General features: G+C 65.4%; 57 protein-coding genes (2 of these 57 only partly in view). 13 read left to right on the top strand and 44 right to left on the bottom strand.

The features are described from left to right. The 11 genes from murC to LG299_RS00530 form a co-directional block, all read right to left on the bottom strand. Positions 1-978, bottom strand: the 5' portion of a protein-coding gene (murC, locus tag LG299_RS00580) for a UDP-N-acetylmuramate--L-alanine ligase (protein WP_404432501.1). It extends 441 nt beyond the left edge of the window; 978 of the gene's 1419 nt are visible here — the first part of the coding sequence; it begins with the start codon at positions 976-978; its stop codon lies beyond the left edge, outside the window. Between the two features lie 28 nt (positions 979-1006). Beyond that, the gene (locus tag LG299_RS00575; RefSeq protein ID WP_404432499.1) at positions 1007-2092 is read right to left on the bottom strand and encodes a UDP-N-acetylglucosamine--N-acetylmuramyl-(pentapeptide) pyrophosphoryl-undecaprenol N-acetylglucosamine transferase; all 1086 of its coding nucleotides are present in this window, start codon (positions 2090-2092) and stop codon (positions 1007-1009) included. Beyond that, a complete protein-coding gene (ftsW, locus tag LG299_RS00570; RefSeq protein WP_404432497.1) occupies positions 2092-3345 on the bottom strand; it encodes a putative lipid II flippase FtsW in 1254 nt (417 codons plus the stop codon). Before ftsW ends, LG299_RS00575 begins: the two co-directional genes overlap by 1 nt. Next, positions 3293-4858 carry a UDP-N-acetylmuramoyl-L-alanine--D-glutamate ligase gene (gene murD, locus LG299_RS00565; RefSeq protein ID WP_404432495.1) on the bottom strand — a complete coding sequence of 522 codons (1566 nt, stop codon included), beginning with the start codon at positions 4856-4858 and terminating at the stop codon, positions 3293-3295. Before murD ends, ftsW begins: the two co-directional genes overlap by 53 nt. Then, positions 4855-5964, bottom strand: coding sequence for a phospho-N-acetylmuramoyl-pentapeptide-transferase (gene mraY, locus LG299_RS00560; protein WP_404432493.1), 1110 nt, complete (start codon positions 5962-5964; stop codon positions 4855-4857). The genes murD and mraY overlap by 4 nt, the downstream gene beginning before the upstream one ends. Beyond that, positions 5961-7385 (bottom strand): UDP-N-acetylmuramoyl-tripeptide--D-alanyl-D-alanine ligase, encoded by a 1425-nt coding sequence (gene murF, locus LG299_RS00555; RefSeq protein WP_404432491.1) that lies wholly within the window; start codon positions 7383-7385, stop codon positions 5961-5963. Before murF ends, mraY begins: the two co-directional genes overlap by 4 nt. A gap of 26 nt (positions 7386-7411) precedes the next feature. Further along, positions 7412-9196, bottom strand: coding sequence for a peptidoglycan D,D-transpeptidase FtsI family protein (locus tag LG299_RS00550; RefSeq protein WP_404432489.1), 1785 nt, complete (start codon positions 9194-9196; stop codon positions 7412-7414). Positions 9197-9200: 4 nt separating this feature from the next. Beyond that, entirely contained in the window at positions 9201-9794 is a 594-nt protein-coding gene (locus LG299_RS00545; RefSeq protein ID WP_404432487.1) for a hypothetical protein, read from the bottom strand. Continuing rightward, positions 9791-10744: a 16S rRNA (cytosine(1402)-N(4))-methyltransferase RsmH gene (gene rsmH / locus LG299_RS00540; RefSeq protein ID WP_404432485.1), complete on the bottom strand. Its 954-nt coding sequence runs from the start codon at positions 10742-10744 to the stop codon at positions 9791-9793. The genes LG299_RS00545 and rsmH overlap by 4 nt, the downstream gene beginning before the upstream one ends. A 113-nt stretch (positions 10745-10857) precedes the next feature. Next, positions 10858-11289, bottom strand: a complete 432-nt coding sequence (gene mraZ, locus LG299_RS00535; protein ID WP_404432483.1) for a division/cell wall cluster transcriptional repressor MraZ — start codon at positions 11287-11289, stop codon at positions 10858-10860. Positions 11290-11464: 175 nt separating this feature from the next. Beyond that, positions 11465-11833, bottom strand: coding sequence for a DUF3040 domain-containing protein (locus LG299_RS00530; protein ID WP_404432481.1), 369 nt, complete (start codon positions 11831-11833; stop codon positions 11465-11467). 117 nt (positions 11834-11950) lie between these two features. On the opposite strand from LG299_RS00530, the gene LG299_RS00525 reads away from it, so the two are divergent. After that, the gene (locus tag LG299_RS00525; protein ID WP_404432479.1) at positions 11951-13009 is read left to right on the top strand and encodes a polyprenyl synthetase family protein; all 1059 of its coding nucleotides are present in this window, start codon (positions 11951-11953) and stop codon (positions 13007-13009) included. A gap of 21 nt (positions 13010-13030) precedes the next feature. On the opposite strand, the gene LG299_RS00520 is transcribed toward LG299_RS00525, so the two are convergent. After that, positions 13031-13381 (bottom strand): Rv2175c family DNA-binding protein, encoded by a 351-nt coding sequence (locus LG299_RS00520; RefSeq protein WP_404432477.1) that lies wholly within the window; start codon positions 13379-13381, stop codon positions 13031-13033. 141 nt (positions 13382-13522) lie between these two features. Between LG299_RS00520 and LG299_RS00515 the strand changes: the two genes are divergently transcribed. Continuing rightward, the gene (locus LG299_RS00515; protein ID WP_404432475.1) at positions 13523-14776 is read left to right on the top strand and encodes a LysM peptidoglycan-binding domain-containing protein; all 1254 of its coding nucleotides are present in this window, start codon (positions 13523-13525) and stop codon (positions 14774-14776) included. A gap of 78 nt (positions 14777-14854) precedes the next feature. Further along, the gene (gene pknB, locus LG299_RS00510; protein ID WP_404432473.1) at positions 14855-16798 is read left to right on the top strand and encodes a Stk1 family PASTA domain-containing Ser/Thr kinase; all 1944 of its coding nucleotides are present in this window, start codon (positions 14855-14857) and stop codon (positions 16796-16798) included. 19 nt (positions 16799-16817) lie between these two features. Here the strand turns inward: pknB and LG299_RS00505 are convergent, their stop codons facing one another. The 3 genes from LG299_RS00505 to LG299_RS00495 are packed head-to-tail and all read right to left on the bottom strand — an operon-like array spanning position 16818 to position 19828. Next, positions 16818-18155, bottom strand: a complete 1338-nt coding sequence (locus tag LG299_RS00505) for a class II 3-deoxy-7-phosphoheptulonate synthase (RefSeq protein ID WP_404432471.1) — start codon at positions 18153-18155, stop codon at positions 16818-16820. Positions 18156-18164: 9 nt separating this feature from the next. Next, on the bottom strand, positions 18165-18851 hold the full coding sequence (locus LG299_RS00500) for a lysophospholipid acyltransferase family protein (RefSeq protein WP_404432469.1): 687 nt from the start codon (positions 18849-18851) through the stop codon (positions 18165-18167). 5 nt (positions 18852-18856) lie between these two features. After that, a complete protein-coding gene (locus LG299_RS00495; protein ID WP_404434752.1) occupies positions 18857-19828 on the bottom strand; it encodes an ROK family protein in 972 nt (323 codons plus the stop codon). 196 nt (positions 19829-20024) lie between these two features. Between LG299_RS00495 and LG299_RS00490 the strand changes: the two genes are divergently transcribed. Further along, positions 20025-21851, top strand: coding sequence for an AMP-dependent synthetase/ligase (locus LG299_RS00490; RefSeq protein ID WP_404432467.1), 1827 nt, complete (start codon positions 20025-20027; stop codon positions 21849-21851). A gap of 113 nt (positions 21852-21964) precedes the next feature. Here the strand turns inward: LG299_RS00490 and def are convergent, their stop codons facing one another. From def to LG299_RS00475, 3 genes are read right to left on the bottom strand one after another with little or no spacing between them, the layout of a single operon-like run. Beyond that, a complete protein-coding gene (gene def, locus LG299_RS00485; RefSeq protein ID WP_404432465.1) occupies positions 21965-22456 on the bottom strand; it encodes a peptide deformylase in 492 nt (163 codons plus the stop codon). 5 nt (positions 22457-22461) lie between these two features. Then, positions 22462-24180, bottom strand: a complete 1719-nt coding sequence (locus LG299_RS00480) for a MinD/ParA family protein (protein WP_404432463.1) — start codon at positions 24178-24180, stop codon at positions 22462-22464. 48 nt (positions 24181-24228) lie between these two features. Then, positions 24229-27636 carry a pyruvate carboxylase gene (locus LG299_RS00475; RefSeq protein WP_404432461.1) on the bottom strand — a complete coding sequence of 1136 codons (3408 nt, stop codon included), beginning with the start codon at positions 27634-27636 and terminating at the stop codon, positions 24229-24231. Positions 27637-27709: 73 nt separating this feature from the next. On the opposite strand from LG299_RS00475, the gene LG299_RS00470 reads away from it, so the two are divergent. After that, complete coding sequence (locus LG299_RS00470; protein ID WP_404432459.1) at positions 27710-28510, top strand: ParA family protein; 801 nt, start codon at positions 27710-27712, stop codon at positions 28508-28510. A gap of 14 nt (positions 28511-28524) precedes the next feature. On the opposite strand, the gene LG299_RS00465 is transcribed toward LG299_RS00470, so the two are convergent. The 3 genes from LG299_RS00465 to LG299_RS00455 form a co-directional block, all read right to left on the bottom strand. Continuing rightward, positions 28525-29079, bottom strand: a complete 555-nt coding sequence (locus LG299_RS00465; RefSeq protein WP_404432457.1) for a MerR family transcriptional regulator — start codon at positions 29077-29079, stop codon at positions 28525-28527. A gap of 101 nt (positions 29080-29180) precedes the next feature. Continuing rightward, entirely contained in the window at positions 29181-29867 is a 687-nt protein-coding gene (locus tag LG299_RS00460; RefSeq protein WP_404432455.1) for a MerR family transcriptional regulator, read from the bottom strand. Beyond that, on the bottom strand, positions 29867-30409 hold the full coding sequence (locus LG299_RS00455) for an FHA domain-containing protein (RefSeq protein ID WP_404432453.1): 543 nt from the start codon (positions 30407-30409) through the stop codon (positions 29867-29869). Before LG299_RS00455 ends, LG299_RS00460 begins: the two co-directional genes overlap by 1 nt. A gap of 180 nt (positions 30410-30589) precedes the next feature. On the opposite strand from LG299_RS00455, the gene LG299_RS00450 reads away from it, so the two are divergent. Next, entirely contained in the window at positions 30590-30937 is a 348-nt protein-coding gene (locus LG299_RS00450; RefSeq protein WP_404432451.1) for a hypothetical protein, read from the top strand. Between the two features lie 12 nt (positions 30938-30949). Here LG299_RS00450 and LG299_RS00445 read toward each other — a convergent pair whose 3' ends face one another. Further along, positions 30950-31342: a hypothetical protein gene (locus tag LG299_RS00445; RefSeq protein WP_404432449.1), complete on the bottom strand. Its 393-nt coding sequence runs from the start codon at positions 31340-31342 to the stop codon at positions 30950-30952. A 116-nt stretch (positions 31343-31458) separates the two neighbouring features. Between LG299_RS00445 and LG299_RS00440 the strand changes: the two genes are divergently transcribed. Together LG299_RS00440 and lpdA are read left to right on the top strand one after the other, a co-directional pair. Then, positions 31459-32142, top strand: a complete 684-nt coding sequence (locus LG299_RS00440; protein ID WP_404432447.1) for a copper resistance protein CopC — start codon at positions 31459-31461, stop codon at positions 32140-32142. Between the two features lie 9 nt (positions 32143-32151). Beyond that, a complete protein-coding gene (lpdA, locus tag LG299_RS00435) occupies positions 32152-33552 on the top strand; it encodes a dihydrolipoyl dehydrogenase (protein WP_404432445.1) in 1401 nt (466 codons plus the stop codon). Positions 33553-33633: 81 nt separating this feature from the next. Here the strand turns inward: lpdA and LG299_RS00430 are convergent, their stop codons facing one another. The 3 genes from LG299_RS00430 to LG299_RS00420 are packed head-to-tail and all read right to left on the bottom strand — an operon-like array spanning position 33634 to position 35023. After that, positions 33634-34281 (bottom strand): CYTH domain-containing protein, encoded by a 648-nt coding sequence (locus tag LG299_RS00430; RefSeq protein ID WP_404432443.1) that lies wholly within the window; start codon positions 34279-34281, stop codon positions 33634-33636. A 4-nt stretch (positions 34282-34285) separates the two neighbouring features. Continuing rightward, positions 34286-34513 carry a response regulator gene (locus LG299_RS00425; RefSeq protein WP_404432441.1) on the bottom strand — a complete coding sequence of 76 codons (228 nt, stop codon included), beginning with the start codon at positions 34511-34513 and terminating at the stop codon, positions 34286-34288. 9 nt (positions 34514-34522) lie between these two features. After that, the gene (locus LG299_RS00420; RefSeq protein ID WP_404432439.1) at positions 34523-35023 is read right to left on the bottom strand and encodes a PaaI family thioesterase; all 501 of its coding nucleotides are present in this window, start codon (positions 35021-35023) and stop codon (positions 34523-34525) included. A gap of 33 nt (positions 35024-35056) precedes the next feature. Here LG299_RS00420 and LG299_RS00415 point away from each other — a divergent pair, with 33 nt between their 5' ends. Next, positions 35057-35803, top strand: a complete 747-nt coding sequence (locus tag LG299_RS00415) for a glutamine amidotransferase (RefSeq protein ID WP_404432437.1) — start codon at positions 35057-35059, stop codon at positions 35801-35803. A gap of 8 nt (positions 35804-35811) precedes the next feature. On the opposite strand, the gene LG299_RS00410 is transcribed toward LG299_RS00415, so the two are convergent. Both LG299_RS00410 and LG299_RS00405 read right to left on the bottom strand, forming a co-directional pair. After that, positions 35812-38352: a glycogen/starch/alpha-glucan phosphorylase gene (locus LG299_RS00410; protein ID WP_404432435.1), complete on the bottom strand. Its 2541-nt coding sequence runs from the start codon at positions 38350-38352 to the stop codon at positions 35812-35814. Between the two features lie 227 nt (positions 38353-38579). Beyond that, positions 38580-39602, bottom strand: a complete 1023-nt coding sequence (locus LG299_RS00405; protein ID WP_404432433.1) for a YihY/virulence factor BrkB family protein — start codon at positions 39600-39602, stop codon at positions 38580-38582. A 70-nt stretch (positions 39603-39672) separates the two neighbouring features. Here LG299_RS00405 and LG299_RS00400 point away from each other — a divergent pair, with 70 nt between their 5' ends. Continuing rightward, a complete protein-coding gene (locus tag LG299_RS00400; protein WP_404434750.1) occupies positions 39673-41343 on the top strand; it encodes a GspE/PulE family protein in 1671 nt (556 codons plus the stop codon). Between the two features lie 3 nt (positions 41344-41346). Here LG299_RS00400 and LG299_RS00395 read toward each other — a convergent pair whose 3' ends face one another. From LG299_RS00395 to LG299_RS00340, 12 genes are all read right to left on the bottom strand, one after another. Continuing rightward, a complete protein-coding gene (locus LG299_RS00395) occupies positions 41347-42582 on the bottom strand; it encodes a type II secretion system F family protein (protein WP_404432431.1) in 1236 nt (411 codons plus the stop codon). Positions 42583-42586: 4 nt separating this feature from the next. Beyond that, positions 42587-43726, bottom strand: a complete 1140-nt coding sequence (locus LG299_RS00390; RefSeq protein ID WP_404432429.1) for a type IV pilus twitching motility protein PilT — start codon at positions 43724-43726, stop codon at positions 42587-42589. 10 nt (positions 43727-43736) lie between these two features. Continuing rightward, positions 43737-44387 (bottom strand): hypothetical protein, encoded by a 651-nt coding sequence (locus LG299_RS00385; protein WP_404432427.1) that lies wholly within the window; start codon positions 44385-44387, stop codon positions 43737-43739. After that, positions 44387-45046 (bottom strand): hypothetical protein, encoded by a 660-nt coding sequence (locus LG299_RS00380; protein WP_404432425.1) that lies wholly within the window; start codon positions 45044-45046, stop codon positions 44387-44389. The genes LG299_RS00385 and LG299_RS00380 overlap by 1 nt, the downstream gene beginning before the upstream one ends. Further along, a complete protein-coding gene (gene pilM, locus LG299_RS00375; protein ID WP_404432423.1) occupies positions 45046-46062 on the bottom strand; it encodes a type IV pilus biogenesis protein PilM in 1017 nt (338 codons plus the stop codon). The genes LG299_RS00380 and pilM overlap by 1 nt, the downstream gene beginning before the upstream one ends. A gap of 46 nt (positions 46063-46108) precedes the next feature. Continuing rightward, positions 46109-46945, bottom strand: coding sequence for a prepilin peptidase (locus LG299_RS00370; RefSeq protein WP_404432421.1), 837 nt, complete (start codon positions 46943-46945; stop codon positions 46109-46111). Next, positions 46942-48483 (bottom strand): hypothetical protein, encoded by a 1542-nt coding sequence (locus tag LG299_RS00365; protein ID WP_404432419.1) that lies wholly within the window; start codon positions 48481-48483, stop codon positions 46942-46944. Before LG299_RS00365 ends, LG299_RS00370 begins: the two co-directional genes overlap by 4 nt. Next, a complete protein-coding gene (locus LG299_RS00360) occupies positions 48471-49004 on the bottom strand; it encodes a Tfp pilus assembly protein FimT/FimU (protein WP_404432417.1) in 534 nt (177 codons plus the stop codon). Before LG299_RS00360 ends, LG299_RS00365 begins: the two co-directional genes overlap by 13 nt. After that, entirely contained in the window at positions 49001-49438 is a 438-nt protein-coding gene (locus LG299_RS00355) for a prepilin-type N-terminal cleavage/methylation domain-containing protein (protein WP_404432415.1), read from the bottom strand. Before LG299_RS00355 ends, LG299_RS00360 begins: the two co-directional genes overlap by 4 nt. Positions 49439-49457: 19 nt before the next feature. After that, positions 49458-49910, bottom strand: a complete 453-nt coding sequence (locus LG299_RS00350) for a type II secretion system protein (protein ID WP_404432413.1) — start codon at positions 49908-49910, stop codon at positions 49458-49460. 272 nt (positions 49911-50182) lie between these two features. After that, positions 50183-50527 (bottom strand): hypothetical protein, encoded by a 345-nt coding sequence (locus LG299_RS00345; RefSeq protein WP_404432411.1) that lies wholly within the window; start codon positions 50525-50527, stop codon positions 50183-50185. 29 nt (positions 50528-50556) lie between these two features. Then, entirely contained in the window at positions 50557-50856 is a 300-nt protein-coding gene (locus LG299_RS00340) for a DUF1905 domain-containing protein (protein ID WP_404432409.1), read from the bottom strand. A gap of 267 nt (positions 50857-51123) precedes the next feature. On the opposite strand from LG299_RS00340, the gene LG299_RS00335 reads away from it, so the two are divergent. Both LG299_RS00335 and LG299_RS00330 read left to right on the top strand, forming a co-directional pair. Next, a complete protein-coding gene (locus LG299_RS00335; RefSeq protein ID WP_404432407.1) occupies positions 51124-51327 on the top strand; it encodes a cold-shock protein in 204 nt (67 codons plus the stop codon). Positions 51328-51440: 113 nt separating this feature from the next. Continuing rightward, positions 51441-52043, top strand: coding sequence for a GNAT family N-acetyltransferase (locus LG299_RS00330; RefSeq protein WP_404432405.1), 603 nt, complete (start codon positions 51441-51443; stop codon positions 52041-52043). A gap of 17 nt (positions 52044-52060) precedes the next feature. On the opposite strand, the gene LG299_RS00325 is transcribed toward LG299_RS00330, so the two are convergent. From LG299_RS00325 to LG299_RS00305, 5 genes are all read right to left on the bottom strand, one after another. Beyond that, positions 52061-53068: an aldo/keto reductase gene (locus tag LG299_RS00325; protein ID WP_404432403.1), complete on the bottom strand. Its 1008-nt coding sequence runs from the start codon at positions 53066-53068 to the stop codon at positions 52061-52063. A 95-nt stretch (positions 53069-53163) separates the two neighbouring features. After that, positions 53164-54090 carry a L,D-transpeptidase gene (locus LG299_RS00320; protein ID WP_404432401.1) on the bottom strand — a complete coding sequence of 309 codons (927 nt, stop codon included), beginning with the start codon at positions 54088-54090 and terminating at the stop codon, positions 53164-53166. A 153-nt stretch (positions 54091-54243) separates the two neighbouring features. Further along, complete coding sequence (locus LG299_RS00315; RefSeq protein WP_404432399.1) at positions 54244-54819, bottom strand: DUF3618 domain-containing protein; 576 nt, start codon at positions 54817-54819, stop codon at positions 54244-54246. Next, positions 54816-55229, bottom strand: a complete 414-nt coding sequence (locus LG299_RS00310) for a phage holin family protein (protein ID WP_404432397.1) — start codon at positions 55227-55229, stop codon at positions 54816-54818. The genes LG299_RS00315 and LG299_RS00310 overlap by 4 nt, the downstream gene beginning before the upstream one ends. Further along, on the bottom strand, positions 55207-55941 hold the full coding sequence (locus LG299_RS00305; protein ID WP_404432395.1) for a hypothetical protein: 735 nt from the start codon (positions 55939-55941) through the stop codon (positions 55207-55209). Before LG299_RS00305 ends, LG299_RS00310 begins: the two co-directional genes overlap by 23 nt. Positions 55942-56170: 229 nt before the next feature. Here LG299_RS00305 and LG299_RS00300 point away from each other — a divergent pair, with 229 nt between their 5' ends. After that, positions 56171-56569: the 5' portion of a glycosyltransferase family 2 protein gene (locus LG299_RS00300; protein ID WP_404432393.1), read on the top strand. It continues 393 nt past the right edge of the window; 399 of the gene's 792 nt are visible here — the first part of the coding sequence; the start codon lies at positions 56171-56173; its stop codon lies beyond the right edge, outside the window.

Here is a 56569-nt window from a genome sequence, read left to right as displayed (position 1 = left end):
GACGGTATCGTGCAGTTCGAAGCGTCGCGCGGTTCCGGCGAAGCCCTCGACGGCGCGGGCCGCATCGATGACGTCGTGACCGAGCGCCACGAGCACCGCGATGGCGCCCGCTGCGTTGATCGCGTTGTGCGCACCGGGAATCTCGAGCTGCACCGCGGCGGCCGAGACTCCGTGGCGGACCGTGAACGCCACGGGGCCATCGGTGTCGATCTTGGTGATGCGCACGTCGGCGTCAGGGGACTCGCCGAAGGTAAGAACTTTCGGGTGCGTGATCTGGTTGCGCACGCGCAACGCCCCGGCATCATCGGACGAGATAACGACGGCCTCGCTCGCATTGTTCGCGAACTGTGCGAAGGCGGCATCGAACGCGTCGTGCGAGCCCCAGTGATCCAGATGGTCGGGGTCGACATTCGTGATGAGGGCGACGGCGGTGTCGTAGAGCAAGAATGTGCCGTCGGACTCGTCGGCCTCGATCACGAACAGGTCGTCGCTGCCGCTCCCGCTCGAGACACCCAACTGAGCGATCACTCCCCCGTTGACGAAGGTGGGGTCGACGCCGAGGGCGCGCAGGCCCGTGACGATCATTCCGGTCGACGTCGTCTTGCCATGGGCACCGGCGACCGAAACGAGGCGGCGTCCGCCGATGAACCAGTGCAGCGCCTGCGAGCGGTGAATAACGTGCAGCCCGCGCTCTTTGGCAAGGAGAAACTCGGGATTTTCAGGCCAGATCGCGCCGGTGTGTACGACCGTGTCGACATCCTCGGTGAGGTTGCTCGCATCGTGACCGACGTAGACGGTCGCGCCGAGGCGCTCGAGTTCGCGCAGGCCCGGGCTGTCGGCGCGGTCCGAGCCCGATACGCGAATCCCTCGGCCGAGGAACATGCGGGCAAGTCCCGACATTCCGGATCCACCGATGCCGATGAAGTGGGCGGCCTCGATGTTCTCGGGGATGGGAAGGCTCAAATCGGGACGAATCATGACCTGTCGATTCTAAGCGGCGGGCGCCTCAGCGCCGGAGCGCCTCGTCGATCATGGCGACCACGTTCTCGGTGCCGTGGCGTTCGCCGGCGGATGCCGCGGCATCCGTCATCGCGGACCGTCGGGCCTCGTCCGCCAAAAGCTCCACGATCTCGGACCGCACCCGGTCGCCGGTGAACTCGGCATCGGGGATGATGATCGCGGCCCCTGCCCGCACGGCCGCACCCGCGTTGAGCGCCTGCTCGCCGTTGCCGACCGCGTAGGGGACGTATACAGCGGGGATGCCGAGGGCGCTGATCTCGCTCACCGTAGCGGCACCCGCCCGGGCAACGATGAGGTCGGCAAGAGCGAACGCGAGGTCCATCCGGTCGATGTAGCGCGGCATCGCGTATCCCGGGGCCTCAGGGTCGACGAGCTCTGACCGCTCCCCTGTCGCGTGCAGAAGGTTCCATCCCGCGGCGACCACGTCGCGCCACGCCTCACCGTGCCCGTCGCCGAACGCGGCGTTGAGTTTTGCCGCGCCGAGCGACCCACCGAAGACGAGCAACGTGGGGCGCGAAGCATCCAACCCGAAATACTGCGCAGCTTCGTCGCGCAACGCGGCACGGTCGAGGTCGACGATCTCGCGACGCAGCGGCATGCCGACAACGCGACTCCCCTTCAGGGGCGTGCCTTCGAACGCAACGCCGGATGCTGCGGCCGAGCGTGCTCCGAGAATATTGGCGAGTCCGGGCCGGGCGTTTGCTTCGTGCACGACGACGGGCACCGTCGCGCGCCTCGCGGCAACGTAGGCGGGGGCAGAGGCATAGCCCCCGAAGCCCACTACAACATCAACCCCGCGCTCGTCGAGGTGCGCGCGCACCTGGCGGATCGCCCGACGGAACTTCGCCGGGAAGGCCACGGCCTCTCGGTTCGGCCGCCGCGGAAACGGCACCTTGTCGACGAACAGCAAGTGGTAGCCACGCTCGGGCACGAGTCGAGCCTCGAGGCCCTCCCGGGTTCCGAGGACCAGGATCTCCGCGTCGGGATCACGCAGACGCAAGGCATCGGCGACCGCCAACAACGGATTGACGTGGCCGGCGGTACCGCCGCCGGCGAGAAGATACGTAGTCATCAGCGAATTCGAGCCGCTCGTGCCGGTCGTTCCGGTGCGATCAGCCGTTTCGCGGGCAGCGACCGCGCGAACGACAGCAACACGCCCGAGGCAATCAGCACCGAGAGCAAAGAGGTTCCGCCCTGCGACATGAACGGCAGCGGAACTCCCAGCACCGGAAGCAAACGCAGGACGACGCCGATGTTGATAAGCGCCTGACCGACGATCCAGATCGTGATCGCGCCCGAGACGATGCGGACGAACGGGTCATTGGTCTTGCGGATGACGTGGAACGCACCGACGGCGAAGAGTGCGAACAGAGCGAGGACGACGATGCATCCGATCAATCCGAGTTCTTCGCCGACGATCGCGAAGATGTAGTCGTTCGCCGCGGCCGGAAGCCATTCGTACTTCTCACGCGAGTTGCCCAGCCCCAGGCCGAAGATGCCACCACCCGCGAGCGCCCACACGCCGTGCAACGGCTGGTAGCAGGTGGTGAGGTACTCCTCGAGGCAGTTGGGGTTCAAGAAGCTCATGATGCGAGCCATGCGGTTGGGGCTCGCGATGGCGAGACCGGCGACGACAGCTGCCGCGGCGATCGCCGGAAGAAGGAAGATGCGCAGCTTCACGCCGGAGAAGAACAGAGCGCCGAGCACGATGAGCACCAGGATCATCGCGGTTCCGAGGTCGCGTCCGGCGAGCACCGTGCCGATCACCAGCGCAGAGACCGGGATGACCGGGATGACCACGTGCTTCCACGAAGCCAGCAGAGTCTGTTTACGGAAGAGGACGTAGCCGAGCCAGAGTGCGAGGCCAAGCTTGAGGAACTCTGCGGGCTGGAACTGGAAGCCCGCGATGAGGATCCAGTTGCGGTTGCCGTGCGCTTCAACGCCGAGGCCGGGTACGAAGACGAGCAGCTGGAAGATCGTCGCGCCGATCAGGGCGAGCCACGCTGAGCGCTTCCAGAAGCTCACCGGAAGCCTGCTCGCGATGAACATCAGCGGCACACCGACCATCGCGAAGACGCCCTGTTTGAAGAACGCTTCGTAAGGTGCCTCACCCGCCGCCGTGGAAGTCGCGGAGGTTGCTGAAAGCACCATCACCAGCCCGAAGACGGTGAGCAACAGCGCCGTCGAGGCGATAAGCAGGAACTCGCTCGGTACCGGCGCGAACACCTTGCCCAGAGAGACCCGGGCGGCGAGACCTCGGCGTGCGGGGGCTTCAGCCGGTGAGGTCACCGGTCGGGTGCGGGTCGATGTCGTTGTCGCTGCCACCGGTCCCCCTCCCGAGTTGTTCCCTCACCGCGGCGGCGAAGCGCGTGCCGCGGTCTGCGTAAGACGCGAACTGATCGAAGGATGCGGCGGCGGGAGCGAGCAAAACCACGTCCCCGTCACGAGCCACCCCGACCGCCAGTTCGACGACTCGTGCCATGACTCCTTCAGTCTCGGCGGCATCCACCTCGAACACCGGCACCCCGGGCGCGTGTCGCGCGAACGCCGCGAGAACATGCTCCCGATCCAGGCCGATGACGATCGCCGCTTTCGCGGTCGAACCGCGTACGGCGACGAGGTCCGAGATGTCGACACCCTTGAGGAGGCCGCCGACGATCCACACCGCTCCGGGGAAAGCTGCGAGGGAGGATGCTGCGGCGTGCGGGTTCGTCGCTTTCGAATCATCCACCCACGTCACGCCGCCCACGACGGCGACGACCTCGATGCGATGCGGGTCGAGACGAAACTCGCGCAGTGCGTCGCGGATCGCGGCCTGGGTGACATCCAGTGAGCGCGCGAGGGCGGCGGCGGCGAGGATGTTCGCGACCATGTGCGGAGCGGCGAGCCCCTGTTCGCGCAACTCCTCCACGGTGGTGAGCTCCAACGCGCTGGTGTGGCGATCTTCGAGAAACGCCCGATCGACGAGGATCCCGTCGACGAGCCCGAGATCGCTGGGTCCGGGCACCCCAAGATCGAACCCGATCGCGCGGGCACCATCGGTGACTTCGGCGTCTTCGACCATCTCGCGGGTCGCGACCTCGGACTTGTTGTAGACGCAGGCGACGCGCGTGTGGTCATAGACGTGTGCTTTGGCCCTGCGGTATGCCTCGAAAGAGCCGTGCCATTCGAGGTGGTCGTCGGCGAGATTGAGGCACACGGCTGCGTGCGGTGAGACAGGCTCCTGCCCGCTCTGCAAACCCAGATACCAGAGTTGGTGGCTCGACAGCTCGACCACGAGCACGTCGAAACCACCCGGGTCGCGCACCGCGTCGAGCACGGGGGTGCCGATATTGCCAACCGGCGCCGCACGAAGGCCGCCCGCGACGAGCATCGACGCGGTGAGTCGCGTCGTGGTGGTCTTGCCGTTCGTGCCGGTGATGAGCACCCAGTCCGCGGGGGTGCCGTCAGGTCGCACGACCTTGTCGCGGATGCGCCAGGCGAGTTCGACATCACCCCAGAGGGCGATGCGGTTGCCGAGAGTCCATTCGATGAGCGGATGCTGCGGCGCAAACCCCGGCGAAGCCACGACGAGTTCCGGGGCGAAGTCGATGAGAACCTGCGGCACTGTGTTGAGCGGCCCGGTCCACAGCTTCGCCCCGATCACGGGAAGCAGCCCCGCGTACTCCTCAGCCGCCTGCTCGCTCAGGACGAGAACGTCTGCTCCGAGCTCGGCCAGTGTGTCTGCGACCGAGAAGCCTGTCACCGAGAGCCCGAGCACCGCGACGCGCAGACCTGTCCAGTCGGCGTGCCAGCTCGTGAGCGTGTCGAGCCGAGCGCTCACGTCGTCGTAACTCATGTTCGCGCGAGCCATTCGACGTAGAAGAATCCGACGCCCGAGACTGCAAGCAACCCGGCGATGATCCACATGCGGATCACGATCGAGATCTCAGACCAGCCACGCATCTCGAGGTGATGGTGGAACGGACTCATCAAGAACAGCCGTTTACCGCGGGTAGCTTTGAAGTACAAGCGCTGCAGGACGACCGACCCGGTGCCGATGATGAACGCACCGGCGATGAGTACACCGAGCAGTTCGGTGCGCGAAAGGATCGACATCGCCGCGACGATACCGCCGATCGCCATCGACCCCACATCGCCCATGAAGACCTGCGCCTTGGGGGCATTCCACCAGAGGAATCCGACCAGCGCTCCGGCGAACGCCGCCGAGACGATCGCAAGGTCGAACGGGTCGCGGGTGGGGTAACACGCCAGTGGCGTGTCGAGGAAGATCTGTGGCGACTGACAGCTCTGGTTGAACTGCCAGAACACGACCAGGCTGTATGCGCCGACGACAGCGATACCCACACCTGCCGCGAGTCCGTCGAGTCCATCGGTGACGTTGGTGCTGTTGGACCACGCGACCCCGATGAAGGTGATCCACAGCAGGTAGAGGATCCACCCGATGATCGGTCCGAGGATGAAGAATCCCAAGAACGGCACATCCCGGAAGATCGACACGTAGGCCGACGCGGGCGTCTCGCCCCACGCGTTCGGCAGTGTCAGCGCGACGACACCGAACGGCACGGCGACCAGCACTTGGCCGAGAATCTTTCGCCAGCCGCTCAGCCCCATACTCCGCTGACTGCGGACCTTGAGATAGTCGTCGATGAATCCGACCACGCCAAAGCCGACCATCATCCACAGCACGAGCAGGCCCGAGACGGTGGGCGGATTGTTTCCGGTATATCCCCCGATCAGGTAGCCGATGATCGTTCCGGCGATGAAGATCGTCCCGCCCATCGTGGGCGTGCCGCGCTTCGTGTGATGACTGGGGTTGCGGATGTCTTCCGGCGTGCGGATCACCTGGCCCCAGCCCCACTTGCGGAAGAGCCGCAGGAAGACCGGGGTGAGGAACAGCGTGAAGGACAGCGAGATCGCGGCTGCAGTCAGGAGTGATCTCACGAGAAGTAGTCTCCCAGACGATCGCCCAAGAACCGCAGACCTGCCGAGTTCGAAGATTTGACGAGCACGCGGTCGCCGTCGCGAAGTTCGCCCTGCAGGTAGTCGTACGCCTCGTCGGCGGTCGCGAAGAAGACAGCCTCTTCGTCCCACGATCCCTGTGCGACGGCGGCAAGGAACATCCGCCGAGCCTCTGCGCCCACGACGACGATCCGCGCAATCCGCAGCCGCACGGCAAGCTCGCCCACGCGGTCGTGCTCTTCGCCCGCGAACTCTCCGAGTTCACTCATCGCGCCGAGCACGGCGACCATCCGCTCGCCGGGACCGGTGATCTGCGCGAGTGTGCGCAGCGCTGCCGACATCGAATCAGGGCTGGCGTTGTACGCGTCGTTGATGATCCGCACGCGATCGGAGCCGAGCGGCTGCATGCGCCAGCGCTCGGCGATCTCGACCGTCTCGAGGCGGGCGATGCAATCGGTCAGAGATACGCCCAGCGCCATCGCCGCGGTGATGGCCGCCAGCGCGTTCATCACGTGGTGCTCGCCGAGCACCTGCAGGCGAAGCGGCAGCGACTCACCGCCGGCCGTCACGATGCAGGAAGTGCCGGATGCTTCGACCACGACGTCGTCCGCGCGCACCTGGGCGGCTGCATCCTGACCCGACCCACGGCCGAACCAGCGCACCTCAAGCCCGACTTCGGCCGCGATCGGGGCCATGGCGGTCACGCGCGAGTCGTCGACGTTCAGCACGGCGATGCCGCCGGGCCGCACTGCCCTGACGAGCTCGGACTTCGCGTGGAACGTCGATTCGATGCCGCCGAATCCTCCGGCGTGCGCCATCCCGACCATCAGGACAACCCCGATGTCGGGCTCGACGAGGCCAGCGAGTCGGGCGATCTCGCCGGGGGCGCTCGCCCCGAACTCGCTCACGAGGTAGGCCGTCGCATCCGTCACACGAAGCATCGTCAGTGGCGCCCCGACCTCGTTGTTGAACGACGCCTTGGGCGAGACCGTTTCGCCTTCGCCCTCGAGGATGCGGGCGAGGAGGTTCTTGGTGGTGGTCTTGCCATTCGATCCGGTGATCCCCACCACACGCAGCGTCCCGCGGGCACGCACCTGCGCGACGACGAACCGCGCGAGATCCGCGATGCCAGTCAGCACGTCGTCGACAATGATGTGGGTGATCTGATCGTCGATCGGATGCTGGACGATCGCCAACACGGCGCCGCGCTCGATGGCCGCCCCGATGAACGCGTGACCGTCGGTGGTCTCTCCGGGCTTGGCGACGAAGACCCCACCCTGCTCGATCAGTCTCGAATCAGTATCGACCGCACCCGACACGACCGTCGCAGCAGTGTCGGTGCCGCGAAGGCGCAGTTCGCCTCGGAGGGCGTCGGCGAGTTGGGTGAGCGTGAGGGCGATCATCAGTTCTCCGGCCGGTCTGGCGCCGCTCACCCGAACTTGGGGAGCAGCGTCGGCGCCGTCGTGGAGGGCATGACTCGATAGGTCTTGAGGACTTGGGTCATGGCCTTCTGAAACGCGGTCGCGTTGGCCGCTGACGATGTTACCTTGGTCGGCTCATCGAGGGTGACGGCCACCACGTACTCGGGAGCCTCTGCCGGCGCGAAGCCGATCATCGTCGTGTAGTACACCCCCGCCTTGTAGCGTCCGTTGCCGTCCGACTTCTCACCGGTACCCGTCTTGCCTGCGACACGGTAGCCGGGAACGGCCACTTCTTCGGCGAGCGAGCCCTGAGTGAAGACGTTCTCGAGGATTTCACGCATCTGCGCCGAGGTCTGCTCGCTGACCACACGCACGCCCACTGGGGTCTCGGGTGTGGTGACCGTGCCGTCGGGTGCGGTGCACGACTCGACGAGCGAGAGTGGCATCCGGACGCCGTTGTTCGCGATGGCCGAGTAGGCGCCTGCGAGCTCGGGAACGGTGGTGGTGATGCCCTGTCCGTACGAGGTGTTGTAGATCGTCTGGTTGTCCCACTCGCTCGCGGGCCGCAGGAGTCCGGACTGCTCACCGACGAAGTCGACCGCACTGCCTTCGCCGATGCCGAACTTCTGCATGTACTCGTAGCGGGTCTGGGCCGCCACGCGCTCGCTGAACTTCGAAATACCGGCGTTCGACGAGTCGATGAGCACCCCGGCGAGCGTGTACTCATAGGCCGGGTGTTGGAAGGCGTCGCTCACGCGTGCGCCGTTGGCGAAGGTCTCGCGGCTCGAGGCGATCACCGTCGAGGTCGGCGTCTGGCCACCGGCATCGAGGACCGTCGCTGCGGTGAGGGCCTTGAAGGTCGAGCCCGGCTCGAACCAGTCGGTGAAGATTCGGCTCTTGCGATCGGCATCCGCCGCCGCACTGACGTTGTTGGGGTCGACGCTCGGGTATTCCGCAGCCGCACGGATCTTGCCGGTCGCGACTTCGACGACCGTGATGGTGCCGCTGAGCGCGCCCATGTCTTGAACCTGCTCACCGATGAGCTGCTGGAGGTACCACTGCAGGTCGCGATTGATCGTGAGCTGCAGTGTGCCGCCATCGACGGCGGGGTCTTCGATTTCGGTTCCTGGGATGATCACCCCGTCCTTGCCCTTCTGAAATTCGAGGAGCCCGTTGGTCGACTGCAGGCACGAGTCCTGCGTCAACTCGAGACCCGCCAGCGCCACATCGTCGGTGCCCATGAATCCCACGAGGTTGCCGGCGACCGCACCGTCAGGGTAGGTGCGCCCGGGGTGAGCGACGCAGACCAGGTAGGGAACGTTCAGGTCGGCCAGTGCCCGGTACTGCTGGGTCGAGACTCCTTTGGCGAGCACCGCATAGCGCGAGGCGCTGTCTTCGGCGAGGGCATCCGCGACGATCTTCTGCACGTCGGCGACCGGGAGCGTCGTGATCGTCGCGATCTCGCCCGAGATCTCTGACCACGGCTCTTCTTCGGACTTGCCCGCGGCGATGCTCGTGTCGATCTGGGTGATCAGCAGAGGGTCCAGTTGGCAGTCATAGAGCAGGATGCTGCCCGCCAGGGTTTGCCCATTCTCATCGACGATCTGCCCGCGGGTGCCATAGAGCATGCGGGATGCGCCCAGCGCCTTGTCCATCGACTGCGCGATGTGTTCGTCGGCGTTGACTACCTGAATATCGACCAGGCGAACGACGAACCCGCTCAGCACGGCGAGAACCACCGCCAACGCCACGACCGTCCGACGACGGGGGCTTCGAGTGCTTTTGGTGGTCATAACCTCAGTGTGTGGTCGGGGTGGGAAGTCCGTCGGTGAGCGGTGCCGGTGTGTTCGAACCTCCGACCGTGAGATCGAGGGTCTCGACCGGCGCGCCTTCGATCGTGGCATCCGGAGCAGTCACCAGCGGAGTCGTCGCAATGAGCGAGTTGGCGACGGAACCGCGGCCGATTGCGTCGATCGATGAGGCGCCCATCGCTGCATCTCCGGTGCCGAGGATCGCGCCGTCGCTGAGCCGCAGATAGCTCGGCGATTCGTCGATCACCATGCCGAGTGCCGAAGCGTTCGCCGCGAGGTACTGCGGCGAACTGAGGCCCGCGACATCGTCGTAGAGGATCTGCTTCTGCCACGTGAGCTCGCGCTGCTCTTGTGTCAGGGCGGAGAGTTCGTAGGTGGTCTGGGTCGTCAGGATAGACAGTGACATCTGTGCCGCCCCGATGAGGAAGGCGCCGAGAACGGCGACGACTCCGTAGACGAGCTTCGGCTTGCGGCGGCGCGCTGGCGCGTCGACGACGCGCAAGCGCCGGCCGGGAGAGACGTCTCTGCGTGGGGCGGGGGCTGTGGTGTTCGCGATGACGCTCGCGGTTGCGGCGCTCACGCGGCGTCCCTTACTCGTTCAGCGGCGCGGAGTCGCACGGGCGTCGCGCGCGGGTTGCGCTCGCGCTCTTCGTCGTCGGCGAGTTCTGCACCCTTGACCAGCAGGCGGAACTTCGGCGCGTGCTCAGGAAGCTCAACCGGGAGACCCGCGGGTGAAGTGGAGGCCGAAGCTTCCGCAAACGCCCGCTTGACGATGCGGTCTTCGAGCGACTGGTACGCCATGACGACCACACGGCCGCCGACCGGAAGGATGCTCAGCGATGCGGGGATCGCACGATCGAGCACGGACAGTTCGCGATTCACCTCGATGCGGAGCGCCTGGAAAACCCGCTTGGCCGGGTGGCCGGTGCGCTGAGCGGCGTACGGCGTCGCGTCGATCAGGATCTGCACGAGCTGACCCGAGCGCTCGATCGGTGCCTCAGCGCGCGCGGCGATGATCGCACGCGCATAGCGCCCGGCGAGCTTCTCTTCGCCGTAGCGCTCGAAGATGCGGCGCAAGTCACCTTCGCCGTACGTGGCGACGATGTCAGCTGCCGTCGTCCCCGACGTCTGATCCATGCGCATGTCGAGCGGGGCGTCTTGCGAGTACGCGAAGCCGCGGTCTGCGAGGTCGAGCTGCAGCGAAGACACGCCCAGGTCGAACAGGATGCCGTCGGCGTGTGAGAAACCCGCGTCGATCACGGCGTCGGCGATGCCGTCGTACACGGTGTGGACGAGCGTGACGCGATCGCCGAAGCGAGCAAGGCGTTCCCCGGCCAGACGCAGAGCGTCCGTGTCGCGGTCGAGGCCCACCAGGTGGATGCCGGGAAAGCGCTCGAGGAATGCCTCGGAGTGACCGCCCATGCCGAGCGTGGCATCGACGAAGACGGCTCCGTCGCGCGACAGCGCCGGTGCGAGAAGGTCGACGCAGCGGTCGAGCAGGACGGGAGTATGCAAGTCACGCGCTTCCATGAGAGGCGAGGCCTGTCGTGCTCTGCTCCCCCGATCCTGATCCCCATCCGCTCTGACCTGGCACCGGGGAAGTGTGCCAGGGCGTGAGCGGCTGGGAGTCAGGACCTGGGGCCTCAGAACAGGCCCGGAATCACCTCCTGCTCCAACTCGGCGTAGCTGTCTTCGTTGCCTTCGGCGTACGCGTTCCAGGCGTCGGCATTCCAGATCTCGGCGTGAGCCCCGACGCCGGTGACGACGAGGTCCTTCTCGAGACCCGCGTACGCACGCAGGGGCGGCGGGATGGTGATGCGGTTCTGACTGTCGGGCTTCTCGGCGCTCGCTCCGGAAAGGAACATGCGCAGAAAGTCACGAGCTTGCTTGTTCGCGAGGGGGGTCTCGCGAATGCGCTCGTGGATGCGCTCGAACTCTTCGGTGCTGAACACGTAAAGGCAACGGTCTTGGCCGCGGGTGACCACGATGCCGGCACCCAGGTCGGCGCGGAACTTCGAAGGAAGGATGACGCGACCTTTGTCGTCGAGCTTCGGTGTGTGAGTCCCTAGCAACATCGGCCATCACCCCCTTCGTTCGGCCCCCCCGGGTATGTCCGCCACGTTACTCCACTTTCCTCCACTTCGTAACCCTTTCGGGCATCGATGGGGGCGCGGCGATCCACTCCGCACTGAAAAAGCACAAAAAAAGCACCGACCCGAAGGTCGGTGCTTTTGGTCTGTGTGTGCGGGGTTAGCGCTCGCCCTGCCTCTTGTCCCAGCGGTCATTCATGCGGTCGATGAATGATGCCCCGGCCGGAGGTGCCGACGGGCGTGACACCGGCTCGACCGGCACACGCAACGTTCCGCGGGTCGGGGTGACAGCGAGGATCACGCCGCCCAACATGACGATGAAGCCGATGACTCCGACGACGATGAGCGGGAGTGCGACTCCTACGAGGAGTCCGCCGAGGCCGACGAGAACTAAGACGGTCCCGTAGACGATGTTGCGGTAACTCAGCGTGCGCCCGTCGCTGGGCGCGCTGACGACGTCGGCGTCGTTGCGCATGAGATGGCGTTCCATCTCATCGAGCAGGCGCTGCTCCTGTTCGGACAGTGGCATGCATCCCCCTGGTGTGCTGGGTTCGGATTCGACGATTCTACGCGTCTCGTCGATCACTAGGCTAGGCCCGTGTCATCCTCCCCGGACCCAGTTCAAGCGGTTTCCCAGCGACTGGACATGTTCCTCTCGGATCAGCGCCGCGCAACCGCCGATTTCGGAGACGAAGCGGGCCTGCTGATCAACGCCGGCGCGGCAGCACTGTCCGGCGGTAAGCGCCTGCGCGGACGCTTTTGCATTGCTGGGTGGGAGGCCGTGACCGAAGCCGCAGCGCCCTCCACCTCCGTCGATTCTGAAGCACCTGGCGAGGTCCTTGCCGCCGCCGCCGCGCTCGAAACCTTCCACGCCGCCGCCCTCGTCCACGACGACGTGATCGACAACTCCGACACCCGACGCGGGCGCCCCGCAGCGCATCGCGCGCTCGAAGCATCCCACCGGAACGCCGGCTGGCAGGGGGATGCTGCGGCCTTCGGTCGCTCGGGAGCGATCCTGCTGGGCGACCTGCTCGTCGCCTGGAGCGATGACCTCCTCGAAGAGGGCCTCGCGCTCACCGACGCAGACCGAGCGGCCGCTGCCCGCGCCGAGTATGCCACGATGCGGCGCGAAGTCACGATCGGCCAGTTCCTCGACATCGCCGAAGAGTCCGCGTATCGCAGCGAACCCGACGAACGCCATGCCGAGCGCGCGTTGCGCGTTGCGTCACTCAAATCCGCGCGCTACTCGATCCAGCAACCTCTGGCGATCGGTGCAGCACTTGCGGGGGCAGATGCGGCGCAGGCGACCGCGCTCGCCGCGTTCGGACATCCTCTCGGAATGGCCTTTCAACTGCGCGATGACGTTCTCGGCGTTTTCGGCGATGAGATCGAGACGGGCAAGCCGTCGGGCGACGACTTGCGCGAGGGCAAGCGCACCGTATTGATTGCGTACGCGCGCGAAGCAATGCCTCTTCCCGCCCGCCGCATCGTGGATGAGCTGATCGGAGATCCGACCCTGGATGCCGGCCAGGTAGCCTCGCTCCAGCAGATCATCGTCGACACGGGCGCGCTGAGCCGTGTGGAGACACTCATCGCTGACTACGCACGCGAGGCCGAGCGGTCTTTGTCTGGTGCCCGCTTGGGCAATCACGCCGTCGGGCGTCTGCGCGACCTCGCTCAGGCATCGACGGTGCGCACGACCTGAGAACTGCTCTCGGGGCAGAGGTCAGGCGAGGGTGCGTGCGACGCGGCGCACTTCTGCTTTGTGGCCCGCGGTGAGCGCCTCGATCGGCGGCCGCCCGATCGAATCGTCGTGCGCGATGAGCCACTCGATCGCTTCATCATCGGTGAACCCGGCGTCGCGCAACACGATGACGGTGCCGCGGAGCGAGGCCAACGGTTCACCGTCGACGATGAACACGGCCGGAACGACGAAGACGCCGTCCCGCTTCGTGCCGACCAGATGTGCGTCGTCAAGAAGTCGGCGCACTCGCGCGATCGGTTGGTCCAGGACTTCGACGAGCTGGGGAAGGGAGAGCCATTCTGATGACGGCTGCGGCGCGGTTTCTGCGGTCACTCAGCAACTATCCCACCTCGAATGGGTGCATGGGCAATTCCCATCAGCCACATCTGTCACAAGAGTCGCACGTATAACACTGGTTGACACTGATTCACTTCCGTGACACGGTTTTCTTCTGTCCTTTGAGGGGGAAATCTCTTGCGACCCGAAACCCGAGCGCTCCGAACGCGCCGCACGAACACCCTTGCCGCAGGCGTACCCGCCGCTGTCGTCGGCTCCATCGCCCTGGCTTTGGGAGGTTCTCCGGCCGTCGCCGATGAACGCGTCGCTCCCCTCACACTTCGTGCGAGCGCTCCCGCTGTGTCACCACTTGTCGCGGTGAAGACGGCAGTGGTGAAGGCCTCCGCCGCCGCCACCACCTACACGGTCGCTCGCGGCGACACCGTCAGCACGATTGCGCAGCGTCACGGACTCCGCACCGCCGACGTTCTCGCGATCAACGGCCTGTCGTGGTCGTCGATCATCTATCCGGGCCAGGTTCTCAAGCTCAGCGCGGGCGTGCAGGCCGCGCCTGCGCCGGCGGTATCCGCACCGGCGACACCCGCCGCATCCGGAAGCTACACGGTCAACAGTGGCGACTCGATCAGCCGAATCGCCTCACGGCACGGTGTCAGCACCCAGGCGGTTCTGTCGGCGAACGGTCTCGGCTGGTCGTCGATCATCTTCCCCGGCCAGACCCTGAGAATCCCGGGCTCAGCGGCTCCCGCGGCGGCTGTTCCGGCGGCGGCGGCTCCGGCGCCTCCTGCCGCTCCGGCAGCTCCCACAGCAAGCGGCACCTACACGGTCAGGGCTGGCGACACGATCAGTGGCATCGCGTCACGGCATGGCATCACCATCCAGTCGGTGTTCACTGCCAACGGTCTCGGCTGGTCCTCCATCATCTTCCCCGGCCAGACCCTCAGGATCTCGGGCGCGGCAGCTCCGGCCGCGACCGCACCTTCAGCACCGGCGGCGCCGGCCGCCCCTGCGGGTCAGGCATCCGCCAACCTCGATGCCGAGCAGGCCGCCAACGCGAAGATCATCATCGGGGTCGGGCGTGACCTCGGCGTATCCGACAAGGGCATCGCGATTGCTCTGGGCACCGCCATGGTCGAGTCCTGGATCCGCAACCTCGACTGGGGCGACCGCGACTCCCTCGGCCTGTTCCAGCAGCGCCCCAGCACCGGCTGGGGAACCGAAGCCGAGGTGCGCGACCCCGTACGCGCGGCAAAAGCCTTCTTCGGCGGACCGTCGGACCCGAACGGCTACCGCACCCGTGGTCTTCTCGATATCCCCGGCTGGCAGAACATGTCGTTCGCGCAGGCTGCCCAAGCCGTTCAGGTTTCGGCCTACCCCGACCGCTATGCGACGTGGGAGCAGTCGGCGTACGGATGGCTCGCTGCGCACGGGTGACGACGCGTGAATGGGCCGGATGCTTCGGCAGGTGAGGCGTTGACGGGCGTGAGCCCGGATGCTCCGTAGACTTTGCCCGTGAGCACGAGCCAGCAGACGGACCCGCTGATCGGCCGTCTGGTGGACGGCCGATACCGGGTACGCGCGCGCATCGCTCGCGGAGGCATGGCGACGGTCTACGTCGCAACCGACCTGCGCCTCGAGCGCAGAGTCGCTCTGAAGGTGATGCACGGGCACCTGAGTGACGACTCGGTGTTCCAGAGCCGGTTCATCCAAGAGGCCCGAGCGGCCGCGCGCCTGGCCGATCCGCATGTGGTGAACGTGTTCGACCAGGGCCAGGACGGCGACATGGCGTACCTCGTCATGGAGTACCTGCCGGGCATCACCCTGCGCGACCTCATGCGCGAGCAGCGACGGCTCACCGTCCCGCAAGCGGTCACGATCATGGACGCGATCCTGTCCGGCCTTGCGGCCGCGCACCGCGCCGGGATCGTCCACCGCGACGTGAAGCCCGAGAACGTGTTGCTGGCCGAAGATGGCCGCGTCAAGATCGGCGACTTCGGCCTTGCCCGTGCGACCACGGCGAACACAGCATCCGGAGCCCAACTTCTGGGCACGATCGCCTACCTCGCTCCGGAGTTGGTCACCCGCGGCACGGCCGACGCACGCAGCGACATCTACTCACTCGGCATCATGCTCTACGAGATGCTCACCGGCGAGCAGCCGTACAAAGGCGAGCAGCCGATGCAGATCGCTTTCCAGCACGCGACCGATTCGGTGCCGAGACCGAGCGTGAAGAACCCGGGCGTTCCCGAGCAGCTCGACGAGCTTGTTCTGTGGTCGACCGAAAAGTCTCCGGATGACCGGCCTGTCGACGCACGCGAAATGCTCGATCGTTTACGTGAGATCGAGCGCGACCTCGGCATCTCGCCACAGATCACTCGCACCGCTCCGGTCGGCGTCATTCGCGATGAGGGCGTCCCGTCCGACGAGCTCACACAGGTACTCCCCCTCGCCTCCACCGGGCCAACCGCCGAAGTCGGCGATACCGATAACGCCACGCGCCTGCGCCACGCGACCCAGAAGCGCACGACGAAGGGAGCATGGCTCGTCGTGCTCGTGCTGCTGCTCGCGGCCCTCGCCGGCGGTGCCGGCTGGTGGTTCGGTTCGGGTCCCGGGTCGCTCATTGCCGTGGCAGATGTCTCGGGCGGCACATTCACCGAAGCCCAAGACCGCCTCGCTCTCGATTCCCTTGTGGCGGTTGAGCAGGGCGAGTACACCCGAGAAGTCGCGGCGGGGCTGGTCATCCGCACCGAGCCCGGAGCGGGCGCGCGGGTGGACCGCGAGACGAACATTGATGTCTTCGTCTCGCTCGGGCCGCCGATCGTGACGGTTCCGTCGTTGAGTGGCCTGACCGAAGAGCAAGCCCGCGCGTTCTTCAGTGAGAACTTCATCGACGTCGGCGACAGCGAACGCGAGTTCTCGCCCGACGTTGCGCAAGACATCGTGCTCGCAGCATCCGTCACCCCCGCCTCCGGCGGTGAGGCGTTCGGATGCCTCGACGGCTGCCAAGCTCTGCAGGGCGATTCGGTGACCATGCTGGTTTCGGCCGGCGCTGTGCCGAACGTTGCCGGGCAGAGCGTGGGTGCGGCCACCGACGCACTCAACGCCGTCGACCTGCAGGTGTCAGAGTCACAGAACCGCATCAACAGCGAGGACGTTCCTGAAGGATCCGTGATCGGCCTTGTGGAGCGCGACGGTGGCGGGAATTGGCGCCCGGGCGAGACCGTGACGCTCGTTGTGTCGGACGGGCCTCCCCTTTACCCGATCCCCGGTGTCGTCGGACTGACGCGCGACGAGGCCCGTGCCGTCCTGGAAGAGGCGGGGTTCGGCGCCGACTGGGCGCTCTTCTGGAACGCCGTGCCCAACGGCCTGACCGAGGTGACTTCGCAAGACATCGCCGAAGGCGCGATGCGCGTCCGCGGGACGAGCGTCTACCTTCAGCTCACCGTCACCGGCTGATCGCCGGAGTCAGAACCGCTCAGCGCTTCTCGAGCTCCTCAGCCACGAGGAACGCGAGCTCGAGGCTCTGCATGTGGTTCAGTCGCGGGTCGCACAGCGACTCGTATCTTGTCGCGAGGGCTGCTTCATCGATCTCTTCCGAACCGCCGAGGCATTCGGTCACGTCATCGCCGGTGAGCTCGATGTGGATGCCACCCGGGAACGTCCCCACGGCGCGGTGCGCCTCGAAGAAGCCGCGGACCTCGTCCACGACGTCGTCGAACCGGCGCGTCTTGTAGCCGGTCGGGGTCGTCATGCCGTTGCCGTGCATCGGGTCGGTGACCCACAGCGGGAGCGCGCCCGAATCACGCACGGCCTCCAGGAGCGGTGGCAACGCGTCGCGGATCTTGCCGGCTCCCATACGCGTGATGAACGTCAGGCGGCCAGGCTCGCGCTCGGGGTCGAGCTTGTCGATCAGCTGCAGCGCCATCTCGGGCGTGGTCGAAGGACCGAGCTTCACGCCGATGGGGTTGCGGATCTTCGAGAAGTAGTCGATGTGCGCGCCGTCGAGGTCGCGAGTGCGCTCACCGATCCAGACGAAGTGCGCCGATGTGTTGTACGGCGTTCCCGTACGCGAGTCGATGCGCGTCATTGGGCGCTCGTAGTCCATGAGCAGGCCCTCGTGGCCGGTGTAGAACTCCACTCGCTTGAGTTCGTCGAAGTCGGCGCCAGCCGCCTCCATGAACTTGATCGCGCGGTCGATCTCGGTCGCGAGGCGCTCGTACGCCTGGTTGGCCGGGTTGGACGCGAAGCCCTTGTTCCACGAGTGCACTTCGCGCAGGTCGGCGAAGCCACCCTGCGTGAACGCGCGAATGAGATTGATGGTGGATGCTGCGGTGTGGTACCCCTTCAGCAACCGCTGGGGGTCGGCAGTGCGCGAGCCTTCGGTGAAGTCGTACCCGTTGACGATGTCGCCGCGGTAGGCGGGAAGAGTGACCTCGCCGCGCGTCTCAGTGTCGGCAGAGCGCGGCTTGGCGAACTGCCCCGCCATGCGCCCCATCTTGATGATGGGCATCGACGCACCGTAGGTGAGCACAACGGCCATCTGCAAGACTGTCTTGATACGGTTGCGGATCTGCTCGGCAGTCGCTCCCGCGAACGTCTCGGCGCAATCGCCACCCTGCAGAAGGAACGCCTGGCCGGAGGCCGCCCGAGCAAGGCGGTCGCGCAGATTGTCGACCTCACCGGCAAAGACGAGCGGGGGCAAGGTGGCGATCTCGGCAGAGACTGCCGCGACGGCGTCGGCGTCGGGCCACAGCGGCTGCTGCTTGATGGGCAGGGTCCGCCAGTGGTCGAGCGCGTCGTGGTGCTGAGGCATCCGATAAGTCTATCGGCGAGCGGGCAGGCGATCCTTCACCGTGGAGGCGTATACGTCGTCATATTGCTGCTCACCCAGCCGCTGCAATGCGACCATGATTTCGTCGGTCACCGACCGCAGGATGTAGCGATCGCCCTCCATGCCGGCGAAGCGTGAGAAGTCCAGCGGCTCACCGATGACGACGCCAACCCGGACGACCCGCGGAATGGTGCGTCCGATCGGCAACATCGTTTCGGTGTCGACCATCACCACGGGAACGACGGGCACTCGGGCTTCCAGCGCCATCCTCGCAAGGCCGGTCCGCCCACGATAGAGCTGGCCGTCGGGGCTACGTGTGCCTTCGGGATAGATGCCGAGCAGGTCGCCGCGTCCGAGAACTTGCAGGCCGGTGTTGAGGGATGCCTCGGACGCCTTGCCGCCCGATCGGTCGATGGGTATCTGCCCTGTCGCCTTCATGAACATGCGCGTGGACCAGCCCTTGAGGCCCTTCCCCGTGAAGTAGTCACTCTTCGCCAGGAACGACATGGGCCGATCGATCAAGAGCGGGAGAAAGACCGAGTCCATCACCGACAGGTGGTTGCTCGCCAGGATCGCGGCGCCCTCGGCGGGGACGTTGCGACGGCCGATGATCCATGGGCGCCAGATCGCCTTGACGATCGGACCAATCACCACGTACTTCATCAGCCAGTAGAACATCGGCGCTACTCCCCTGTGCTCACCACGGCGCTCACCGCGGCGAGGTCGGCCGCGCCGATGAGCCCGGCGTCGTTGCTGAGCTCGGCGATCGCGAACTTCGCGACAGGCCGATCTCCATAGCCGGGGAGCGAGGTCTGATAGGCGATCCGCACGGGTTCGAGCAAGTCGTTGCCGAGCTGTGCCACTCCCCCGCCGATGACGAACATTTCGGGGTCAAGGACTGCCTGAAAGCCGCCGCATGCCTCGCCGAGGGCCGTCGCGACCCGCCGTAGAGCCTCGATCGCGCCCGGGTCCCCGGCGAGGACCAGTCGAGAGACCGCGGGGCCGCTGATTGTGCCCTTCTGCGTGCGCACAGCAGCAAGCGCGTCACCGATACCGTCGTCGTTGCCATCGGCTCTGCCGTCGGCGATGGCATTGGCCTCGCGCTGCAATGCGCGACCGGACGCATACTGCTCGAGGCATCCGTTCTGTCCGCAACCGCAGGGCAGTCCGTCGCGGGTGAAGCGCGTGTGTCCGAGTTCGCCGGCGATGCCGTGTCCGCCACGGTAGAGCTCGCCTTCGAGAACGACGGCACCGCCGACTCCGGTGCCCATCGTCAGCATGACCATGTGGTTGACGTCCCGCCCGGCACCGAAGCGGAACTCCGCCCACCCCGCCGCGTTCGCATCGTTCTCGATGGTGACGGGAAGCGGGATGCCGGCCTCCAAAATGGCCTTGAGGGGCTCGTTGTGCCACGCGATGTTGGGGGCGTGGATGACGGTGGCTCGGTCGCGGTCGATGAATCCGGCGGCGGCGACGCCCACTGCAGCGACGTCGTGGCTGGCGATGAAGTGGTTCGCCATGTCGATGACCGCCTGAGCGAGGTCAGCGGTATCGATGGGAGTTTCAACCCGGAGCTTCTCGACGATGTGTCCGTCTGCATCCACGACACCACCGGCGATCTTCGTTCCGCCGATGTCGATTCCGACCTTGAGCACCACAGTCCTCACTGCCCCTCTCCGCGCGACGCGAGAGCGACGGCGTCTTGCAGTCTATCCACGCGGTTCGCTATCCACGCGGTTCGTCTTTGCACCCTCTCCACAGCGCCACGCCGCTACTGCTCTGCGGCGCGGAGGCTCAGTTAGACTTCACGGGACGTCTCCCCGACACCCAGTCCGCACCGAAGGAGTTGCCGTGGTTCAGTTCGAAGTCCCCGCAATCGTGCCTGCCGATCCGCAAGCAAACATCACCGACCTGCTCGTTGATCGCGTGAAGGCGACGCCCGATCTGGCGCTGTTCGCCGTTCCGGACGGCGCAGAATGGCGTGATATCACGGCGGCCGAGTTCCACCGCCAGGTGATCGCCCTCGCGAAGGGCTTCGTCGCCGGCGGCATCGAGCCCGGTGACAAGGTCGGGTTCATCGCCCGCACCACCTACGACTGGACGCTCGTCGACTTCGCGCTGTTCTTCGCCGGCGCAGTGATGGTCCCGATCTACGAGACCAGCTCCCCCGCCCAGATCGCGTGGAACATCGCCGACTCCGGCGCCATCGCGTGCATCACCGAGTCTCTCGACCACTCCGCACGCCTCGACGAGGTGCGCGCCGAGCTTCCGCTGCTGCGTTCGGTGTGGTCGATGCACGCCGGAGAGCTCGACAAGCTCCGCGAGCAGGGCGCAAGCGTCACCGACGAGGAGATCGAGCGCCGCCGCAACATCGCCAATGGCGCCGACATCGCGACGCTCATCTACACGTCGGGTTCGACCGGTCGCCCCAAGGGCTGCGTGCTGACGCACAGCAACTTCGTCGAGCTCGTTCGCAACTCGTCGGTTGCGCTGCACGAAGTACTTTCCGTACCGAATTCCTCGACCCTGTTGTTCATCACGACCGCGCACATCTTCGCCCGTTTCATCTCGATCCTCGACATCCACGCGGGTGTCAAGACCGGTCACCAGCCCGACACCAAGCAGCTTCTTCCGGCGCTCGGCTCGTTCAAGCCGACCTTCCTGCTCGCGGTTCCCCGCGTGTTCGAAAAGGTCTACAACTCGGCCGAGCAGAAGGCTGAGGCCGGCGGGAAGGGAAAGATCTTCCGCGCCGCAGCGCACACCGCTATCGAGCACTCGAAGCTTCTCGAAGAGGGGAAGAAGGTTCCGTTCCTCACCAAGATCAAGTTCTCGGTGTTCGACCGACTCGTCTACAGCAAGCTGCGCGCAGCCATGGGTGGCCGTGTCGTGTACGCCGTATCGGGCTCCGCTCCGCTCGGCCCACGTCTCGGCCACTTCTTCCACAGCCTCGGCGTCGTGATCCTCGAGGGCTACGGCCTCACCGAGACCACGGCGCCCGCGACGGTCAACCTCGCGACCAAGTCGAAGATCGGCACGGTCGGTCCGGTGCTCCCGGGTGTCGGCGTCCGCCTCGCGGACGACGGCGAGATCGAGGTTCGCGGTATCAACGTCTTCAAGGAATACTGGCGCAACCCCGAGGCCACCGCCGCGACGTTCGATGGTGACTGGTTCAAGACCGGCGACATCGGCACGTTCGATCAAGAGGGCTTCCTCAAGATCACGGGCCGCAAGAAGGAGATCATCGTTACGGCGGGCGGCAAGAACGTCGCTCCCGCCGCGCTCGAAGACCCGATCCGCGCCAACCCGATCGTCGGCCAGGTCGTCGTCGTCGGCGACCAGAAGCCGTTCATCTCCGCCCTGATCACCCTCGACTCCGAGATGCTGCCGACCTGGCTCGCCAACAACGAGCTCGCCGGCGACATGTCGCTCGACGATGCGGCGAAGAACCCGACCGTGCGTGCCGAGATCCAGCGAGCGATCGATATCGCGAACAAGAACGTCTCCCGCGCCGAGTCGATCCGCAAGTTCACGATCCTCCCGACTGAGTGGACCGAGGCCAGCGGACATCTCACGCCGAAGATGAGCATCAAGCGCAACGTCATCATGGATGACTTCGCCACCGACATCACCGAGATCTACAGCCAGCCGGTCAACACCACAAACACATCCATCAGCTGATCCACGGATGCCACAGCCCCGCGCCTCTTCAGAGGTGCGGGGCTGTGTCGTGGTTGCTCGAAGGTGGGATCTCGATACGCTCGTCGGCGCTCGCTACTCGATCTTGACCCGGGTCAAAACCAGTCTGACTCGCGCACTTCGCGCATAGCGATCTTCCGATTCGCTGGCGACAAGCGAGACAGATACAGCGTTCCGTCCAGGTGGTCGGTCTCGTGCTGCAGAGCCTGGGCGAGTAGTCCGTCGCCCTCGAGCACGATCTCGTTGCCGTCGAGGTCGGTACCCGTGACTTTCGCCCACGGATAGCGGATGGCATCGTGCCAGAGACCTGGAACCGACAAGCATCCCTCGCCGATCTCTTCCGGCTCGCCGCTTACTTCAACGAGCACAGGGTTGAGGATGTAGCCGATGTCACCGTCGATGTTGTAGCTGAATGCGCGCAGACCGACGCCGATTTGCGGGGCGGCGACGCCGGCACGGCCGGGGAGGGCGACGGTGTCAAGAAGATCCTGCACGAGTGCGTGCACGCCTTCGTCCACCGGTCCGACCGGGGCGCTCACCGCGCGAAGGACGGGGTCGCCGAAGATGCGAATGGGCCGAACAGCCATTGCGCTCAGGCCGCCGTGGCGGAGGGCAGTGCGCGCAGACCCTCGACAAGAGTGGCGGCCAACTCGCGCGCGGCGAGCATGGTCTCGGGCCGCAGGTCACGGAACGTGATCGCGCTGCCTGCGGCGATGTGCGGGTCGTACGGAAGCCGCACGACAGCACGCACGCGGGTGCGGAAGTGCGCTTCGAGTTCTTCGGGACGCACGAGAGGCGTGCCGGGTCGCGAGTTGTTGAGCACGACGATTGCGCCGCGCACCTGCTCGGCGTAGCCGTTCGTCTCGAGCCACGTGAGGGTCTCTGATGCGAGTCGGGCTTCATCCACACTCAGTCCCGACACGACGACCAGTTGGTCGGCGAGATCGAGCGTCGCTCCCATGACCGAGTGGACGATGCCGGTCCCGGTGTCGGTGAGCACGATCGAGTAGTAGTGAGCCGCGAGCGAGGCGACATCGTGGTAGTCACGATCGCTGAAGGCCTCGGACACGTGGGGATCAGTGTCTGATGCCAGCACGTCGAGGCGGGTCTCGTCGCGCGCGACGATCGAGGACAGGTCGTTGTAGCCGACGACATCGGCACGAGCGCGCACCAGGTCACGAACGGTCTTGCCGCTGGAGCGCGAAATGCGCTCGGCGAGCGTGCCGCGGTCGGGGTTGGCATCCACCGCGATGATCCGGTCGTCGCGCGCATCAGCGAGCGCCATGCCCAGCAGGGTGGTGACGGTGGTCTTGCCGACGCCTCCCTTGCGGGACAGCACCGGAACGAACATCGCGTGACTGCTCAACGGAGCAGCGATACGGTGATCGAGGGCCTTGCGCGCGCGGGCACGCTTGCCGTCGCCGAGGTTGATGCGGTGACCCGAGATCGAATAGACGAAGTGCTGCCACGCACCCTCGGGCTCGGACTTCACGACCTGGTTCGGGTCGAGTAGCCGGTCTGCCGTGAGCAGATCAGAGGTCTCGCGTCCCGCATCGAACTCGCCCAGGCGCTTCGAAGTCAGCGTGACGTCCTGACGAAGCCGGCGGCGCTCGAGGCGGGCGGGCGGAACCACGGCGTTCTGAGGCGGGGTCGGGCTCTGGACCGCGTCGAAACCCGCGGCCTCGGCCGCAGCATCCCACGTGCTCTTCGCCACCGCGAGGTCGTCGCCCGGCTCAGCGGACGTCGCGGACACGGCGCGATCAGCCTCGACGCCATCACGCACGAACGAGGAAGCGGCGAGTTCGGCGACCAGTTGCGCGTCGGGGTCCACCTCGACAACGTCAGCGTCCTCGACATTGTCAGCGTCTTTGGAAAGCTCGGCGTCGTCGGAATCGTCAGAACTGTCGTCAGAGCTGTCGTCAGCGTCTGCGTGCACCTCTTGCGCGGGCACGTCATCAGCGACGTTGATCACGATCGCACCGGACTCCACCCACTCGGACGGGTTCTCGACAGTGTCATTCACGATCTCGTCATTCACGATCTCGTCGTCCACGATCTCGGTCTCGGCGGTTTCCGTCGAGACGAAATCTTCGTCGGCCTCGAAGTACGAAACCTCGTCGCCGATCACGTCATCGTCGGTGAACTCCTCGTCCGATTCGGGTGCCATAGACACGCTCACCTGCTCGGTGGACCCCAAAGTAGAACCGCCGAGAATGTTGATCGCGGTGGTGTCGAGGTTGGCGGTGTCAGAGAGTACACCGTTCTCGGATTCGCTGTCGTGCGGCATCGAGTCGGGTCGATCAGGCGTCACTGCGGGGTACTCCAAAAGGCGGGTGGAACGGCAAATGCCTTCCCCAGGTTACTTTGCTGGACGGATGACGACCAAAAGGTCACCCGCTTCCACCTGTGCGGTGGCACTGATCGCCACGCGTTCGATGACTCCGTCGATGGGCGCGGTGATCGCCGCCTCCATCTTCATGGCCTCGATCGAGGCCACCGGCTGTCCGGCAGAAACGGTGTCGCCGACCTCGGCCTTGAGCGTCACCACTCCCGAGAAGGGTGCGGCGACTTGACCGGACTTGGAGGTGTCAGCCCGCTCGGCTTGACGGACGTCCACCTTGATGCTGCGGTCGCGCACATAGACCGGGCGCAGTTGCCCGTTGAGCGTCGTCATCACTGTGCGGATGCCCTTGGCATCCGCCTCACCGATGGCCTCGAGCCCCACATAGAGCTGCACGCCGGGGTCGATCTCTGCGATGTGCTCTTCACCGGGCGTCAAGCCGTACAGGTAGTCCGGCGTTCCGAGGGCTGAGAGGTCACCGTAGCTCTCACGGTTGGTCTCGAAGTCTTTCGCGGGTCCGGGGAAGAGTAGGCGGTTCAGCGTGCGGCGGCGCGCGGCGGCATCGCCGGCCAATCCGTCGCGCTCTTCATCGGTGAGCGGTGGCACATCGATGGAGATCTGCTTGCCGGCGAGCACCTTGGTGCGGAACGGCTCCGGCCAGCCGCCGGGCAGGTCACCCAGCTCACCCGCCATGAAGCCGACCACCGAATCGGGGATGTCGTAGTTCTGGGGGTTCTCTGCGAAGTCGGCGGGATCAGCATTGGCTGCAACCAGCGCCAGGGCGAGGTCGCCGACGACCTTCGACGACGGCGTCACCTTCGGAATGCGCCCGAGGATGCGGTCGGCGGCGGCATACATGTCTTCGATGCGCTCGAAGTCATCGGCCATGCCGAGGGCGATCGCCTGCTGGCGGAGGTTCGACAGCTGACCACCGGGGATCTCGTGGTGGTACACGCGACCCGTGGGGCCCGGGAGACCAGACTCGAACGGGCTGTAGAGGTTGCGGACACCCTCCCAGTACGGTTCGAGATCACCCACGGCATCGAGCGAGATGCCGGTGTCGCGCTCCGTGTGGGCCAGGGATGCCACCAGCGCCGACAGAGACGGCTGGCTGGTCGTTCCCGACAGCGGCGCGGCCGCAGCATCCACTGCATCCACCCCGGCGGCGCTGGCCGCCAGCAACGTCGCGAGCTGCCCGCCCGCGGTGTCGTGCGTGTGCAGGTGCACGGGGAGGTCGAATCGCTCGCGCAGCGCCGTGACGAGCTTCGCCGCGGCGGCCGGCCGGAGCAATCCGGCCATGTCCTTGATCGCGAGGATGTGCGCGCCCGACTCGACGATGCTGTCTGCGAGGCGCAGGTAGTAGTCGAGCGTGTAAAGGGTCTCTGCGGGATCGAGCAGATCGGCCGTGTAGCAGAGCGCTACTTCGGCGACCGCCGTGCCGGTCTCGAGCACGGCGTCGATCGCGGGACGCATCTGGCTGACGTCGTTGAGGGCGTCGAAGATGCGGAAGATGTCGACACCCGTGTCGGCGGCCTCGCGCACGAACGCGTGGGCGACGTCGTCGGGCCGCGGCGTGTAGCCGACGGTGTTGCGGCCGCGCAGCAGCATCTGGATCGGGACGTTCGGGATTGCCTCGCGGACCGCGGCCAGGCGCTCCCATGGGTCTTCGGCGAGAAAGCGCAGCGCAACGTCATAGGTCGCGCCGCCCCAGGCCTCGACCGACAGCAGCCCCGGTGTCATGCGTGCCACGTGGGGTCCGACGCGGACGAGGTCGCGGGTGCGCACGCGCGTGGCGAGCAGCGACTGGTGCGCGTCGCGGAAGGTCGTCTCGGTGACCGCGAGCGGCACCTGCTCACGCAGCGCCGCGGCGAAACCGCTCGGTCCGAGCTCGCGGAGGCGATCGAGCGTGCCCGACGGAGGAGTGACCGACAGATCGATCGCGGGGAGCTTGCTGCCAGGCGAAACCGACACAGGCTTCTCGCCATAGGGACGGTTGACGGTGACGTCACCCAGCCAGCTGAGGAGCTTCGTGGCGCGGTCGCGCGACTGGTTGACGGTCAGCAGCGCGGGGCGCTCTTCGATGAACGCGGTGCTGAGGTCGCCCGCGACAAAGGCAGGGTCGTCCAGCACAGCACGGAGGAACGGGATGTTGGTGGCAACGCCGCGGATGCGGAACTCCGCCAGCGCGCGCTTGGCCCGAGCGACGGCCGACGGGAAGTCGCGTGCGCGGCAGGTCAGCTTGGCGAGCATCGAGTCGAAGTGCGGACTGATCTGCGAGCCCGCCGCGGTCGTCCCACCGTCGAGTCGGATGCCGGCACCGCCGGGCGACCGGTAGGTCGTGATGCGCCCGGTGTCGGGGCGGAAGCCCTGCGAGGGGTCTTCGGTCGTGATACGGCATTGCAGGGCCGCACCGCGCAGAACGATGTTCTCCTGGGCGAGGCCGAGGTCTGCGAGGGTCTCGCCGGCGGCGATACGCATCTGGGACTGCACGAGATCGACGTCGGTGACCTCCTCGGTGACCGTGTGCTCGACCTGGATACGCGGATTCATCTCGATGAAGACGTGCTCGCCCGCTCGCTCACCCGCCGTGTCGACGAGGAATTCGACGGTTCCGGCGTTCACGTAGCCGATCGATTCGGCGAATGCCACCGCGTCGCGATGGAGGGCGGCGCGCAACTCGTCCGAGATGTTCGGTGCCGGCGCGATCTCGATGACTTTCTGGTGCCGCCGCTGCACCGAGCAGTCGCGCTCGAATAGGTGGACGGTGTGGCCCGTCGCATCCGCGAGGATCTGCACCTCGATGTGACGCGGACGCACGACGGCCTGCTCGAGGAACACGCGTGCATCGCCGAAAGCCGCTCCGGCTTCGCGCATCGCCTCTGCGATCGCTGGCGGGAGCGCGCCGGGGGTCTCAACGCGCCGCATGCCGCGGCCGCCGCCACCTGCCACTGCCTTCACGAAAATCGGGAAGCCGATGTCGGCCGCTTGAGCGACGAGTTCGTCGACATCTTCGGACGCTTCGGTCGAGCGCAGCACGGGAACCCCCGCGGCGATCGCGTAGTGCTTCGCGGTGACCTTGTTGCCGGCCATCTCAAGCGCCAATGCGGGCGGCCCGATAAACGTGATGCCGTTCTCCGCCGCGCGCGCGGCGAGCTCGGGATTCTCCGAGAGAAAGCCGTAGCCAGGGTAGATGGCGTCCGCTCCACAGGCGAGCGCAACGCGGATGATCTCGTCGACATCGAGATAGGCGCGCACGGGATGCCCCGGCTCGCCGATCACATACGACTCGTCCGCCTTCTGGCGATGGATCGAGCCACGGTCCTCGTAGGGGTAGACCGCGACCGTGCGGGCTCCCAATTCGAACGCGGCACGAAACGCACGGATGGCGATTTCACCGCGGTTGGCGACCAGTATCTTGCGGAACATTGACACCTCGCAGAGCAGTGCCCGAAGTGGGCGGAGTGTGCTCTCAGCCTAGGGGAAGGTAACGTGGACGATTGTGCACGTACTCTCCGTCAGCTCACTCAAGGGCGGGGTCGGTAAGACAACCGTGACGCTGGGACTCGCTTCCGCCGCATTTGCGCGGGGCGTTCGCACGCTCGTGGTTGATCTCGACCCTCAGTCCGACGTCTCGACCGGTATGGATATCCAGGTCGCAGGCCGGCTCAATGTCGCCGACGTCCTCGCCAACCCCAAAGAAAAGACCGTTCGCCAGGCGATCACCTCCAGTGGGTGGGCCAAAGTGCACCCGGGCACAATCGATGTGATGATCGGCAGCCCGTCGGCGATCAACTTCGACGGACCGCATCCTTCGGTGCGCGACGTCTGGAAGATGGAAGAAGCACTCGCCACGATCGAGGCCGACTACGACCTCGTGCTGATCGACTGCGCTCCGTCGCTCAACGCCCTCACACGCACCGCGTGGGCGGCCTCTGATCGGGTCATCGTCGTTACCGAGCCCGGACTGTTCTCGGTCGCCGCCGCTGATCGTGCCCTGCGCGCGATCGAAGAGATTCGCCGCGGCCTCTCTCCTCGCCTTCAGCCGCTGGGCATCGTGGTCAACCGCGTGCGCCCGCAGTCGATAGAGCACCAGTTCCGCATCAAAGAGCTGCGCGACATGTTCGGCCCGCTCGTGCTGGCACCCCAGCTGCCCGAGCGCACGTCTCTGCAGCAGGCTCAAGGTGCGGCGAAGCCGCTGCACATCTGGCCCGGCGACTCGGCGCAAGAACTCGCGGCCGACTTCGACGCGCTGCTTGACCGCGTCATCCGCACCGGACGAATCCCCGTCGCGGGCGAGTAACGCTCAGCCGAGTTTCAGGCAGTGCGGGCGGCGCGACGTGCCGACAGCTCGTCCATGACGTCGGGTGCCTGAGCCTCGAACGACACGAGCTCGGACTCGACCTCCCGCAGGACCTTGCCCACGGCGATGCCGAAGACGCCTTGGCCGCGGCTTACGAGGTCGATGACCTCGTCGTTGGACGTGCAGAGATAGACCGATGCACCGTCGCTCATGAGCGTCGTGCCGGCAAGATCGCGGATGCCCGAGGCGCGCAACTGCTCGACCGCCGTGCGGATCTGCTGCAACGAGATTCCGGTGTCGAGAAGTCGCTTGACGAGCTTCAGCACGAGGATGTCGCGGAAACCGTAGAGACGCTGCGAGCCAGAACCTGAGGCACCGCGAACGGTCGGTTCGACCAGTTCGGTGCGTGCCCAGTAGTCGAGCTGACGGTAGGTGATACCTGCCGCGCGGGCGGCAACCGCACCGCGGTAGCCGACCTCGTCTTCCATCTCGGGGAGTCCGTCGGTGAAAAGAAGGTCAGCGGCGTACGTCTGTTCAGCGGTGACGTCCGGGACATCGCGAGCGGTCATGCGCATCCCCCTCCGGATCCGATGTATCAAAACTAGGCCAGGCGCGGCCCTGCGGCAACGACATCGGCTCCGCGTGTCGTTGCGGACGAAGTACTGGGTCGCTACGAAAGCAGACGATCCAGCGCGGCGCGGATGAAGATCCCGCGGATATCTTCGAGACGTTTGGCCAACTCGGGCGCAATCTCGCCAGCACGGCCTCGGGACGAGGCATCCGTCCGACGAAGCAACGGCGAGAGAGCCGACTCGATCAGAGTCACATCGCGCTCAGCGCCCTGTCGCAGCGTGCGCACGTGACGCGGCTCGATGCCGTGTCGGTCAAGCGCGACCAGGGCTCGCAGCAGCGCGACGGACTGGTCGGTGTAGGCATCCGTCGCCACCAGCACACCCGTACTGATCGCGTCGTTGAGCAGTTGCGGGGCGGCTCCGGATGCTGCGAGCAATTCTTCGCGGCGATACCGACGTGGCGCCGGCACAATCGACGGCACGGCCGTCGGAGTGGCCGGTTCGCGTCCTGCATCGACGTCTGCGAGATAGTCGCGGATCACGACGAGCGGCAGGTAGTGGTCACGCTGCAGGGTCAGCGCGAGGCGCAGTCGCTCGAGGTCGGCAGGCGAGAACTTGCGGTAGCCCGACTCGGTGCGAGTGGGCGTGACGATGCCCTGACCTTCGAGAAAACGGAGCTTGCTGGCTGACAGATCAGAGAACTCCGGCGAGAGGCGCGCCAGCACCTGGCCAATACTCAGAAGCCCCGCGGACGATGATCGTTCGCGGGCGGATGCGGCGGGCATCAGGCGTCCGGGCCCTGTTCGTGACTGTGCCCGTCGTTACCGTGCCCGTGGGGCAGATCAGCGGGAGAAACGAAGAAGTTGAGTCGGAACTTGCCGACGCGCACCTCGGCGCCGTTACGCAGGATCGCGCGGTCGACTCGTTCGCCGTCGACGTATGTGCCGTTCAGCGAACGCTGGTCGACGAGCTCGAAGGATGTCGCGTCGCGCGTGATCTCGGCATGTCGACGCGAGACGGTCACATCGTCGAAGAAGATGTCGGCTTCGGGGTGACGACCCACCGTGGTGACGTCCGTGTCGAGCAAGTAGCGCGCACCAGCGGTCGGGCCTGAGCGGACGACGAGCAGAGCGGCACGGGTGGGCAGCGCCTCGATCGCGTCGAGTTCGGCCTCTGACAGGTCGCTGCCGAACGGCACGAAGGACAGATCGGAATTGTGCCCGAAGGTCTGCGTGGCGTCGGTGCCGCGATCGGTATCGGCCGCAGCCGCATCCGATCCGGACGTCCGTCGGATCTCGTCCGAACCAGGTCGGCGGTTCTCCTCCACGTGTCCTCCTTTTCGTTTGCCAGCCTAGCCGATCGACACGACGACGATGGGGCGGAGTTCGGGGATCGGACACCCATCCACTGTGTTCGCTCAGTGTTTCGTCGTGTGTCGAGCAAGGTGCGTCCTCATCGGGACCGTCCTAGCCTGACTGGTGTTCGAACCTACTGACAGGAGAGTCCCGTGTCGAGTCCTCAGACCCACATCCCGCCCTTTTCGGTGCGTGAGCGTGCGGCCTGCATGTGCTCGGTCGGTGGTTCCTGCTCCTCGTTCGCACCCGGACACGCCCTGCACCTGATCCAGGCGCGGTTGGCCTCGGCCACTCCGTCGGAGTGGTCAGACGCGTTCGTCGAATCCGTGGATCGCACCTCGGGCGAGATCGTCGTGCGCACCTTCGACGGCGAGGCGATCCGGCTCTGGAGCGGCGCGGGCGCGGCGGTAGTCGTCGAGTCCGGAGCGCCGGTCGCACTGCACGCGCGCTACGACGTGCTCGCGGTGGGCCGCGAGCGGTTCAATGTCTTGACAGGCTGACAGACCTGGCCCTCAGGCCATCATCATCGAGTTCTTCATCGCCATGCAGGCGTCCATGCATGCCTTGCAGGCCTGAGCGCACATCTTGCAGACGTCACTGTCGTCGGCGTGATCCATGCACTCGTCCATGCAGACCTGGCACATCGCGATGCACGCGTCGAGCATGGCCATCATGGCGGCCGGAGTCATGCCCTGCATCCGCATCATGGAGCGCATCATCGTGTTGCACATGTCGGCGCAGTTCATGCAGGCGGGGCTGCACGACATCATCTGGGTGGAGCACACCACGCACGCCTGCTCGCATGCCGAGCAGGCATCCATACAGGCCTGCATGAGCGACATGTCCATGTTCATTTCTTTCGGCATGGAATTCGCCATCATCGCGTCCATCATCATCGAGTCCATTACGCACCTCGCGTCGTCGTTGGTTGATCGTCGGCGCGCACCGTGCCCGCCTGCTTCGCACGCTACTCCGCGAGGGGGTGAATTTCACCCCCTCTGCTCGGCGTAGCCTGGAGGAGATGACTCTCAAGATTTCGCGCGCCGTCGGCGCTGCTCTCGCTGTACTTCTGCTGTCTGCTGGTGGCATTGCCATCGCCGCACCCGCGAGCGCGCACGACGAGCTCGTCAGCTCCGATCCTGCGAACGGTGCGACGCTCGATGTTGCGCCGGAGGCGCTCACCCTGACCTTCAGCGCGAACATCAACGCCGAGCCCACCGCTACAGAAGTGCAGGTGACGGATGCCTCAGGCACGGCTCTCGCCGGCACCCCCTCGGTGCTCGACAATGTGCTGACGGTGCCGATCGATGCTGCGGGTGACGAAGCATCCGGAGCAATCACCGTCTTGTGGAAGGTCGTCTCGAGCGACGGACACCCCATCGCGGGCGAGTTCGGCTTCACCGTGACCGCCCCCGCGCCCGCCCCCACCGCGACGCCGAGCGAGACCGCGAGCGCCGAACCGAGCGAGACGGCTGACCCCTCAGCAACGCCCGAACCCAGCGAGACCGAGGTCACTCCCCCGGCAGACGAGGATTCGACGTTCGCTGAGGTGTGGCCGTGGATCGTCGGCCTCGTCCTCTTCGCAGCCGTCGGCGGCGCCGTGCTCTACCTGCTCGTGTCGCGCGTGCGTCGCGACAAGGCCCTCGCCGAGAACCGCGCCCGCGCGCTCGGCACCCCAGACTCCGACTCGCCCGCTGAACGATAGGATTTTCGTATGCCTCACTACGATGTCGTCATCCTTGGCGCGGGCCCCGGCGGGTATGTCGCAGCCGTCCGCAGCGCACAGCTGGGCCTCTCGGTCGCCATCATTGAAGAGAAGTACTGGGGCGGTGTCTGCCTGAACGTGGGTTGCATCCCCTCCAAGGCGCTTCTGAAGAACGCGGATCTCGCGCACACCTTCCACCACAAGGCCGATCTGTTCGGCATGTCGGGCGAGGTGCACTTCGACTTCGGCAAGGCATGGGACCGCAGCCGCACGGTGGCTGACACCCACGTCGAGGGCATCCACTACCTGATGAAGAAGAACAAGGTCACCGAGTACGAGGGTCGCGGGTCGTTCACCGGCCCGAACGCGATCACGGTGACCAAGGCCGACGGCGCCACCGAAGAGCTGACGTTCGACAACGCGATCATCTCGACCGGCTCGAAGGTTCGCCTTCTGCCGGGTGTGACCCTGAGCGAAAACGTCGTCACGTACGAAGAGCAGATCCTCACGCGCGACCTGCCCGGCTCGATTGTCATCGTCGGCGCGGGCGCGATCGGCATGGAGTTCGCCTTCGTGCTCGTCAACTACGGCGTCAAAGTCACGATCATCGAATTCCTCGATCGTGCGCTGCCGAACGAAGACGCCGACGTCTCGAAAGAGATCGCCCGCCAGTACAAGAAGTACGGCGTCGAGATCCTCACCTCCACCAAGGTCGAGACGGTCACCGACCACGGCGACCACGTCACCGTCACCTACACGCCCAACGCGGGCGGCGAGACGAAGTCGATCGACACCGACAAGGTGCTCATGTCGATCGGTTTCGCGCCGAACATCGAGGGCTTCGGGCTCGACAAGACCGGCGTGAAGCTCACTGACCGTGGCGCGATCGAGATCGACGACTTCATGCACACGTCGGTCCCCCACATCTACGCCATCGGCGATGTGACGGCCAAGCTCCAGCTCGCACACGTTGCCGAGGCGCAGGCCGTCGTCGCCGCCGAGACGATCGGCAAGGCCGAGACGATGGCGCTGGGCGATTACCGCATGATGCCGCGCGCGACGTTCTGCTCGCCGCAGGTGGCGTCGTTCGGACTCACCGAGCAGCAGGCGCGCGACGCCGGCTACGACGTCAAGGTCGCGAAGTTCCCGTTCTCGGCCAACGGCAAGGCCAACGGCCTCGGCGAGCCCATCGGTTTCGTCAAGCTCATCGCCGATGGCGAGCACCTCGAACTGCTCGGTGGCCACCTCATCGGCCCCGATGTGTCAGAGCTTCTGCCCGAACTCACCCTGGCTCAGAAGTGGGACCTCACGGCCCTCGAGGCCGCGCGCAACGTGCACACCCACCCGACGCTGTCGGAAGCTGTGCAAGAGGCCTTCCACGGCCTTGCGGGGCACATGATCAACCTCTGACCTCGCGTCAACTGACGAAGGGCTCCGGATGCTGCATCCGGAGCCCTTCGTCTGTCGTGCTGTCAGCAGCTGTCTTGCGTGTCAGTAGCCGAGCGCGCGGGCCAGTTTCGAGGCGGATGCCGCAGCACGAGCTCCCGCCGTGAGTGCTGCCCGCTCGACCGCGGCGAAGAACGCCTGGCGCTCGCTCACCGAGACCGGGCCGGCAGGCCCCAGCTCGATCTCCCATTCGTGCCAGGAGCGCTCCGCGCCCGTGCGCTCGTCGAGGGTCCGGACGTGGTCGTCGGCGAATTCGGCGACGACGTCTCCGGCCTGCGACAGCAGGTAGTACGCGATGCGGGTGTTCTGAATCTTGGCGAGCGGGGTGAAGGTCGCAGCATCCGCCACCGCAGAAAGCTCCTTTGCGACAGCCTCGGGAATGACGCCGGGCTCGCCCAGCGGCCACTGCAACTCGACCCGCCCGCCGTCAGGCAGGCGCGGACCCTTGATGTGCCACCCGGCGTCGGGGCCTCCCGTGCGGCGGCGCAGGGCGTACCCCGCGCGGGCGAGTGTCAGCGCGGGGTCATCGAGATAGGTCGCGTCGAGCTCGCGCTCTTCTCCGGCGCTGACCGACGCGACGCCAGGGACGCCTGACCAATCAGGCACCGCCACGCCGTCGTCGACGTCGAACTTCAGCTCGATCTCGACCGAGCGGGAAGGTTCGTGAGAACTCGCAGCGTCGTGAGAAGACACAGCCTCAGTCGTCACGCCCGTCGGCGTCCGGGTTGATGTCTTCGGTCGCCTCGATGTAGACGAAACGCGCCTCGGTCGGGCCATCGCCCTCGCCGGTGTTCTCGAGCTCTCCCTCGCGGTGATAGACGAGCTGCCCCTCACCGTAGGGGACGATGTAGGAGTCGGTGACCGACTCGTCGAGGGGAATTACCTGCCCGTCGAGCGGGCCTCCGTGAAGTCGCGCAATAGCCATACCTCGAGACTACTCGGAGCTCGCGAGCACGAGCAGAGAACTCGTGGCCGTCGCGACGACCCTGCCCGAGGCATCCGTCACCTCGCCCTCGGTGAAGATGACTCTTCGCCCCGGCTTGATCACCCGCCCCGTCGCCCGCAACACGCCCGAGGCGTGAGTGATCGGACGCACGTAGCGCACGTTGAGATCGATCGAGGTGTACCCCACACCCGCCGGAAGCGTCGTGTGCGCGGCGCAGCCGAGCGCCGAGTCGAGGAGGGTGCACGCCAGTCCTCCGTGCACCGCGCCGATCGGATTGTAGTGAAACTCGGCGGGTACGCACTCGAAGACCGCGAAGGCGTCGCGGACCTCCACGAGAGTGAATCCCATGGTCCGCGAGATCGGCGGCGGCGGGATCCTCCCGTCGATCATGGCCTGCAGGCTCTCCAGCCCCGTGCCGGTATTGCGTAACTGCGTGAGCGCCTCGGCGGGGTCAGACCAGTCGAAAGTGCGAGAGCGAGAGTCCGTCATTTGTTGAGTCTCTCACCCCCGTAGGCTGAACCGGTGAAACCGTTCGTGCTGCTGGCGACGCGGGCCGAAGACCGGCCTGCCGATGAAGAATATGCGCTGTTCCTGCGCTTCACCGGCCTGCAGCCGCACGAACTTCTCAGAGTGCGCCTCGAAGCGGCGCCCATGCCTGAGCTTCGACTCGACGAGATCTCGGGCATCTTCGTGGGCGGTGGGCCGTTCAACGCCTCTGACCCGACCGAGAAGAAGTCGCCCGTCCAGCGCCGGGTCGAGGCCGAGTTCACGGCGCTGCTCGATGAGGTGGTCGCCCAGGACTTCCCGTTCTTCGGCGCCTGCTACGGCATCGGTACACTCGGAACGCACCAGGGCGCCACGATCGACCGCACCTACTCCGAGCCGATCAGCGTGGTGCCCGTGTCGCTCGCGGAGGGCGCAGCATCCGACCCGCTCCTCAACGGACTGCCGGACACCTTCAACGCTTTCGTCGGACACAAAGAGGCGATCAGCTCACTGCCGGCCGGCGGTCTACACACTGTGACGCTGCTCGCGTCGTCTCCGCGATGCCCGGTGCAGATGTTCCGGGTCGGTGAGAACGTCTACGCGACGCAGTTCCACCCCGAACTCGACGTCGAGGGCATCACCACGCGAATCCACGCGTACGCCGACCACGGCTACTTCGCGCCACACGAGCTCGAAGACACCCTTGCCGCTGTGCGCAGCGCGCCCGTCACCGAGACCGGCGAGCTTCTCCGCCGCTTCGCGCAGAGGTACGCGCGAGATTAGAGCCGTGTTTACAGCGCTGGCGGCGTGTGCCAGATGCGTTCGATGTAGTCGCGGATCGAGCGGTCGGACGAGAAAAAGCCCGAGCGCGCGACGTTGAGGATCGCCGCCTTCGTCCAGGCATCCTGATCCGCGTACGCCAGGTCGACCTTCGCCTGCGCCTCGATGTAGGTCGCATAGTCGGCGAGCACCATGAAGCGGTCGTCATAGAGCAGGTTCGACACGATGGGCTCGAACACCGAACGGTCGCCGCCCGAGAACGCGCCCGAGGCGATCAGGTCGAGCGCGCGGCGCAGACTCTCATCCGCCTGGTAGAACTCGGCGGGCTTGTACCCCTTCGCCCAGAGTGCTTCGACCTCGGGCTCGGCCATGCCGAACAGGAAGAAGTTGTCGTCACCGACGAGCTGTCGGATTTCGACGTTCGCGCCGTCGTCCGTGCCGATCGTGAGCGCGCCGTTGAGGGCGAACTTCATGTTTCCGGTGCCGGATGCCTCCTTACCTGCGAGCGAGATCTGCTCCGACAGGTCGGCGGCCGGAACCACCCGCTCGGCGAGCGTCACGTTGTAGTTCGGCGGGAAGATCACCTTCAGCTTGCCCTCGACGCGCGGGTCGTTGTTGACCACCGACCCGACGGCGTTGATGAGGTGGATGATGCGCTTGGCCATCGCGTAGCCGGGGGCGGCCTTGGCTCCGAAGATGAACGTACGCGCTTGCATGTCGGATGCCTTGACCCGGCCCGAGACGATGCTCTCGTACGACGTCACGATGTGGAGCACCTTGAGCATCTGCCGCTTGTACTCGTGGAGGCGCTTGACCATCACGTCGAGGAGGTGGTCCTCTGAGAGCTCGAAGCCGTCGCGTGCAAGTAGCACCTCGCTGAGCACGCGCTTGTTTGCGGCCTTCACTTCGGCGAACTGGGCGCGGAACTCGGGATCTTCGGCGAAGGCTTCGAGACCGCGCAGACGCTCGAGGTCGACGGTCCAGCCGGCGCCGAGGGCTTCGGTGATGAGGTTCGCCAGGCCGGGGTTCGCCAGGCGGATGAATCGGCGCGGGGTGACGCCGTTCGTGACATTGGTGAACTTGCCCGGGTAGAACTCGTCGAAATCGGGCAGCACGCGCTCGCGCAGCAGCTGCGAGTGCAGCTCGGCAACGCCGTTGACCTTGGCGCCCGCGACCGTGGCGAGGTAGGCCATGCGCACCGAGCGGTTGGGGTGCTCGCTGATGATCGACATGTTGCGGATGCGCATCTCATCGTCACCGAAGCGCTTGCGCACCGCGAGCAGGAACTCGTCGTTGATGCGGTAGATGATCTCGAGGTGTCGGGGCAGTAGGCGGCCGAGCAGGTCGACCGACCACACTTCGAGGGCTTCGGGAAGCAGGGTGTGGCAGGTGTACGCGAAGCATTGCTGCGTGATCGCCCACGCAGCATCCCATTCCATGCCCTTTTCGTCGACCAGCACGCGCATGAGTTCGGGCACCGCGATCACCGGGTGGGTGTCGTTGAGCTGGAAGATCACCCGGTTGGGCAGGTTGGTGAGATCGTAGCCCGGAGCGAGCATGTGATCGAGGAAGTCACCGATGGATGCTGCGACGAAGAAGTACTGCTGCTGCAGACGCAGCTCCTTACCCTGGGGCGTGGAGTCTTCGGGGTAGAGCACCTTCGAGATGGTCTCGGCGTAGGTCTGGGCGCGCACGGCCTCTTCGTAGTCGCCCGAGTTGAACCCGCTCAGGTCGAAGCTGTTCGTGGCTACCGAACGCCAGAGGCGCAGAGTGTTGACGCGGCCGTTGTGATAGCCGGGAACCATGTAGTTGTAGGGCACCGCCTGCACGTTCCAGGACGGGATCCAGCGGCTGCGGGTGACCTTTTCGCCTTCGTGGTCCACTTCGTAGGTTTCGGTGTGGCCACCGAACGAGACGGTCTGGGCATTCTCGGGGTGCGGGAACTCCCACGGCGACCCGAGCGTGAGCCATGCGTCGGGCTGCTCGATCTGCTCGCCGTTTTCGAACGTCTGGCGGAAGATGCCGTACTCATATCGGATGCCGTAACCGATGCTCGGCACGCTCAGGGTGGCCAGCGAGTCGATGAAGCAGGCCGCGAGGCGTCCGAGTCCCCCGTTGCCCAGACCCGGCTCGACTTCTTGCTGGCGGAGTTCGTCGAGGTCGATGCCGCACTGGGCGAGAGCGTCGGTGGCGATCTCGGTGAGGCGCGTGGCGAGCAGATTGTTGTCGAGTTGACGGCCGAGAAGGTACTCGGCCGAGAGGTAACAGACACCCTTGGCCTGGGCGACCTTCTGGCGGCGCTGGTCTTCGAGCCAGCGGGCGATGAGGTAGTCGCGCACGGTGTTGGCAAGGGCCATGTACTGGTCGTTCGCACTGGAGGACGAGAGCATGACGCCGCGCTCGAGGTTGAGGTTCTCGAGGAACTGCTTGACGAACCCGTCGACGCTCGCCGGTGGCGCAGTTACTGGCGCGAGTGCCAGCGGATGCGTCGAGGTGAGTGCGGGTGCTGATTCGAGCGACGCTTCGGGCGTGGGCGCTGACTGTTCGTTCACCGCTTGAAACTACCGTCGTATTCGTCTGAACGCACATTCGAGGTGGGTATCGGGGCGGACGTTTACATGATCTTCATGTGACAGCGAGCCCAGATCGTGTCCGAAAACGGGTGGGTTTTGACTAGAACGGTGCGTCGCTCGTGTCGGAGGGCCTGAAGACCGGGCGCATCGCGGCCGTCGGTCGCTCTGGCGCCACCGTGTACCGCCGGGGCCGAGTGTAGAAACTTTCAACTGCGAGCAGCTTCTCGTTCCTTCTTCACATCAGCCTTTGCGAGCCGCACCTCGACCGTTGCAACGCGCAACCCATCTTCGGCCTTCTGCAGACGGCGCAGGGCGAAAGTTGAGGCACCGTACTTGGCTCGCACGCGGTCGTGATGCTCATTGTGGGTGACGATGATGAACGACGAGGCGATGAGAATCACCTGCGCTGACAGGTTCAGCCATAGCAGCAGGGCGATCAGCGATGCGAATGTGGCCAGGAGGGGATTGGCCGTGGCTCCCCGCACGAAGAGGGATGACAGCTGCTGCAGCACGCTGAGCCCTACTCCCCCGATGATCGCTCCGCCCAGCAGTGCCTTCCAGCCGACCTTCATCCCCGTCAAGACTCCGAACAACAGAGCAACCATCGACGCATCGAGCAGGAACACCACCACGATGCCCGCGATGCGCGGGGCGATGATCGCGCCCGGGTCTTCGGATGAGAGGCCGAACCACTCGGTCAACGCTCCGATTCCGGCAGTGGCGTAAAAGGTGGCGATCGCCGCGAGCACGAAGGCCGCGCCGATGATGGCCGCGAGGATGAGGTTGCGCACCATCACCCAGACCCAGAACACGTCGTCGTGCACGCGGTCAGCGAGGGTCATCATGGCCGACCGGGTCGACCCGATCGCCCCGATGGCGGCGCCGACCAGGCCGACGAGCGAGAGCACGAACGGCACGGTGAGGTTGGCCTCCAGCGCAATCTCTGTGGGGTCGACGATGTCGAAGATGCCGGGGATCGCAGCATCCACCGCAGCGATCAATGCCTCCCACGCGACCGGATTGTCGCGCAACCAGATCGACGCGAGCGAGAAGCCCAGCAGTACGCCCGCGAAGACGCTGAACAGCGTGCGGTACGTGACGCTGTCGGCGAGCATCGGGCCGCGGCGTTCGCTGTAGTGCAAGAACGCGCGGACGGCACGCAGAGTGAGGGCCCACGCGGTCAAGCGAGCGATGAGGTTGGGTGAAGTGGATGCCGGAGGCTTCGCCATCCCGCAAGGCTAACCCGCGCCATAAGATGTGCGTGGGGGGTTGACACTCCCGATGGGGATGGGAAAAACCATGCGAGGACTCGCGCAGACGCTTGTGCTGACCGGGGCGGTGCGCGCGGCTGAGATGTCGGCAGCGATGGCGCAGGTGGGCGAAGGGCCAGAGCTGCAACAGCACCTCGTCAGCTCGAACATCGTGACTGAGGCGCAGATCGCCGAGGCCGTGGCTCTGCACACGGGGCACCGGTATTACGACATGGGCGAGGTAGAGATTTCGCCCGAGATCCTGGCTCTCGTCCCAGGACATCTCTGCCGCCGCTACCAGCTGGTTCCGCTCGACCGGTCGCGAAACAAGGTCGTGGTGGGCATGCTCGACCCGACCGACATCATCGCGATCGACGACATCACGAGCATCACCGATCTGCAGGTCGAACCCGTCGTCGTCGCCGCCGACGCGCTCCGCCAGGTCTTTGAGCGCTACCTCCGCTCCGACGAAGAACTCAGCGACCTGTCGGAACAGATTGGCGAGTCGGCGACCTCCTCCCCCGGCGTCACCTTCACCGAAACGCTGGAGGAAGGGGATGCCGATGCCCCCGTTGTCCGTTTCGTCAATCTGCTCATCACCCAGGCGATCAATGATCGCGCGAGCGACATCCACATCGAGCCCGGGGAGCATCAGCTCACCGTGCGGTTCCGCATCGACGGCGTGCTGCACGAGATGCAGCGAGCGGATCGATCCATCCAGGACGGGGTGATCTCGCGACTGAAGATCATGTCGGCGATCGACATCGCCGAACGCCGACGCCCCCAGGACGGACGCCTTTCGGTGTCGCACGAGGGCCGGCAGATTGACGTTCGCATCGCGACTCTGCCCACGGTGTGGGGTGAGAAAATCGTCATGCGTATCCTCGACAACTCTGGCCAAGTCATGGCGATGGGCGACCTGCGGTTCTCGGCGCAGAACGAAAAGCGGTTCCGTGCGGCAGTTTCGCGTCCACACGGCATGATCCTCGTCACCGGGCCGACCGGTTCGGGCAAGTCGACAACGCTGTACACCGCGTTGCGTACCATCGCAAACCCCCGGATCAACGTCATCACGGTTGAAGACCCAGTGGAGTACCGCATCCCGGGCATCAACCAGGTTCAGGTGAACAACCGGGCCGGTCTCACGTTCGCCAACGCATTGCGATCGATCCTGCGCAGCGACCCTGATGTGCTCTTGGTCGGCGAGATCCGCGACAAGGAGACTGCGGTGATCTCGATCGAAGCTGCTCTCACCGGCCACCTCGTGCTCTCGACTCTGCACACCAACGACGCGCCCTCGGCGCTCACGCGCCTCACCGAAATCGGCACCGAGCCGTTCCTCGTCGCGACGGCGCTGTCGGCCGTGGTCGCTCAGCGCCTGGCGCGGCGCCTCTGCCTGCGCTGCCGTGAGGCGTACACAGAGCCGACCGCGGTCTTGCAAGCCCTGGGCTTTCCACATGACCCCGATGATGTTCCCGAGCTCTTCCACGCAAAGGGCTGTGCAGCATGCTCTGGTACGGGGTATCGCGGTCGTCTCGGCCTGCACGAAGTCATGACCATGACCGACGAGATGGAGCAGCTCGTCGTGACTCGGGCAACCGGCACGGCCATGCGCGCGCTCGCACTCGAGCAGAGCATGACCACACTGCGCGACGACGGATGGTCAAAAGTCGCACAGGGATTGACGACGATCGAAGAAGTTCTCCGCGTCGCGGTATGACTTCTACTGGTTGGACAGTTCGCCGTAGATCGAGAAGATCGGCAAATAGAGAGTGATCACCATGCCACCGATCACGATACCGATCAGCACGATCAGAATCGGCTCGATCGTCGAGGTCAGTTGCTCGGTCGCTGTCTCGACCTCGTTCTCGTAGAAGTCGGCGATGCTGCCGAGCATCTGCGCGAGCGTGCCCGACTCTTCGCCAACCGACACCATCTGGGCCACCATGGGTGGGAACACTCCCGCTTTGGCCAGCGGCGCCGAGAACGACTTCCCTTCGCGGATCGACTCCTGAATCTCACGGACGGCGTTTTCAACGGCCCAGTTGCTGGATGCCTTACCTACGACATCGAGAGCTTGAATGAGCGGCACACCGGCATCGAGCATCATCGCGAGGTTGCGCGCGAAACGAGCGACCGCGATCTTCGTGACGAGCGGGCCGAAGATGGGCATCTTGAGCTTGAACGGGTCGACGACCTTGCGGTAGCCCTCCGTGTTCTTGTTCTGCGTCCACAGCAGCCAACCAACCGCGACAACCACGAAGAGCAGCGGCAGAATCCACCACATGTTCTGTGAGATCGTGACAAGGATCTGCGTCGGTAGGGGCAACTGCGAACCGAGGCTGGTGAACATGCCCGCGAACACCGGCACGATGAAGGTGACCATTGCAACCACACCGAGGATCGCGATGATCAGCACGATGATCGGATAGGTCACCGCCGCACGAATCTTGTTGCGCAGCTCGGCCTCGTTGGAATACGTCCTCGCCACCGAGTCCAGGGCGCCACCGAGAAATCCGCCGGTCTCTCCCACACGAATGACATTCACCATCAACGGGGGGAACACGTCACCATGCTTCTCGAGCGCCGCAGAGAACGCGGCACCCGATTCGACCTCGGCGTGCACGCTGATGATCGCGGCCTGCAGCCTCCTATCGTCGGTTTGCTCGCTCAGAATCGTGAGTGTGCGCAACAGCGGAAGGCCGGCGTTGATGAGGCCCGCCATCTGCTTAGCGAACACCGCGAGCGACTTCGCTTTGACCTGTTTCTCGAAGCCCGGAATCGTGACCTCGGTGTTCAGGCCCGACTTGGACTGCAGCTGAATCTCGAGCGGGGTGAGACCCTGAGCCCTCAGCTTGCTGGTGACCGCGTTCTCACCCGCCGCCTCGATCGTTCCCTTGACGACCCCGCCGCCGGTGGGGTCGATCGCGCGATAGGAGTACTCCTGAATCAACGGCATCCGCTCATCCCTCCGTCAGGTACTGGCGTTCACCGGCGTGCATGCTCCACGCTTCGGCATCGAGTTCTTGTGGGCGTACGCGCACGTTGTCGAGATACCCCGGGTCGTCCGCGAACATGCGAGCCACGTGCTGAGCGACTCGCCCCTCAGAGACCAAACGCTTGAGGTCTTGGTCGAGAGTGTGCATGCCGACCGACTGCCCCGCCTGCATCATCGAGTACAACTGGGCGATTTCGCCCTCTCTGATGAGGTTTGCCACGGCGGGCGTATTGATGAGCACCTCGGTCGCGATCGTGCGCCCCTCACTCTGCGCGAGGGGCAGCAGAGTCTGACTGATGACGCCCTGCAACGTGTCGCCCAACTGACTGCGGATCTGCCCCTGCTGGTCTGCGGGAAAGACATCGACTATGCGGTTGATACTCTTGGCGGCGCCCTGGGTATGCAACGTCGAGAGCACAAGGTGTCCGGTCTCGGCGGCCGACAGCGCGGCCCGGATGGACTCCTGATCGCGGAGTTCGCCGATGAGGATCACATCGGGGTCTTGGCGGAGAATGCGGCGCAGGGCCTCTGCGAACGAGGCGGTATCGGTGCCGATCTCTCGCTGATGGATGAGCGCCTTCGCGCTCTCGTGCTGAAACTCGATGGGGTCTTCGATCGTGATCACGTGCGCCGGGAGCGTGTGGTTGATGATGTCGACCATCGCCGTGAGCGTCGTGGACTTGCCTGATCCGGTGGGACCGGTCATGAGCACGAGCCCGCGCGGCCGAAGCGCCAGATCGCGGGCGATCGCGGGCGCGCCCAACTCCTCGAGCGAGAAAACCCGCGAGGGAACGAGACGGAGCGCCGCGGCGATTTCGCCGAGCTGACGGAACACATTGATGCGAAAGCGTCCGATACCCGTGACCGTGTGCGAGAGGTCCACTTCGCCCTTCGCGTGGAACTCGTCCCGCTGTCCGGGCGACATCAGACTGAGCACCGCGCCTTCGACCCACACGGCCGAGAGCGGGTCGCTGTGGCCCGGCATCGGCGTGAGGTCGCCGTCGAGGCGCATCTGGGGCGGGTAGTCGCTGGTGAGATGCACATCGGATGCCCCGGCATCAGCCGCGAGTGACAACAAGCGATCCAGCGTGGTGTGATCGAACATCGGGTTCATCTCAGTCCTCCGATTCGACGAACGCGAGCGCTTCAACCGTGAGCCCGTACGACCCATCGCTGAGGGCAATTGTCGAGCTTGAAATCGCGATGAGGCGGGGGCCGGTGCCGAGAGCATCGAGGAAGGCGACTGCCTGGGCAGCGTCCGCCGCGGTGACCGCGATGCTGAACGGCACACTGAGCTGTGGCGACGTCGGCGTATCGGCAGCGGCGTCGGGCGTCCCTGTGCCGTCCGTTGTCTCTTCGGTGGTTTGGTCCTCGGTCGCCCCGCCGTCGACTCCCGGAGGTGGGACGACGATGTCGGTGCGCGGAACCCAGCCGAGTGCGTCGCTCGCGACGATGCTGTCAATTGTCACTCCGGTCGCGGTCGCGGCGTTCGCCACGATCTCAAACACGTCATCGGCGCGTGTGGTCGCGGGAATCTGCATCCGCAAGTCGGCGACATCCGCCTCGATCTCATCGAAGCGCTCCTCTTCCGCGCGTAGCCCATCTACTTGCACTTGGTACAGCGAGTTGGTCTGCGCCACTTGCATTGCCTGCGCCGAGGTGGTGAGCGATTGGAGGTACAGCGGCAGCGCGATGACAAGGGCACCGATCGCGAGGATCGCAATGACGGCGATCGCTCCGATCACGTTGATGAGTTGGCGAGGCATCAGTCCTCCTCCCCCGCGTAAGCACCTGTGTACAGCGACTGGTCAAAGGTGATGGTGAGTTCGTAGGTGTAGGCCGCCGCGGTATCCCCTGTATCCGTCGACGACGCCACCTGCCAACCGTCCGCGTCAATCACCCCGGGCAGTGCGCGGTAAGCGCGAATCAGCGTAGCCATCTCGATCGGGCCGGGGCTCGAGAAGGTCAGCCCTCCGTCGAGTCCGACCTGCTCGGTGACTTCGACCCCCTCGACGGGCACGGGACCTGTGATGAGGTTGAAACCGGTGAGGGTCACTCCCGCCGGGAGCGCGCCGGTGAGAGTCGAGTAGACGCCGGTCCACTCGAGGTCAGAGGCCATTGCCGCAGCCCGGAATGACTTGAGATCGGTCTGGGTCGACAGCGCCACGCTCACCTCGGAAAGCGAGGCCAGCTCAGTCAACAGCGTGTTGGTACGCGCCTGTTCGCCGACCAGCCGCTGCTGTGCGAGCCAATTGAGCGCAATCGCCCCAGCGATGATGAGCATGAGTGCGAGCAGTGTGGCAACGATGCCCCAGCCCCAACCGCGCAGGGTGGCTGCGCGGTCGCGGCGCTCGATTTCGCTCCGCGGAATGAGGTTGACACGGGGTACGCCCGAGAGGGGAAGTCCGATGACTGAGCGTGCCATCAGTAGCCGCCTTCCAGGGTCACACCGATCGTAGAGACAGCATTGAGGCGAAACTCGTCGACGACGTCGTCCGAAGTCTTGACGACGTCCGACGCCGACACCACCCGCACGGTGGAGTCGAGCGCGTGATTCAGCGCCGTCAGCACTTCGGGCTCGACTGCTCCGGCACCGCTGAGAAACACCGACGTGACCGGTGCCGCATCTGGCCGGTTGGAATAGAACGAGATCGTGCTGCGCAACCGCGACACCAGGTCGGCGATCGTGGGATCGGCGGCGTTACCGGTGCGGATGGCGGCGCGCCCGCGCGGCGCCTGCGGCGGAACCGTCACCAACGCCGGGTCAAGCGACTCCGCCGACAGCTGCGTCTGCTCCCGCATCCGCACCGCACCAGTAGGAACATCGATGGGAATGATGCGCACGAAGCGCGGGATGCCGTCGAGCACGACAACGACGTAGCTCGTGTGATCGCCGACGTGCACCATCGCGACGGTCTCGCCCGGGGCACCCAGCCGGCGAGCGACGCGCGCCAGGCCGAACGGTACGAGGTCGACCGCATCGACCTGGAGTTTGGCTTTTCTGAGGGTGGCGATCAGCGCTTCGACGGTCTCAGAGACCGCGGCGACGAGCAGACCGCTGACCTGGTCGCCGACCTGCGAAACGGGATAGAAGTCGAGAACGGCCTGGTTTACCGGCACCGGCAGCAGGTCCTGAACCTGGAACGGCAGGGCCTGCTTGAGGATGTCAGGACGGAGTGCCTGTGTCGTGTATTCGCGGACGAGGATGCGGCGACTGCCGATACCGAGCACCACTTTGCGCCCCTTGATCCCCGAGCGTGTCCATAGCTGCTTCAGCGAGAGGACGACGGCATCTTGATCGAGTACCTCGGAGTCTTTCGCCGCGCCCGCAGGCAACGGCACCTCCCCTGCCGCGATCATGGTCGGCGTGCGGCCGGTCGTGACTTCGACCGCTCGCACACTCTCTTCAGTGATTTCCAGGCCGACAACGGACTTCGCCATGACTGCTCCTTCCCTTCCCCCAGATCATCCCAGCCGAGCGCGTGCGCTAGACCGTGACGAAAAGTCCTAGATACCAGCGAGCGAGAGCCTCACCCGTGAAGATACCCGTCCAGGCGCCCGCGATCATCCAGGGTCCGAACGGGATGGCCGATTTGCGTCCTGCCCTGCCGACGAGGAGAAGTCCGATGCCGAAGATGCCCCCCCAGAGGAAGGCCGCGAACGCACCCACCGCGAGCACGCCCCAGCCGAGGTAGGCCAAGTACATGCCGATCACGCCGGCGAGCTTGACGTCACCGCCGCCCATACCGTCGGGGCGAACCGACCGCAGCACGAAGTAGAACGCATAGAGCCCGGCCATGCCGATCGACGCGCGCACGAGGGCACCCCAGTCACCGCTCAGGAGCGAGACGACGGTGAGCAGGATGCCGCCGATGGCGTAACTCGGAAGCACGATCGCGTTCGGTAACCGGTGCGTATCGAGGTCGATCATGGTCAGCGCAATCGACATCGCCGCGAAGTAGAGGTAAGCGACGATGAGCACACCCACCGACCACTCGTTGCTACCGGGTGTCGCCGTGTTCAGTGCCCAGGCGACGACAGCGACAAAGGCCCCAGCTGTGGCGAGCTCGACCAGCGGGTAGCGCACCGAGATGCGTTCGCCGCATGACGCGCACTTCGCTCGCAGTGCGATCCACGACACAACGGGAACGTTCTGCCACGGCTTGACCGGTGCCTCACAATGCGGGCACTGACTCTGGCGCACCAGCGAGATGCCCGCGGGCACGCGGGAGATGACAACGTTGAGAAAAGAGCCGACGACGAGACCGAGCAGTCCAGCGAAGACGAAGTACGCGACAAGAGTGGCGGGAGCGATTCCCGTCATGGAACATCACGCTGCGAAACCAGGTTGCCGAGGGTTGTTACTCCCGTACCTGACCCGCCGCCAGAACCACCGTTCGAACCGCTACCCCACTGACCGGGCAATGCCATGAGTGCGGGGTAGATATTGACATCACCGCCGTCATCAAGATCACCGGCGTACATCGCGCCCGTCCATGTGCCCCCCGCGCCGACTCGGATGGTGCACGGTGTGTACATCATTGACTCGACGGTCACATTGATGGTCGCGTCGGTCTCGATCTTGTAGTCCCAGTTGCTCGTAGAGTCAGCGGCCGGGCATGTCGCCTTTCCGTCGTTGGTTGCGTCGGGTATAACGAACCATGCTCTCGGTGAAGTTCCCGACTTCGGCGTCAGAGTCAGCTTGCCCAAGGTGAAGGCGTTCCCAAGAAGCACGAGATCCACGCCGAGCGACGCTGTCGAGGTTGCACCTTGATCTGTATCCCACCCACCGGCACACGCACGCGCATCCACTACGGTGTTCTTGGTCAGCCCGTTGACGTAGGACGTCCAGAACGTGGTTCCGCTGCCCTTGAACGTCGAGCAGGTATACGGGGTCGACGTGGCGCTCAGGACGAGCTTGTCGTACCCCGGCCAGTCTGTTGCCGAGCTGTAGGCGAACTCGTACCAGGTCGGGAAATCGGGTGCGACCAGGGCGGGATCGTAGAGAATGCTGCCTCCCGCACCACCCGACACACGCGAGTTGCTCGTCGGGCTTCCCTGGCTCGCGCCATTCACAAAAAGGAGCGAACCGGTGGGCATCGTCACCGTGCCATCAATTCGCGAGGTTCCGCCGAGGTGAACATTCCCGCGAGCAACGAGATCGCCCTCGATGACATCTGAGTTGTTCAGGAACGCTGCCACGGGGTAACTCGTCCCCTTCTCCTTGACCGTCTGGGGCGGGGTTCCCGCGCCACCCGCGAACACGGAGCCCTCTATGGTGCACCCTGCCTGTCCTCTGAAGGGACCGACGATCAGCACGTTTGCAGGAACAACGGTCTTGCATTCGAGCCCTCCGCCACCCGGGAAAAGCACGGTGGCAAGACTGGAATCGGCGTGTGCGAGCACGTGATTGGTGAAGTAGACGTTCGACCCAGAGGAGTTGAAGAAGACGAGCTCGGCCGCACCAGCAAGACCTGAGCTCTCTGTGGCGTACTCGAAACGAGCCTCGACCGTGGTGACGCCAGCTGCCGCGCCGTGGCCAACCGAGGTGAAGACCACCGTGTCCTCACCTTCCGGACACGTGCTCGTCACTTCGAACGTCGGAGAGGATCCGCTCAGCGCGAGGTCACAGAACTCGTTCGTGCGCTTGGCTTCAGCCACTGCTTCGGCAAGGCCCGCATCGGCAGCCGCGCGCGACTCGGCGGTAGTGCGGTTGTCGACCAGCATTCCGGTCGTGTTCGTGACGATCGCGGCGACGGTGAGGCCAAGGGTCGTGAGCACTAGCATCACAACGAGCACGACCACGAGCGTGGAGCCGCGGTCGTCTGGCTCAGCCGGGTGAGCCTGCCTTAGGGCCAACATGACCCCTCCCCTTCGATTTTTGCTTGCCTCGTGACGCCGCCGGCGACGGGGACTGTTTGATCGGCGACTGTCAGCGTGAGGTTGTAGTCAAGACGGGGTCCCGTGGCGGCCGGTGTCGCAGCGAATGTTCCCGTAACGCCCTCTGCGAGAGGTGTCCACGTTGCCGGAGACGTGATGTCGAGCGGGCCGATCGTTGGCGTCGATGTGTAGGTCAGGTTACCGCCGACGATGGCCCAGGCGCGACACTCCACCCCCGACGATCCGACCGCGACTTTCGCCCGCAGGACAGTACCTCCCGCCTCCAGCAAAAAGGAGTCCGCGTTGCGGATCGACGTCTGCAGAGAGTTGCTGATCACCGCTGCTCGACCCGTTGCCGAGTCGCGCTCGGTCGTAGCCGTCTGCGACCGCCAGCCGTTCGCGAAGAGAATCGCCATCAGTCCCAGAAAAAGTGCGGCGAGCAGAACATAGATGATGAGCTCCACCAGCGTGATGCCGGTCTCGTCATCTGCTCGGCGATTCATGAACCTGACACTAAGACCCTGGTCGGAATGGTGATGAGCGGTGAGGACGGTTCGCCCGCCCGGTAGACCGTGACCGTGACCGTGACGGTGCCTGGATAGACACCTGGACACGTCCCCACGACGACGGTTGATTCAAGGCCGTTCGCGAGGTCTTCAGCAGAACCGGCGGTGGCGTGAACTGCCGCGCACGAGTTGGTGCCTTGAGCGGGAAAGTCCGCCCTAATCGGCGCAAGTTGAGCACCGGCGAACGTCGTCGCTGCATTGAGCGACTTGTTCACCGAGCTGGCCTGCGTCGCGCCGATCAGGAGCGGAAGGACGGCGAGCGCAAGCACGGCAAGGAGGAACATCGCGATGATCATCTCGACGATGCTGAACCCTTTGTCGAGCTGAACGCCAACGCCTCTTCTCTCTTCGCCACCGTTGCGCGAGATCACCGCCTCGCTTCGAGACCTTCTACCCAGCAGCCGGCGCTGCGGGAAGTGCCGCGCCACCAACGCAAGATGTCGTTCCATTTTCCGCGGTCCTTGATCCGGGCCCAGCGTAGTGAACTACGTTGGTGAAGCCCCTAGCCCCAACGCAAAGAGCGGTCAGCGATGTCTCGCCCTCGACAACCGCGACCAACGTGATGTCGCCATTCTCCAGTGATGAGAAGTCCGCGCCAGCTGCGGTATCGTTCTGCGCGATTTCCGCAGCCGCAACGGTCGCACCGTTCGCTGCAGCCGTCTTCACCGCATTTTCGCGTGCCGAGTCCTGCACTCCAAGGAAGACGGGAATTGCGATAGCAATGAGGATGCCAAGAATGACGATGACCACAATGAGCTCGATGAGCGAGAAGCCAGCGTCGCGACCCTCTTCTTCGCGGCGAACCTTCCCGGCCGCAATGTAGTTCTTGATGAATGCACGCATGTGCGCTGTCTCCCTGAATTGAAGTGATGAAGTCGGCTTCGACCAATTGGTGCACGCCGCACCGGCTCATGTCTGCTCAGTAACGTATCTTCAGTTACGACCAAAGCCCGGTCGAGACGCACGCAAGGCGCGCGTATATCCCCTCCCACCTACAAGCGTGGTGGTACCGCTCCGTGGCGTCAATAACCCTGAGCGCAGGGTTTGTCAAGGAAAAGCTCAGCGCGAGTACGCGTTGCGGCTAGTCCGAGCCTCGATGCATCCCGACCCGAGCCCTACTGCGCCGCGGATGTGAGGTCTTCGACGATCTTCTGCAGCTCGGCGATGTGCTCGGGCAGGCGTGATGAGTCTTCCTGCAGGTCGGCGACAAGCTGCTCGATTCGAAGCTCGATCTCGGCCTTCGTCTCTTCAGAAATGTCGAGATCCGGCAGGCTTGACTTCAGCTCTTCGATTCGCTCCGTGACCTGGTCGACGGACGCGTTGTCGGCGATCTCTTGCGCCCAGGGCACCAGGTCAACGATGTCGGAGAGTGGATTGTCGGCGGTGTCGGATGCTGCGCACCCGGTGAGCGCGAGGGCTGCGGCGAGCGTGAGCGCGGTGAAGGGCTTTGGGTAGCGCATAGTTCAAGCGTACGTGCCGGGTCTTGGGGTCAACCGTCGAGAACCTCGAGCCGCACGTGCACGGGGTTGCCGTCGGCGAGGGACTCGGCATCCCGCACCGCTTTCTTAAGCGGCAGCACGTAGGAACCCGATTTCGAATCAGGAAAGACCGACGTCTGAAACGTCGAGCCGCCGATCGTCGCACGCACACGCACGGAGCCGAACCCCCGCGGCATACGCGGAATCTCGCGGATCTCTTCGCTCAGCTCGGGCGGCACGGCCGTGAGATAGAAGGTCGCCTTCTCGGGGGCATCCCAGATGAAGACCTCGGCGTCGAACTCGATGATCACGCGAACACCGTAGCGCAGGCGTCCGATATGAACATTCGGCAACCAGTACAGGCCTTTGCCAGTCTCATGTCGGCGTTTAGGGCTATGGTTGAAGAAGCGACAGCGTTCTGCTACTCGCTTCATCGGCACTCTGCCGGCGGTAAGTCCGAGATTCGTCTCCCCTATTTCTTCCGCAGATCATCCGATCATCGCGGAAAACCTCGTCCGTGCGAGTTGCGCGGCATTGCCGGGGTCGCAATATGGCCCCAAAGAAAGTAAGGAAACACCATGACCACCGGAACAGTTAAGTGGTTCAACGCTGACAAGGGCTTCGGCTTCATTGCGCCGGACGACGGCTCGGCCGACGTCTTCGCCCACTACAGCGCGATCACCACGGGTGGCTACCGCACACTTGAAGAGAACCAGAAGGTCGAATTCGACCTCGCCAAGGGCCCCAAGGGCATGCAGGCCGAGAACATCCGTCTCGTCTGATCTTCCTTAGACCCGAGAGGGAGAGCCGCCGTTCATTCGGCGCCTCTCCCTTTCGGCGTTAACGGGGGCGTTCCTACCGCCGCCCGTGTCGGCGGCGTGAGTAGGTTGGTCGTATGTCGACGCCCGACCTGAGTGGACTGCGCATCATCCCGGCCAACGAAGCCTCGTGGGATGACCTCCAGGCGATCCTCACCGGCTCAGCTGGCCGCTGCCAATGCCAGCGGCAACGTCTCGGAGACCACGATTGGTTCCGGCTGCCTCAGCAAGAGCGCTCTGCGATTCTCTTGGCCGAGACACATTGTGATGACCCGCGCGCGACCGAGACGATCGGCATCGTCGCGTACCTCGATGACGAGCCCGCCGGCTGGTGCGCCGTCGACCGACGCGGAGTCTACGGACGCCTGCGCGGCTCCCCCGTTCCCTGGACAGACCGCAACGAAGACATGGACGACCCGACGGTCTGGGCGATCGCATGCCTGGTCGTCCGGCGAGGGTTTCGCGGTCGCGGGTTGACCTACCCGCTCGTTGCGGCGGCCGTCGAGCACGCGCGTGCGCGGGGGGCATCGGCGATCGAGGGGTATCCCCTGCTGACGGCCGGGAGCAAGGTCACCTGGGACGAACTCAGCATCGGCCCGCTTGGACCCTTCGTCGCGGCCGGGTTCACCGAGGTCTCACACCCCACCAAGCGGCGCGTGGTGATGCGGCTCGCTCTGTAGGCCGTGGCAGGCGCTCCTCACCACTGGGGGTGGATGGAGTCCTTCAACAGCCGGTCGTAGACCTCGCGCACCACGACACCGAATGCGGCGACATCGAACCCTGCTGCTGAAACTGCACCGTCGAGCAAGGCTCCAGCATCCGCATTCGACTCCGCCTGCGCGACCGAACGCGCGCCCGGAATCACCGTGGTGACACCCGGCTGCGAGGCAATCCACGCCAACGTCGCTGCTGGCAACGACACACCCTCGGGCAGAGCGCCCGACAGCGCAGCGACCGCGTCGAGACCGGTCGCGAAGTCGACTCCCGAGAACGTCTCGCCCTTGTCGAATGCCTCGCCCTCGCGGTTGTAGGTGCGGTGGTCGTTGTCGGCGAACGTCGTAGATGCCGAGTACTTGCCCGACAGCAGTCCCGATGCGAGCGGCACACGCGCGAAGATCGCGACCTGCGCCGCCTCGGCGGCAGGCAGAACTTCGTCGAGCGGCTTCAGCCGGAACGGGTTGAAGATGATCTGAATGTTGTTCACGTTCGGACGCGCGATCGCGGCGAGCGCCTGCGCGCACGTCTCGACCGAGACTCCGTACGCGCCGATCGTGCCGTCAGCGACCAGCGCGTCGAGCGCGTCATACGTCGCATCGGCCTCGATCACAGCCGTCGGCGGACAGTGCAGCTGCAGGAGATCGAGCGTGTCGACGCCGAGGTTCGTGCGCGAACGATCAGTCCACACGCGGAAGTTCTCGGGCGTGTAGTTCTGAGGGTCCTGCTCCATGCGGCGGCCCATCTTGGTCGCGACGGTGACGCCGTGCCCGGGGCGCTCGCCAAGGAACCGGCCGATCAAACGCTCGCTCCGCCCGTCGCCATACACATCAGCGGTGTCGAACAGCGTCACGCCACGATCTGCGGATGCTGCGAGCACCGCGATCGCGTCATCCTCACTCACGTTGCCCCAGTCGGCTCCGAGCTGCCAGGTTCCGAGGCCGATGGCCGATACGTCACGGCCGGTGCGGCCCAACGGACGCTGCTGCATGATGTTCCCTTCGCGCTCGCCCGCCGATGGGCGACCGTTTCCCAGCATGCCATCCGGGGCGAGCTCGAGGGCCGAGCAGGCGCAATCGCCTGGGCTTAGGGCCGGACGATAACGGGCGTGCCCATTGGAAGCGCGGCGAGCGCTTCGATCGCGGACTCGTCGAGGCGGAGGCATCCGTTCGAAACCGCCCCCGAACGGGCATCGTGATAGTGGAACGCCGTCACCGCGACGCTCGCTCCCCCGAAGCCGTCGAGGGTCGGGGACTGCACGCCGAGGTACACGATCGGGTAGCCGCGGGTGTAGCCGTACTCGGGCACGACGGCGGTGGTCATGATGAAGGTGCGCCCGACGGGTGTCGGAGTCTGCTCGGTTCCCCAGGCGAAGTCTGTCGCGATCCGGTTCGACACTCCGGACTCGACGATGTCGACGGTGCGGCCTGAAATGCTGACCTCGACTACGGTCGGCGTGCCGGTGAGGGCGACGTCGGCCACGCGCATCCACCCCGTCACCTGGGCCGGATTGCCCTGCGAGGGCACAGCCTGGCGTCCGGGCAGCAGGACGTGCACCCAGTGCTCTTGCCGCTCGATGACCGGAACCGTCGTGCCTCCGTGCTGATACTGGCTCGGCAAGTAGGCGACGGGCTCGCCCGTGGGGTCGGCCCACACAGGCGCAGCAGCACCGATCGGCGACGCGAGCTCGCCGGTGAAGGGCTCGGCGGTGGCGGCATCCACCGGCAGCGGCGCCACAACCGCGAACACGTTCACCTCGGGCATGCCGCCGGTGTCGTACGACGCCGTGTTGACCGGAAAGCCGGTCTCGGTCGGTGTGGGCGCGGGTGTCGAGGTCTGCGTCACCGTCGGGGTGGCCGTCTGAGTCGAAGAGGGGGCGGATGCTGGAGTGTCGCTGGATTGCAGCATCCACGCGATCACCAACCCCGCGACAGCGCCTGCGGCGAGCGCGCCTCCGATCCACCACAAACGCGCGCGCCAGACCGACGGCGCAGGCTGTGGCTCGATACTCATGAGTCCATGGTCATCCGCTCCGCGTCGACGTGCAAATCCGCCAGGTCACCATCGCGTGAATATCGCGCATCCGGGCACACGGCCCCGCGAACACAGGGGCCGACCGAACGGCCGACCCCCTGCTGCGCGCTGGGGACACGCGTCTCACTTCGACTATCGCCCTGCGACGTGCTCGGCCGAGGTGTGCGCCTGATCTTTCACTTCATCGACGGCATCCTCGCTGCGAGCTTTCACCGTCTCGACCGAATCCGCCGCAGCATCCTTGACGGCTGTCGCGGCCTGCTGTGCGGGGTCCTTCAAGTGTGTGCCGACGTCCTTGGCGACCTCGGTGACTTCGTCAAGGAGAGGCTGCGCCTTGTCTTTCACGTCGGCGGCGATGTCTTTCTCGCGCGATGACGCCGGGAACATAGAGGAGATGAGCAGACCTGCTCCGAACGCGATCAGGCCCACGGCGATGGGATTACCCTGGGCCTTGGCGACGACGCGGTCTTTCGCATCGCCGATGCCGTCGGCCGCCGAAGAGCCCGCGCCTGACACCGCGGAGCCCGCATCATCGGCTGCCCCCATGACGCGATCGCGTACCGATCCGAGCGCGTCCTTGACCTTATCGGTCTGGCGCTCCACCATCTTGCTCGGCGACACTTTGTCAGCGAGTGCGTCGACGTCGCCGCCCAGCTCTCGTCTGGTCTCTTCGATTCGTGCGCGGATCACGTCCGTTGATTCAGTCATCGGTTCTCCTCATTCCTTTTCAGCGTTTCGGGGATTTCTTTGAGCGTCGCCACGGTTTGCGGAGCGCCCTGTACTTCTTTCATCTGGGCTCGTCCCATGCGATACAGCACCAGTCCGATGACGGCCCAGATCACGGCGACGATGACGCCCGCCCACCCGCCGCCGATCTGTGTGGACAATGCCCACCACAGCGCGAGCGAGAGGAAGAAGATCGCCATCATGCCGCTGTATGCAGCACCGCCGAGACTGCCCAGGCCCTTTGCCGACTTGCTCGCGGACTGCTTCAACTCAGCCTTGGCCAGTTCGACCTCCTGTTGCATCAGCGTCGAGATGTCACGCGTGACCTCGCTGAGCAGATCTCCGAGCGACGTCGTGGCGGCCTTCTCTTCAGACGGAGTCGCGTCGGACATCGCCGTCCTCCGTGCTGAGCGCGTCGGCCCACTCGGACGACGACTGCGCGTAGATGGGTGTATCCACTGCGGTATCGACGTCCGGGTCTGCCACAGGGACTCCCGCGTTCGAGGAGGGCGACCACATTTCGGGCTGAGAAGCGCGCGGTGCGTCACCAGTCTGGGCGGCAGCATCCGCCACATTGTCGTCGGATGCATTCTGTGCCAGCGCGCGGGTGAGACGTCCGGCCGCGACACCGATCGCCACCGCGGCGAAGATGAAGACGGCGGGCTGGCGGCGCGCGAAGCCCTTGACCTCTTGCAGCACCGATCCGGGGTCGCGGTCTCCGAGCCACGTCGACGCAGCTGACAGGCGATCCGAGACCTGCTGTACGACATCGGACGCCAACCCCGACGACGAGGAGTTCGAGGCCATCGCGTCCAGTTCGCCGCTGACTGCGCGCAAGCCAAGAGCGACCCGCTGCTGCTGAGTCTGCGCCTGATCCTTCAACTCGCGCTGAGTCTGGGCGTAAAGGTCCTTGGCCTGCACCTTCGCCTCGCCGAGAACTGAGGATGCTTCGGTCTTGGCGGTGGAGCCGACCGACATTGCTTGAGCGGCGGCAGTGGCGGTGAGTTCGGTCGCTTCTTCTTTGGCTGTCTCCAGCGTGCCCGGCGAGTCCACCTGCGCGGATCCGGGTTCGCTCGACACGTGAGTGTCATAGCTGTTCGACATGGTTCTCCCTTTCGAGTGCCGGCCGAGGGGACCGGGTGAGTGGCCATGTCTACGCCCGACCGGCCCACCCCACTGACCCCCTTGCAAACCGCGTGGCCGTGAGTTATGCAGTCCGCAGCCGAGCACCACCGCTCGCCGAGCCAGCTGTTTCGGGCGAAGGAGGGTACGCCACCGCAGCCGCGGGCGCGACCCCCTCGGCGCATATGCGTCCACGTGACGAAGATCATTCATGGTCACATTGCAAAGTCGGCTCAGGGTGAGTGTGGTCATACCCGCGAAGAACGATGCCGAGATGCTACGGCGATGCCTGGCGGCATTGAGTCACCAAACTTTGCCCGCCCACGAGATCATCGTGGTCGACAATGGATCACGCGACCACACAGTCGCGGTGGCATGCGACGCCGGTGCATGGGTCCTTGTGCAACCCGAACCCGGCATTCTGGCGGCGAGCGCAAGGGGCTATGACGCTGCGGAAGGCGACATCATCGCCCGCATCGACGCCGATTGCGTTCCCGCTGCGGAATGGCTGTCGCGCGTCGTCGCCGCGTTCGAGAAAGACGCTGCTCTGGCGGCGGTGACCGGCCCCGCGCGCTTCGTGGACGGGCCGCTGCGATCGCGAACGATGCTT

This window comes from Microbacterium lacus (genome assembly GCF_044794305.1).
Lineage (GTDB): Bacteria > Actinomycetota > Actinomycetes > Actinomycetales > Microbacteriaceae > Microbacterium > Microbacterium lacus_B.
Note: the sequence above shows the minus strand (reverse complement) of the source record. Positions and strands in the feature narration are given on the sequence as shown.

Coding starts and splice junctions, on each gene's coding strand:
- LG299_RS00345 (WP_404432411.1), bottom strand. CDS start 50,527: ATGCGCTACCCAAAGCCCTTCACCGCGCTCACGCTCGCCGCAGCCCTC.
- LG299_RS00550 (WP_404432489.1), bottom strand. CDS start 9,196: ATGACCACCAAAAGCACTCGAAGCCCCCGTCGTCGGACGGTCGTGGCG.
- LG299_RS00350 (WP_404432413.1), bottom strand. CDS start 49,910: ATGCGTGCATTCATCAAGAACTACATTGCGGCCGGGAAGGTTCGCCGC.
- LG299_RS00405 (WP_404432433.1), bottom strand. CDS start 39,602: ATGGCGAAGCCTCCGGCATCCACTTCACCCAACCTCATCGCTCGCTTG.
- pilM (WP_404432423.1), bottom strand. CDS start 46,062: ATGGCGAAGTCCGTTGTCGGCCTGGAAATCACTGAAGAGAGTGTGCGA.
- LG299_RS00315 (WP_404432399.1), bottom strand. CDS start 54,819: ATGACTGAATCAACGGACGTGATCCGCGCACGAATCGAAGAGACCAGA.
- LG299_RS00380 (WP_404432425.1), bottom strand. CDS start 45,046: ATGGCACGCTCAGTCATCGGACTTCCCCTCTCGGGCGTACCCCGTGTC.
- LG299_RS00465 (WP_404432457.1), bottom strand. CDS start 29,079: ATGACCGCTCGCGATGTCCCGGACGTCACCGCTGAACAGACGTACGCC.
- LG299_RS00305 (WP_404432395.1), bottom strand. CDS start 55,941: ATGTCGAACAGCTATGACACTCACGTGTCGAGCGAACCCGGATCCGCG.
- LG299_RS00420 (WP_404432439.1), bottom strand. CDS start 35,023: ATGACGGACTCTCGCTCTCGCACTTTCGACTGGTCTGACCCCGCCGAG.
- def (WP_404432465.1), bottom strand. CDS start 22,456: ATGGCTGTTCGGCCCATTCGCATCTTCGGCGACCCCGTCCTTCGCGCG.
- LG299_RS00500 (WP_404432469.1), bottom strand. CDS start 18,851: ATGTTCTACTGGCTGATGAAGTACGTGGTGATTGGTCCGATCGTCAAG.
- LG299_RS00440 (WP_404432447.1), top strand. CDS start 31,459: ATGACTCTCAAGATTTCGCGCGCCGTCGGCGCTGCTCTCGCTGTACTT.
- LG299_RS00320 (WP_404432401.1), bottom strand. CDS start 54,090: ATGAGTATCGAGCCACAGCCTGCGCCGTCGGTCTGGCGCGCGCGTTTG.
- LG299_RS00475 (WP_404432461.1), bottom strand. CDS start 27,636: ATGTTCCGCAAGATACTGGTCGCCAACCGCGGTGAAATCGCCATCCGT.
- LG299_RS00385 (WP_404432427.1), bottom strand. CDS start 44,387: ATGCCTCGCCAACTCATCAACGTGATCGGAGCGATCGCCGTCATTGCG.
- LG299_RS00365 (WP_404432419.1), bottom strand. CDS start 48,483: ATGTTGGCCCTAAGGCAGGCTCACCCGGCTGAGCCAGACGACCGCGGC.
- LG299_RS00460 (WP_404432455.1), bottom strand. CDS start 29,867: ATGCCCGCCGCATCCGCCCGCGAACGATCATCGTCCGCGGGGCTTCTG.
- rsmH (WP_404432485.1), bottom strand. CDS start 10,744: ATGGAAGCGCGTGACTTGCATACTCCCGTCCTGCTCGACCGCTGCGTC.
- murF (WP_404432491.1), bottom strand. CDS start 7,385: ATGATCGCCCTCACGCTCACCCAACTCGCCGACGCCCTCCGAGGCGAA.
- LG299_RS00330 (WP_404432405.1), top strand. CDS start 51,441: ATGTCGACGCCCGACCTGAGTGGACTGCGCATCATCCCGGCCAACGAA.
- murD (WP_404432495.1), bottom strand. CDS start 4,858: ATGAGTTACGACGACGTGAGCGCTCGGCTCGACACGCTCACGAGCTGG.
- LG299_RS00335 (WP_404432407.1), top strand. CDS start 51,124: ATGACCACCGGAACAGTTAAGTGGTTCAACGCTGACAAGGGCTTCGGC.
- LG299_RS00525 (WP_404432479.1), top strand. CDS start 11,951: ATGTTCCTCTCGGATCAGCGCCGCGCAACCGCCGATTTCGGAGACGAA.
- LG299_RS00575 (WP_404432499.1), bottom strand. CDS start 2,092: ATGACTACGTATCTTCTCGCCGGCGGCGGTACCGCCGGCCACGTCAAT.
- LG299_RS00425 (WP_404432441.1), bottom strand. CDS start 34,513: ATGGCTATTGCGCGACTTCACGGAGGCCCGCTCGACGGGCAGGTAATT.
- LG299_RS00390 (WP_404432429.1), bottom strand. CDS start 43,726: ATGTTCGATCACACCACGCTGGATCGCTTGTTGTCACTCGCGGCTGAT.
- LG299_RS00325 (WP_404432403.1), bottom strand. CDS start 53,068: ATGCAGCAGCGTCCGTTGGGCCGCACCGGCCGTGACGTATCGGCCATC.
- LG299_RS00530 (WP_404432481.1), bottom strand. CDS start 11,833: ATGCCACTGTCCGAACAGGAGCAGCGCCTGCTCGATGAGATGGAACGC.
- LG299_RS00395 (WP_404432431.1), bottom strand. CDS start 42,582: ATGCCGTTGATTCAGGAGTACTCCTATCGCGCGATCGACCCCACCGGC.
- LG299_RS00400 (WP_404434750.1), top strand. CDS start 39,673: ATGCGAGGACTCGCGCAGACGCTTGTGCTGACCGGGGCGGTGCGCGCG.
- LG299_RS00445 (WP_404432449.1), bottom strand. CDS start 31,342: ATGGACTCGATGATGATGGACGCGATGATGGCGAATTCCATGCCGAAA.
- LG299_RS00370 (WP_404432421.1), bottom strand. CDS start 46,945: ATGACGGGAATCGCTCCCGCCACTCTTGTCGCGTACTTCGTCTTCGCT.
- LG299_RS00360 (WP_404432417.1), bottom strand. CDS start 49,004: ATGAATCGCCGAGCAGATGACGAGACCGGCATCACGCTGGTGGAGCTC.
- lpdA (WP_404432445.1), top strand. CDS start 32,152: ATGCCTCACTACGATGTCGTCATCCTTGGCGCGGGCCCCGGCGGGTAT.
- mraZ (WP_404432483.1), bottom strand. CDS start 11,289: ATGTTGCTAGGGACTCACACACCGAAGCTCGACGACAAAGGTCGCGTC.
- LG299_RS00310 (WP_404432397.1), bottom strand. CDS start 55,229: ATGTCCGACGCGACTCCGTCTGAAGAGAAGGCCGCCACGACGTCGCTC.
- LG299_RS00505 (WP_404432471.1), bottom strand. CDS start 18,155: ATGCCTCAGCACCACGACGCGCTCGACCACTGGCGGACCCTGCCCATC.